This window comes from Corynebacterium sp. ZY180755 (assembly GCF_054331495.1).
The window spans coordinates 2,473,083-2,530,753 of record NZ_CM135811.1; the positions used below are offsets into that span (position 1 = coordinate 2,473,083).

Here is a 57,671-nt window from a genome sequence, read left to right on the forward strand (position 1 = left end):
TTGAATGACCTTGTTCTTGATGTGGCCATTAGCGCCTTCAGCCTCAGTGTAAGCCTGATTTGTTGCAGGGTCAGTGGTCTGTGGCCATTGGGCTGCTTGGCGCTGCTGTGCAGTCAGCGCACCAATCTCAACCATGCCATCGAGAACGTAGTTCCAACGCGCCACGGACTCTTCCTTGTTCACCCATGGGTCCAGCTGAGAAGGGCGCTGAATAGCACCGGCAAGCAAAGCAGACTGCTCAGCGTTGAGCTCAGCTGCGGGGATACCAAAGTAGGCGCGTGCAGCCGCATCGATGCCGTAAGCATTTCGGCCGAAGTAAATGGTGTTGAGGTAGGCCTCAAGGATCGTGTCCTTGTCCCACTCATTGGTCATCTTGACGGAATAGACCAGCTCCTTCGCCTTACGCATGTAGGAGTAATCATTACCCACCACCATGTTCTTCACGTACTGCTGGGTGATGGTGGAGCCACCACCCGCGGACGTATTACCGGTGATCTGACCAAGAGCCGCACGAGCAAAACCGGTGAAAGAGAAACCGGAGTTGGAATAAAACTCACGGTCCTCTGCCGCTAGCACAGCATTACGCGTGATCTCAGGAATCTGCTCCAGCGGAACTTCCTGACGGTTTCCCTCCGCCGGCACAAGACGGGCCAGCTCCGTCTCCGCATCAGAGGCGTAAATCTTGGTGATCTGCTTAGTCACCAATTCACCTGGTTTTGGTACATCAGTGACAACATAGGCAATAAAGAACGCAATGAATGGCGCCGCAATAAGCAAACCAAGCGTTCCCCAAATGCCGCGTTTCACCCAAGGCGACGTCTTCTTCTTTTTCTTGTCACCTGGACGACGTCCCGCCGGACCCCTCTTAGTCTGCGCACCCTTGGCGGACAAGGCCGTTGAACCGCCTGCAGCACCAGCAGCTGAGGCCTTGGCGGAGCGCTTCTTCGCAGACGCCGCCTTAGTAGCCTTCACTGGCTTACCGGACGCGGAACGCTTCATAACCTTCTTCACCGGCTTCTTGCCTGTGCCATTGGCTGCAGCTTTCTTGACCACCTTTTTAGTTGTCTTCTTAGCCCCCGCCTTTTTAGCCGCAGGCTTCTTCGGATCACCCGAAGCGCCCTGGCCGGAGGAGGTGGTGTTATCTTCTGCCACTATGAACCCATGCTTCCTGCAATAGATGGATTTACAACTCATCCAGCTTACAGTGTATTTTCCGGTACTTTCACTTGCCACGTACAGGCTGGAGCCAAAATGACCACCCGCTGGAGGTCAGAACATACGCGGGAGCACCCTTTTGCTACTCCCACGTTCTCGCGCCCCAGCTCAGTCCGGTGAGGTGTCAATGAGGTTCACCGAACCTAAAAACTGCAAAGGAGCCACTTCATGCATCCCCTCATGAGCAAGAAATACCAGGTCAAAAGGGAAACGTTGGTGCTGGCGGACACCCGTTTTTGGGGTGCTGTCACTGAATTCAAATTGCCGATACACTGCTATAAGTAACGCAACGTTGCTTATAGGAGAGATCACCGTGGAAACGTCGGAAAACGCACCGCTCGAACCAGTGGCAGCAAGGTTGGTGGAGGAGCCTTCCGGCGCCATGGAATTGATCTTGGATCTGCTAGCGTCCGCGGACTCCAACGTTGCGCAAGTCATGCCCTACGACGGCACCTCCGTATTATTTTCAATTCTGCGCACCGTGCTGTTACGCGCGGACGAGCATGGCCGTATTGACGAACACACCCAGCAACAGCTGGCGGAACTTGCGTGGAGGGTGGATGAATATGGATTCACCCCGTATGACTACCAGCAATTAGGGCGGGCACTTCATGTGGTGATGGAGCAGGTGTGCGCGGACTTAGGTTTTGCCCAGGTGCTGGCGGCGTGCCGGGTGGTTACCTCTGCGTGCGCGATCTTGAGTGCTCATGCCACTGATATGCCCCCTATCAGCGCTGAGGTGGTGGAGGTCGAACGCCGCTGCAGGCAGGTAATTGTGGTGCGCCTGATTACTAACCAGCCGCTGGACTATGGCAGTGCCCAATTCGTCGAGGTTTCTACAGATTACGTGCAGAATCGGTGGGTTCCCGTTACTCCTTCGATCCCGGCGAACGAGGCGGGCATGTTGGAGGTACATCTGTTCATGGATAAGGATCGCAACGATCCTTACCGCTCTCTGCTTGCCAATCCTCGGCCCGGCGATACTTGGCGTGTGACTAATGGCTTTGGCGGCGTGGATACTCACGATGATCGTGATTTGCTGTTTGCAGCGCACGGTACCGGGTTGGCTGCGGCACGAGCGATGATCTTGGAACACCAAATGCACAACTCCAATCCTCCGCGGGTGCATCTATTCGTCTCCGCCGATTACCCAGGTGAGCTTTATGATCTGTTGGGGCTGTGGCAATTATCCGCGTCATGCCCGTGGTTGTCGGTTGTACCCATTGTGCGCAATGACACAGACGAGTGGTGGGTGGGGGCCACAGAGCATTCGAAACCACCGCGTGGGTTGCATTTGTTGCAAACAGGCGAACCCGGCAACATCATCGCTTCCTATGGTTCATGGGCAGATCGAGATGTGTATATTTTCGGCCCGTCCTCACATTGCGAGAGTGTCCGTGCGGCCATGATCGCGGCCGGTACTCCTGCGGAGAATATCTATTCTCAGAGTTTCAGCCACGGTGATCGTTTCGGCGAAGTCGCGGATCTCATCACCAAGGATGTCAGTGCGCCCAGCATTCCCGCGATTAGTGCACACGCGTCCATTGAAGCCCTGCCGGCCTCGCCTTTTGAGTTCGTGGCGCAGTTCGGCTCCAATGTACCTGCGCAGCCTCCGGTCACACTAGATTCCAATGGGTATGCCCCAGACACTGAGGCAAATGCTTTGCATGAGGATCTGATTCCTGATCTTATCGACGCCCCCACAACCGAAGACCTCACCGCCACCACGTCCGCTCCTGCCGCCGCTCCCGCGGCGGAGGATGAAACAAGCACGCCCCAGAGTCAGCCGCCTTCAGGCGGCGAGCCTGATGAGTCTCACATCACGGTGGTCGTGGAAGATCACCGGATGGTGGTGCCCATGTCTGCCATGTTTGAGTTAGCCACCCCAGCCACGCAGAACAGTGATGACACACCGCTGGTGGACTTGTTCGCGGATGCCCCTGCAGACGCTGAGGGGCTAAAGGAGCCTCAGGAAACCGCCAATGGTGACGGCGTCGGCAAGGGAGGGGACAAGAAGGGCACCAATCCTGACCCATCTCACCCCGATCGTTTCTAGCACCGAGTGATGCGCACGATGGTCTCGCCCCAGCTGCCGTAACACCGGTATGGGAACCAGTCGTTTCAGATCCAAAAATTTTTTAGTACCGCGTACAATATCAAGTGTTACAGCATTTCGTGTACACAAATGTGTTGGAACCACTGGCAGAAGTGCATGGCCGATGCTCACGGCTGACACCACACCAAGGCTGCGAACACAAAAAGCGGCGCCATGGTGTTTCCGGTGGCGTCGATAAAAAGATCACGTTGCGGTAAATCTTGCCGGAGACAAGTTTTCCCACCACTGCGTATCTCTTAGAATAATCGAATAAACATAGGGCGCTCGCCGTTCCCACCCGCACTGAAATGAGGTGGTTAACAGACTGGGGACGAACGAACTGCATACCCGCCACAACAACCTAAGTCGAGGAAGTTAACGCATGTCCACTCATTCACCGGAAGAACTCGCACAACTTATCCGCCCAGCGCTGACCAAGCTATATGTTCTGTACTTCCGTGTTGCCGAGCAGTCTGACCTGACCGGGCCGCAGATGACCATCATGACAAGGCTCCACGACGAAGGCGCAGCTCGCATTAGCCGCATCGCTCAGGCGGAGGGCATCCGCATGCCAACCGCTTCCAACGCCCTCCATCAGTTGGAACAGCGCGGCATGATTGAACGAATCCGAGACGAATCCGATCGTCGCGGCGTGAAGGTCCAGCTCACGGACTTGGGTATTTCCGAGCTCACCCGTGTAGGCAAGGAGCGTACTGAGTACCTGACTCAAATGCTCCAAACTCTCCCAGATGAGCTACTCGAGGATGCCGCTAAACTTCCGACCGTCATCAACGCTCTTGCGGATTCTTACTCGGCAGCTCTTGTTGAGGCAGAAAAGAACAAATAAACCCAATCGCCCAAACGTGGGGCAACTGGGGTAGGACCCCCTAGGGTGTCTTCACCACTCGCGTTGGCAAAACCACTTACTTTTAAAACCCATGGCGATTTCAACCAAAAGACCCCGCATCCTCATCGCGTGGTCCCCGCAGGCCACCGGCACCGAAGCCATCGATGTGGCCGCATGGATCGCACGTACTGCCGATGTAGAACTGCGCGTCGTCACCACGCTTCTGCGCCCATGGCCTGGTCCCTCCATCGCCAAGATGGGTGGAAAGTACAAAAAGTGGTTCAAGAACGAGTGCGTTGCTTTAGAGAAAACCGTCACATCACATCTCGTTGAGGCGGGGATCCCTAAGTCTGCTTTCGCGGAACCCGTTAGCGTGCTTCTCGACGGCACCAATGAACCGCAACTACTCGCCCAAGCCGCCAAGAAATTCAATGCAAGTGTCATCGTCTTGGGATCCGGATCTGCCGCACCCAAGGGCCGTTTCCGTGCTGGCACCACAGCCGATACTCTTCTCAACACCTCCACCACGCCATTGGGACTCGCACCACGCGCACCAAAACTTTCTAAACGTGGCATCACCCGCATCAACTTCGCCTACGTTGACGAGCACCTCTCCGACGCCGCCATCCGCGCCGCAGCCCTCGCCGAAAGCTTCGGCGTTGAGTTACGCATCCTAGCCATCTCACCCACCGGACTTGGCGATGCCCTCACCGGCAAAGATCTCCACATCCCCACGGAATTGGTGCACGAATGGCGCGAAAACTCCTTTGCCGCCCTCGACCGCATCGCCGACAAAATCCACGAACACCACCCTGGGGTTACCCTCACCACCGACATCGGCTCCGGCATCGGATGGTCCGGCGCACTCGACGCCATCAAATGGAAGAAGGGGGACCTCCTCACCTTCGCGTCCACCCCAACACGCACACTCGAACGCGTACTAAGCGGGTCCCAAACCACAGAAATCCTCAAACACGTTCAAGTGCCAGTGCTGATGTTGCCTATAAGTAACGCAACGGTACTTTAGTACCTATGAACTCACGCACTGCTATCGTTACCGGCGCAAGCCAAGGCGTAGGCCTTGCTGTTACGCGCATGCTCTTATCTGAGGGCTACCTCGTTACAGCTGTTTTCAACCGCACAGCCCCTTCGCTCGAGCACGAAAACCTCAAGTGGGTGCAGGCCGATTTGAGTAATGAACATGGCTGCGATGCACTTGGTGGCGCTCTTGCCACATCCCATACGCGTGTCGATGCTCTCATCCATTGTGCTGGTGTAGCGAAACTTGGTCATATTTGTGACACCACCCGCGCTGATTGGGAATGGCACATGGCACTCAATCTCCACGCCCCTGTCCAACTGACAACCGCGTTGTTGCCGCAGCTGCGCTCTGCCAATGGCCACGTAATCTACATCAATTCAGGTGCTGGCCAGCACACTAATGCAAACTGGGCTGGTTATTCTGCCAGCAAGCATGCGGCACGAGCTTGGTGTGACATTCTGCGCCAGGAGGAACCAGAGATTCGTGTGACTAGCATTTATCCAGGGCGCATCGACACTCAAATGCAGCGCGACATCATCGCGCAGGAGGGGAAGGACTACGATCCAAGCCTCTTCCTCACTGCGGATGATATTGCTAAAGCAACGCAGCATTGCCTTGGCACACCTGCTCACGTGGCAACACCAGATTTTTCGGTACGCCCGCGCAGCTAGTATCGGTGATTTCCCGTGAGAAATCATGTGTTTTCCGCTGGTGGGAAACAACGTAGGATTCAGAAGTAGGTTGGCTGTGTCTGGGCGCCCAGTGGTGTAAGTACGTTGAGACGGCTTGGAGAGGATTATCGTGGCTAAGGATACGTGGGAGCATCCGGAAAATGATCTGCACTCGGATGCTGATTATGCCAATCGGTATCGGGAGGCCCCGAAGGATTTTGATGAGCTCGCTGATTCTCCGGACCCAGCTGTCATTGATGCGCAGAACAAGCGCTCTACTAAGCAGGCAATTTGGTATACCATCGCGGTTACTGTCGGAACGGTGGTGGTTGGTTTTTTGCTTGCTATCCCAGCGCGCCTTGCAGGTGGGGAATACTGTGACGCTGGTACAGCCACGTGGTTTTGTTCGCGTTCGTCGCAGATTTGGTGGCCGTTTGCCTCTAGCGTGATCCCCGTGGCCGGATTGTTGGGCTGCGCGTTCATCATGAATCACAAGCTTAAGAACTACATTCGGTGGCGTCCGTGGATGGGTGCATTCTGGGTGTTGGTGCCGTGGTCCATGTTGTGGATGACGCAAGTATTTCAGATTGCCATCACTGGAGGTAACTAGGCCCTGTAACAATTAGTGCCCCGCGGACAGCCCGTGGGGCACTGCTTGTGTCTTGCACATCTTTCAAAGGATGAGCGACGTGGTCCGAATGTTGAGTGGCTCGGCTACTCAGCCCGTTTGAGCCCTGCCCTTGGTGCGCTCTGTCAATCTCACGGAGGCGAAGGGGAGGAGGGGAGGAAGGGGTAGGAGAGGTAAGGGACAAAAAGCTAAACTTTGTCGCCTTTTTTGCCTTCGAAGAGGCTGAAATGGGCGCAAAGTTTAGCTTTTTGTCCCTCTTATAGTCTCATGCCGCTAGTCTGATGCCGCGTTGACTATGCGGAAGCACTTTCTTTGGCGGCAAGTTCCTTTGCTACCTGAGCGCATTCTTCCTTGCCGCAGTGGCGGGTTTCGATGTGCTCGTAGCAGTCTGGGCACATGAGTACGAGGTCACGGCAGTTGTCCTCGTTAACGCAGTGATCGAACTTGTTTGTTGGCTTACCGCACTTGCAGTGCCCCAGTTGGACGAAGCCTGGGTCCTCGGTGCCTGCACCGAACTCCATGTGCATGCGCTTGTCAAAGACGTAGAGGGAGCCTTCCCACAGTCCGTCGTTGCCGTACTTTTCGCCGTAGCGGACGATGCCTCCATCGATCTGGTAGATCTCGTTAAAACCACGGTTTTTCATCAGTGCTGAGAGGATTTCGCAGCGAATGCCACCGGTGCAGTAAGAGATGACTGGCTTGTCTTTCATCCAGTCATACTTGCCGGATTCCAGTTCCTTAATGAAGTCATGGGTGGTGCGCACGTCTGGGACCACGGCGTTTTTGAACTTGCCGATCTCCGCTTCCATAGCGTTGCGGCCGTCAAAGAAGACGACCTCGTCGCCGCGTTCCTCAACCAGCTTGTTGACCTCTTCTGGTTTGAGATGCACGCCACCGCCAATGACGCCCTTTTCATCTACCTTGAGCTCACCCGGCGCGCCGAAGGCTACGATCTCGTCACGGACCTTAACGGACAGGCGTGGGAAGTCATCACCTTGGCCATCAGACCATTTGAAGGAGGTCTTTTTGAAGCCTGGGTACTCGCGGAATTTCTTAATGTACGCCTTGCAAGCGTCCATATCGCCGCCCACGGTGCCGTTGATGCCGTGCTCGGAGATGAGGATGCGCCCCTTCAGTCCCAGCAGCTCACAGAGTTCGCGCTGCCACAGCATAAGTGCTTTGGGGTCAGAGATAGGGGTGAACTTGTAGTACAGGAGAATCTTCGGAACAGTCACGTCTTATAACATTACCGGCCAGACCTGAATTTTACCTAGTCAGCGCGCTAAATGGTGCTCTATCTCATGGAGGGCTTAACCACACTCTAGGACAGAGCCGTTAGGATGATAGTCATGCCTGAAGGACACGTGATTCACCGCCTTGCCCGCGATCTCAATTCTATTTTCGGTGGCACTGCGCCAGTGGTGAGTTCACCTCAGGGCCGTTTCGCGCACGAAGCGTCGCTAGTCAGCGGTTACGGTTTCGCTGGTGCTCATGCCTTTGGCAAGCACCTTTTCATTGAGTTCGATGCCCCTACGCCGGAGCACATCGTCTATATTCACCTTGGCTTGATTGGCAAACTCACTCTTGAGGGTCAGGATGAGACGTGGGGTCAGATCCGCTTCCATATGGCCGATCCGCAGCGTGCTGATTCGCCCGCCGCAAACTTGCGTGGTCCGCAGTGGTGCAAACTCATTACCGACGCCGAGATGGAGATAGCCATAGGGAAACTCGGCGCTGACCCGCTCCGCCCCGACGCTCGCCCGGACTCTGTCCGCGCCAAGGTCGCGCGTTCCGGCCGCAGCATCGGATCACTCATGATGGACCAAAAGCTGTATGCCGGCGTGGGCAACATTTACCGCGCGGAAACACTGTTCCGCCTTGGCATTTCTCCTTTCACAGCGGGCAAGGACATCTCGGACCAGGAGTTCAATGATATTTGGGATGACCTCGTCCTTCTCATGGCCGATGGGGTGACCAAGGGCCGCATTGACACCGTCCGCGACGAGCACCTTCCCGAGGCCATGGGTCGCGAACCGCGCAAAGACGACCACGGGGGAGAGGTCTACGTGTACCGCCGCGCGGGCCTGCCCTGCTACGTGTGTGGCACTCCCATCTCTACCCAGGTCATGGAGGGTCGCAATCTGTTCTGGTGCCCAAACTGTCAGAGCTAAGACCAAGTCTGCTCAGCAGGGCCGAAAAGCTTGCGCGCGTTCCTGATGATGCGGTCCGTATTGTAGGCACCGCCAAACACCGTGATCGCTGCGGCCGCAGCAATCGAGGCCGCACCAGCCACATCGGTGACTGAACTTCGCTTGCCGACGAGTTTCCGCTCCCCAAAAGCACCCGCCACCTTCCCCGCGACACGTGTGCGGTTGATGCGCCGAACTGCGTTCGGCCTGATCCGCGCCGCCGCAGCGGCGCCGGCCACCGGCGCGTACTTCTCTACCACCGCACGCAGCTGCGAACCGTCGGAACTGCCGTGCAGGACACGTCGGAAAGCATCAACTTGAGCCTTTTCGCCGCTGAGGGTTTTGCCACTCAGGCGCGCGTGCGCGAGCAGATACAGTGCGATCGCATCACTAAAATCTCGCTGCCCCTTGCTCAGCATCACAACTGGGGCGCCGAGCTGCTTGGCCTCCTTGGCCACCGATGCCTTCAGCAGCGCACCCACAAGCTTCTTGTCCGCCAAAAGCAGCGCAGCGCGTGGCGAACCATCTTTCGGGTTCACTTTCGCCAACACCTTGCCTGCTACCTGGCCTTTTCCCGTTGTAGGAGGAGTACTCTGCCCAGCGGTTGCAGCTTTGAGGCGCTCGACATAGGCATCCACGCGGCGCTCTTGTGCGCGGAAGCTCTCCGCAATCATCCGCGTCTCTGCTTCAAAGGTACGGGCTTGGTCACTTTGCGATGCACTCATGCCCCCAGTCTAAACACCTAACTAGGATGGCAACCATGAACTTTGTCTGCACCGTCGACCAAATCCGCCGAGCCGAGAACCCCCTTATCCAACGCCAAAAAGAGACAGACGGCTTCATGCGCGAGGCAGCACGCGCAGTCGCGGAGGTTGTTAAAGTAACGTTGCGTTACTTAAAGCAACCTCGAGTCCTTATTTTGGCCGGCGCTGGCGGAAACGGTGGTGACGGGTTGTACGCAGGCTCTTACTTAGCCAATGAAGGCATGGATGTCACCGCTGTGTTGTTAGGCAAGAACGGTCGCGTTCATGAGCCTGCGCTTAAGGCTTTTCGTGCATCGGGTGGGTCTGTGTTGAATGCGGATGAAAAGAACGACGCGGGCTATGAATTTGATCTTGTTATCGATGCAGTATTGGGCATCGGCGCACGTGGGGGACTGGATGCGTCCACGGCGCACTTTGCCAAGAGTCTGAGTGACATTCTGACGCTCAGCGTTGATGTACCAAGCGGCATAGATGCGGACACCGGCGCCACGCCGGCTGCTTACGGCAATGGCACGCCCGCATTCATTACCGCCGATATAACCGTCACTTTCGGCTGCCTGCGCCGCGCACACGCCATCAGCCCGTTCTGTGGAGAGATCTTTGTGGCACCAGTGACCGCGGCCACCATTGTCGATGGGAAAGAAACCACCGAGTCCATTGACGAAGCCTGCGCCGCACTAGCGCTCGAAACATACACCACCTGGGAGCAGCCCGAATCAGCCCACGACTGGCGCATCAACACCCTGCTCGGCGTACAACGTGACCCTGAGCGCGCCAAACTCTTAGCTGAAAAGGGACTTCGCGGTATTAAACTGTCCCATACCCGCGACATGGAGCCAGCTGTCACCGACACCAAGTACTCCGGCGTAGTAGGCGTTATCGCTGGCAGTGACAAATACCCCGGCGCGGGTATTCTCGCCACCACCGCCGCAGTTCGCTCGACCAGCGCCATGGTTCGCTACGTGGGTAAGGCGTACCGCACTATCGTGGAGCGCCTGCCAGAAGTGGTAGCTACTGAAACTTTCACCGACGCCGGTCGGGTGCAGGCGTGGGTCTACGGCCCAGGCTCCGATCCGCGCGACAGCGACACCATGAAAAAGTTGCTTAAAGCAACGCAACCTTGCTTATTAGACGCTGACGCCATAACGCAGCTCGCTGAGAGCCCAGAACTTATCGATGAGCTGCGCGAACGCAGTTCCCGCCGAAGCTACACGCTGTTGACACCACACGATGGCGAATTTGTTCGCCTCGCTGGTGCGCTCAACGCAAAAAAGGAAGCAACGGTGCGCGATCTGAACTCCGATCGCCTCGGCGCTGTGTGCGACATGGTGGATGCACTGGGGTGTGCCGTGCTGCTCAAGGGTCGCAAGACGCTCATCGTGGGTAACGGAGACATCCACAGCATCGACGCCGGCCACTCATGGCTTGCCACCCCTGGTTCGGGCGACGTGCTTTCCGGCATTATCGGTGCATGGATCGCTCACTTCGCCACGTTGATTGAGGATCACACTCGTGCCGGCACTGCGAGGTTCGATTGGAGCGCCTACATGGCGCTCACTGCCGGCGCGGCCGTGGCCGCGGCGGTTCATGCCACCGCAGGGTGGCTGGCCGCCCAGACTCCTTACGGTCCGGCTCCGGCGTCGGCAAGCAGCATTGCCGACGCCATCCCGGCCGCCACAGCAAAGCTGCACGCCTAGAACACGCTGGTAGCAAGCATCACCGCGAGGCCCAACAGGGCGGCTAGGAGGGACAGGCCGATGAACAGGGCGCGCCATCGCGGCCCCATCCGGGCCGCGAGCGTAGCACCAATCGCACCGCCAATGGTGTTGAAGAGCAGGTCGTCAGCGTCTGAATAACCCAGCGCGAACGCGAATTGCGTGACCTCAATGGAAAGCGACACCAGAAAGCTCAGAAGGATCGTCTCAAACACCGGAAAGCGAGCACGCCCGCGCAGCATGTTGGCGATCAGAAAACCCAGCGGCAAAAACAGAACGATGTTGCCAAACAAGTTAATCCATGGGCCCCACCACACACTTGGATAGTCAAAGCCGTTGAACAGTACTAGATCCAGACTGCGGTGACGATGGGCCGAGGTCTGCCACAGCGGCCCAAAACTCAAATACGCTTTGCCCAACGTAAAGGCCAGAACGAGTAGGCCAACGAAGCCCAGCGCAACAGACGTTGCCACGCGCTCACCAACACCAATGGCTTTCTCGCCACGACGCTGGGACCGCGCACTACTGGTGAACCTTTCGGGGATCTTCGTGCTCAGACTCATTGCGACAACTGTAGCCCCCAAACCTCCGATATTGCTGTGAGCCTCCAGCCACAAACTCACAGCAAACAAAAAGCTTGAGAATCCGCCCTGCTAAAACGCGCATCCGGCCGCGTCAAATTCGTCACCCACGCCATTGACAACGCCGAAAATCACAGCTGGCGCATCAGCCATCAACCCACGGCGTCCGGTGCCACGAGGTCTTCCCACCCTCGTCTGTTTAAGGGTTAGTTACTTAAAGTAACGTTGCGTTACTTATAGACATCTCCAAGACATGGGTCCCACCCTGCGGGAGATCGACGCCTTGGAGGTCATCGCCCAGAAGGGCAGGTTCGATGCAGATGAAGTGACGCCATTGGTCTGTGGGCACGTCGGGGAGCGTGTGTTCCTTGCCGGGATTCCAGATCACTACATGGTCATGGCCAGTAAACGTTAGTTCCAACGTGCGCCCCATGACCGGATCAGTGCACGTGATAGGGGAGTGGAGGTCGGTGGGAGTGGAAATGCGGTCGAACTCGCCGGCGATGGATAGCGGTTCAGTGACGTGTTCATGGGTGTCGGTGGTGAGCTCATACAGGTCCGCGCCATCAAGACCTGTGATGCGAATCTGCTCCACGTCGCCGACAAGGAAGTAGGGGTGGAGCCCGAGCTGCAGCTTTTTGGTGTCTGCGCTGGTGTTGGTGGCGGTGAATGTGAGCGTCGCCGTTTGCCCATCCACAGCGGCATCAAGGCTGAGCTTCAGGCCCTCATTTTCCACATGGGCGCTGGTTGGGGATGTTTTCTCCCAGCGCGCGGTGCGTGCCCAGCCGTGCTTTTGGCCGCCCATCAAGGTAGCGAAGCGCGGTGCGATCACGGGAACCCCGCCGCGGATGGCGTCGGGGCCGTGTAGGGGGCTGAGCTCGCTCAGCCAAAAGATCTCGCCGTTGGTTGTGACGGCACTGGTGACATGGCCACCGAAGGGTTGGAGTTCAACTGCAGGGTTCATGTCACCATTGTGCACCCACAGACTAACGACGCGCAGCCTGGGCACAGTGTCACTGTGCTCAGGCTGCGCGGGGTCGAAAAGCGAACGGGCTTTAGCCCTTGACCACCAAGTTGACCATGCGGCCAGGGACCACGATCTGCTTGATCAGCTGCTTGCCGTCGATGTTCTTCTGCACGAGCTCATCGGCGAGGGCGATCTCAGTGATCTGCTCCTGGGTAGCATCCGCAGGAACCATAATGCGGGCGCGCACCTTGCCGTTGATCTGCACAGGCATTTCAACCTCATCGTCTACCAGGTACTTCTCATCGTGAGTAGGGAAGTCCACGAAAGTGATGGTGTCCTCGTGGCCAAGGCGCTTCCACAGTTCTTCCGCGATGTGCGGTGCCACAGGCGCGATCATGATGACAATCGGCTCAACGGCCGCACGTGGGGCACCAGACGCGCCACTGCCGCCATAGACCTTAGTGAGGTAGTTGACGTACTCAATGGACTTAGCAACAACAGTGTTGATGCGCAGGCCCTCATAATCATCGCGGATTCCGGCGATGGTGCGGTGCAGTGCCTTCTGGTCGTCGTCAGTCAATGCTGAATCGGTGACCACCAGCTCACCGTTTTCCTCATTGACAACCAAGCGCCACAGGCGCTGCAAGAAGCGCTGGGAACCAACAACATCCTTGGTTGCCCATGGGCGGGAGGTGTCCAGAGGACCCATGGCCATCTCGTACACACGCAAGGTGTCCGCGCCGAAGTCACGGGCGATGTCATCCGGAGCCACGGCGTTCTTCAGGGACTTACCCATCTTGCCGTATTCCTGATTGACTTCTTCACCGTTGTAGAAGAACTTGCCGTCCTTCTCTTCAACCTCAGCGGCAGGGACGTACACGCCACGGGAATCAGTGTAGGCGAATGCCTGAATGTAGCCCTGGTTGTACAGGCGGCGGTATGGCTCCTTGGAGGAGACGTAGCCCAGATCGAAGAGGACCTTGTGCCAGAAGCGAGAGTAGAGCAAGTGCAGCACTGCGTGCTCGACGCCGCCAACGTAGAGGTCCACGCCACCTGGGTCGTTCTCGTGGCCTTCGCGCGGGCCGGTCCAGTAGCGCTCGTTCTCGATATCGCAGAAGATGTCATCGTTGCGTGGGTCGATGTAGCGCAGCTGGTACCAAGAGGAACCAGCCCACTGCGGCATGACATTGGTGTCGCGGATGTACTCCTGCTCGCCATCGCCGAGATCCAAAGTCACGTGTGTCCACTCGGTGGCCTTCGCCAGCGGTGGGTGCGGCTCAGAATCTGCATCGTCTGGGTCAAAGGACACAGGCTTGTAGTCCTCTACCTCAGGCAGCTCGATAGGCAGCATGGACTCAGGAAGAGCGTGTGGCAGGCCATCCTTGTCGTACACGATTGGGAATGGCTCGCCCCAGTAGCGCTGGCGCGCAAACAGCCAGTCGCGCAGCTTGTACTGGATCTTCTCCTCGCCGTAGCCCTTCTCCACCAGCCAATCAATGGTGGTAGCAATGCCCTCGGCCTTGCCCAACCCATTAAGGTCCAGCCCCTCTTGGTTAGAAGAGTTCACGTGCTCAGCGTCACCGGTGAAGGCTTCCTCCGAAATGTCGCCATTCAGCACGGCGACGATAGGCAGGCCAAACTCCTTGGCGAACTCGTAGTCGCGCTCGTCGTGCGCAGGCACCGCCATGATGGCGCCGGTGCCGTAGCCGGTGAGCACGTAATCGCCAATAAACACAGGGATCTCCTGGCCATTAACAGGGTTTACCGCGTTCACACCCAAGTAGACGCCGGTCTTCTCCTTGTTCTCCTGGCGCTCCACGTCACTCTTCGCCGCAATGTCCGAGCGGTATCGAGCCACGGCCTCGGCAGCCGTAGGCTGCCCGTAGGTCCAGCGCTCATCGACACCCTCATAGGAACCGTCACCACCTGCCGCAACAAGCTTGTCGACAAGCTCATGCTCCGGCGCCAACACCATGTAGCTCGCGCCGAACAAGGTGTCAGGGCGCGTGGTGAACACGCGAAGGCTCTCGCCTTCGCACGCGAACTCAACCTCAGCGCCACGAGAGCGACCAATCCAGTTGCGCTGCATGGACTTAACCTTCTCAGGCCAATCCAAGTACTCCAGATCATCAATCAGGCGATCAGAATACGCCGTAATACGCATCATCCACTGCGAGAGATTCTTGCGGAACACAGGGAAGTTACCGCGCTCCGAACGACCATCCGCGGTCACCTCCTCATTCGCCAGCACCGTGCCCAAACCAGGGCACCAGTTCACCGTGGAGTGAGAGCGGTACACAAGGCGGAACTCATCAACAACCTTGCGCTGCTGGACAGGATCCAGATCCTTGTACGCCGCGCCGAACTCGGCAGGAGTTGCAACCTCACCAGACTCCAGAAGCGGAATCAACTCAGAGATAGGACGCGCCTTCTGCTGCTCCTGATCAAACCAAGAATTAAAAATCTGCAGGAAGATCCACTGCGTCCACTTGTAGAACTCAGGATCGGTGGTCGCGACCTTACGGCGGCGGTCATGCCCCAAACCCAACAGCCCCAGCTGACGTTCCATGTTCTCAATATTCGCCATGGTGGTGGTACGAGGATGCGTACCCGTCTGAATCGCGTACTGCTCAGCAGGCAAGCCAAACGCATCATAACCGAGCGTATGCAGGACATTCTTGCCCAGCATGCGGTTAAAGCGAGCATAAACATCCGTAGCGATGTAGCCAAGCGGGTGACCAACATGCAGACCCGCGCCGGAAGGATACGGGAACATATCCTGCACAAACAGCTTCTCTTTGCCGAGGAGGCTCTTATTGTCCTCCGACAAATCACCGACAGGATTCGGCGCATTAAAAGTACCGTTGTCGACCCAGTACTTCTGCCACGTAGTCTCGATCTGACCTGCCATCTCCGGGGTATACCGGAAACCAGGGGTGGATGTAGTCTCGCTCGGATTACTCATGGCAATACAGTGTAGTTCACCCACGCCAACGCGCATATTTGCCCCACACCTTTGGAGTTGGACTATAAGTAACGTTGCGTTACTTATAGCGTCCCCAAACCCAAATTGGTTGGACATCAGAGAGCTTTCATTGCCCAAACTGTGACAATGCGTGATTCTTAAGGCAGAAGCGGGGGCACATCGAGGATGCCGCAAAAGTTTTGTCTTCACCGGAGAAATGGGCACATCATTACAGGTTCTTCATCCTCGCTACGCCGTAGCTGGCTTCGTAGATTAGAACGTGTCTTCATACGCCAGATCAGTGGAGGTCTCACATAATTCGCGCCGTGGGCTCCAATCCCGCCCAACAATGTAGCGGCTTCTGCCATGACAGCTGCGCCGGTCACGGAAGGGCGGAAGAAGTAGCAGTGAACTGCTTGCGTCACCGCCGTATCCCGCACCATCCCATGTTCCCCTAGTGCGGTATGCAAAACTTGGCTCAACTAGGGCAGTGTTGGCCCCATCGTCATAAGCAGCTCGGAGCGTTGCATGTGGCGTGCCAAATTTCCTTGCTCACAACTTACCGCGTTTGAAATGCAGTTAAGGCTCCGCATTCATCTTCACAAAGTTGTTAACACCCCTATGAATCGCCGTACAACACCCCCGCTGAAATCTCGCCGCAGTAAGGGCAAAGAGGAAAAACACTGGTAGGGCTCATCTAGATCAGCACAGCTGGGCGTGAAGAGATCGCAACTGGAAAAATGACCACAATTTAGGTTGTTGCAAGTAACTGATTCAGCTAGCATTCTAGGCGGTCCACTAACTACAAGAACTCCTGCTAGACGGAACTTGTGCACAGAGGACAAAACGACGTAAATTCACGGCGCCTCACGCTAAAAAAGTAAATATCGTCAGTAAATCCAAAGCTCGCTGCGTAAAAATGATGAACATCACTCACGCAGCGAGCTTGGTTTTCCATCAGTAGATCGCTCAGGCTGCAGGCGTGGGATCTCCCTCGGCTTCCCTGGACTGAGCCGTGAGCCTCGAGCCCTACGACGTTTAATGTCGTGCTGAATGGTGTGGCCTCGGACTGAGGCCGCTTGGGCGGCCTCCGAACGGGCAGGCGCGTGCGACAAGGGACCGTTCGGCAGTGTGCGCAGAAGGGTGCCGTCGTTAAGCGTCCACTCGCACACACCAACCGCATCCATAACCACCTGTACAAGCTTCTCAGTTTTCAGCGTGTGATGTGGAGGGCACAGGCACTGGAGATTCGAGTCAACGGTCTTACCACCCTGCGAGAACGGGACAACGTGGTCAATCTGACAGTTACGCGCAGTCACGGAGCAACCGGGGAAACGGCACGAACCATCTCGTGCCACAATAAAAGACCGCAAACTCTCAGGAATCTGATACTTGTCCTGCGTTTTCTTTGCACCTTCGGCCGATAGCACATCCTCGCTGGTCACGGCCTCCATCACAGCCTTCGCGTCATCGCCAAAAAGATATCCCGCACCAAGCAGGTACACCGCGTCAGCCATCGAAGGGTCCGCGAAAGCATGCAAACGGATGCGCGTAATCAACTGCTGATCGATGAGCTCTACCAACGCCTTATACAGCGTCTCCGGAGTCACCTTCTTACCCGCCCGCTTATGCAGCGCCGAGTACACCTTCGCCCCATTAAGCGGGTCCAATGTCGCCGAAAGCTGATACTGGCCATGATCAGTGACGCGCATGCTCACCTTTGGAGTCTTGTGGTCACGCTTCGCTACCACCGCTTCTGGGTCTACTGACCCCACAATAGCGCGCGCATAGTTGGCTAACGTCCTCCGCTGAGGCAAATCCTGATCCCGAACCTTGGGGGTCAACCGGTCAATCAGAAGATCTTCCACCTGCGCAATGTGCTCGTCACTAACGCCGGAAACCTGATTCTCGATACTGCTCAAACGCCCCAAATCCAAATGGCCTCCATCAGCAGCAAGCTGCGCCAACTTCGGCATACGCCGCAACATCACGGAAACATTCAGCATCTGCTTGACTGCATGAGTGCTAATACCCAGCGAGGCACGCTTCCTCGCACAGTAGGCGCGCAAATCCTCCTCCGGTACCACCTGCATTTCCAGCATGCACGCCACCATTTCTCGGTTGTGGCGCATCACCATCGCAGCAGTGGGGTCATCCTCATTCATGCACGCAAAATTTGCGCTCTCTTCAGTCATTGTCGATCCTCCTACAAAACGGACTAATAATTTTCATCTCATACGGTAGGAAGAAAAAGAGAGCACTTGAACACCCAGTGCTAAAAAAGGCAAAAATGTGGATAACTCTGCTTTTGGCCACATCGTTATCCACAGTTCCGGCAACGTTCTTATAAGTAACGTTGCGTTGCTTATAGCAACTTACGCCTTACGGTACAGCGTCTTTTGCTGGAATTTGGGGTCACACGTTACGTGCACACCTAGGTTGCGGAAAATGCCTTCATCAACAGATCCCAAGATCGTGGTGACATGGGCGTCGCAGCCGTGGAGGTTCTTGAGCTCATTGAGTGCGGCGCGGGCGGCGTCGGATTGTGCTGCGGATACGGACAGTGCGATGAGAACTTCGTCGGTGTGCAGGCGAGGGTTTTTGCTGCCCAAGTGGTTGGTTTTGAGACTCTGGATCGGCTCGATCGCCTCTGGTGACAGCAGGTGGGTGTTCTTCTCAATGCCCGCGAGGTGTTTCAGGGCGTTGAGGAGCACCGCTGCGGAGCAACCGAGCAGGTCCGTCGTGGCACCCGTGATGATGGTGCCATCCGGCAGTTCAAGGGCTGCACCCGGTTCGCCGTTTTCCTGCTCGCGTTTGCGAGCAGGAGCAATGACCCTGCGGTCGTCGGGAGTGATACCGGCCTTCGCCATGACCACCTTGGCGCGCTCAGAGTCGCGTGGTTCTTTGCCGTCGCGAACTTCGTCGACAAGCGACTTGAAGTAGCGCCTAATTATTTCCTGATTCGCCGCATCGCGGCAGGCCTGATCATCGATAATGCAGTTACCAGCCATGTTCACACCCATGTCCGTGGGGGACTGGTACGGGGTGGCGCCAGTTAGGCGCTCTAGCAGCGCTTTGAGCAGGGGGAAAGCCTCCACGTCGCGGTTGTAGTTGACCGTGGACTCCCTATGAGCGGAGAGGTGGAAATGATCAATAACGTTGGCATCATTGAGGTCCACCGTCGCGGCCTCGTAAGCCAAATTCACCGGATGCTCCAGTGGGAGATTCCAGATCGGGAAGGTTTCAAACTTGGCGTAGCCCGCCGAACCCCCGCGCGCGAACTCGTGGTAAACCTGCGACAGGCACGTGGCCAGTTTGCCCGAACCCGGCCCCGGCGCGGTAACGACCACCAAATCACGTGTGGTCTCCGCAAACTCGTTGCGCCCAAAACCCCGCTCGGAGACGATCAGATCCGTGTTTGTGGGGTACCCCTCTATAAAGTAATGCTGCGTTACTTTAAGGCCTAGACGCTCCAAACGTGCCTTGAATTCGACGGCTTTCTGGTTAGCTTCATCCATCTGTGTGAGGACGATGTGCTCTACGAGGAAGCCGCGGTCGCGGAATACGTCAACGAGGCGCAGTACGTCCGCTTCGTAGGTGATGCCATAGTCAGCGCGAATTTTGTTGCGCTGGAGGTCCTTGGCGTTGATGCAGATGAGGATCTCTGCTTCGTCTTTGATGCGGTCGAGCATCGCTATTTTGTTATCTGGTGTGAAGCCAGGCAGCACACGGGAGGCGTGCATGTCGTCGAACAGCTTGCCACCCATTTCTAGGTAAAGTTTGCCGCCGATTTCCTCGCGCCGCTTCCTGATGTGCTCAGACTGCATTTGGATATATTGTTCGCGGTCGAAGCCAACGGCGTGAGTCATGGGGGCCTCTCTTCGTTTCTGTCGTGGGCGGAAATTCTTTGCTGATTGTATCGCACTCTTTCTCTCCGACGTCCCCATGATCCCAGCCTCCCGCACCTCACCCTCTCAGGCTGCGGGCCGCCTGCCGGCGGCCACGTGGTAGGCATGCAAAACCCCACACCAGTCTTGGGTGGCTAATTCATCCGCTGGTGTGGGGTAAGTAACGCTGCGTTACTTATAGCAACTAGCCGTTGTTCACTCCCTGCGCTTGGCGGTCGATATCGTCTTCGTCCACACCGCCGATGGCGGCCGCAAGTCCTAGGTCATCTTCATCGTCGAGTTCGTTGCGGGTGATGTGGCCCTTGGCAAACTTGTCGACGACCATGGCGATGGCGCCGTCGCCGGTGACGTTGCAGGCGGTACCGAAGGAGTCGATGGCAATGTACGCGGCAATCATGAGTGCGACTTGGTCATCGGTGAATCCGAGGGAGGAGGTCAACAGGCCGACAGCTGCCATGATGGCGCCGCCTGGTACGCCTGGTGCTGCAACCATGGTGACGCCCAGCATGAGGATGAAGCCAATCGCGGTAGCCAGCGGGATGTCCATGCCGTCCATGAACATCACGGCGAACGCGAAGAGGGTGATCTTCATCATGGAGCCGGACAGGTGGATGGTGGCGCACAGTGGAACGACAAAGCCGGCGACGGACTTGGAGATGCCGTTCTTACGGGCGCACTCGTAGGTCACTGGGATGGTTGCCGCAGAGGATGAGGTGCCGAGTGCGGTGAAGTACGCAGGCATCATGTTCTTCAGTGACTTCAATGGGTTCTTGCCAGCAATGGAACCAGCGATGATGAACTGGAGTAGTAGCAGGATAATAGAGCCAATGATTGCCAGGACCAGTACCTTTGCAAAGGCCGCAAGCACGGAGGCTAGGTTGCCATTCATACCCAAGGACAGGAACATACCGAAGATGTAGATCGGCAGCAGTGGGACGATGAAGGCGCTGATGACTTTCATAACTACACGGCGTAGGTCAGCAACTGTGCCAAACAAGGTGTCAGACTTCACGGTGGTCATGGCCACGCCAATGACGAATGCGAGAATGAGCGCAGTGATAACCGGCACAGGCTCAGGCATTTCTACATCGATGTAGGCAGACAGTGCGCCTTCCTCAATATCTGACACTTTGACGTCTGACTGGTTGGCAAGCAGCCACGGGTACAGTGCCGTAGCGGCACCCCAGGAGATAAGGCCGGCGACTACCGCGGAGCCGTAGGCAATGCCGGTGGTAATTGCGAGCCACTTGCCGGCGCCACGACCCAGTGAGGCGATCGCTGGGGCAATCAGGGCGAAGATGAGGACTGGGATGAAAAGCCCAAGGAAGTTGCCGAAGAGACCGTTGAACGTCACGAAGATTCGCGCGAGCCAGTCAGGGAAGAAGAAGCTGCAGATGATACCGAGGATGATCGCGATGATGATCCGAAACAGCAGCGACGATGACAGTCGTTTGAAGTCCATGGTGAAAACCTTTTTATGTGAATGTGGCGCTGTTAGTACCACGCCACCACAGGTTGGTGGCGGCCGGTAAATATGTAAGTTTTCCAAACTAATTTGCTGGAATATTTCTTAACTTACGCGCTCACCTGCCTTTTACATATTCTCGAGCACTTTACTTAGCCCCTCTATGACCACTGTCACCCCCATTCGAATACTCCGATCTGTGTGCACCGCGGGAGTGTTAGTGCTTTGTGTTGTGGATTAGGTATTGGGTCTGTGTGAGCGGATAAAGTAGGGGGCATGATCGCTGGCATTATTCTTGGTGTTTTGGCTGTTGCCTTACTGGTTGTTGGTTTTCTTGGGTGGAAGCGCCGTCTTCCTGGCAATAAGTATGTGGGCATGCGCATCCCTGAGGTGCGCAAGAACAAAGATGTATGGGATGCGGCCCATCAGGTGGCCGGCCCTCTGTGGATGGTAGCTGCAGCATCCCTCGGCGTGGGTTCCATGTTGGCTTTCGCGGCAGGAAACGTGCCTTGGCTGTGGCTGCTGGTTGTCCTTGCCATCATCGGCGCGCTGGTGCTGATCAGTATGGGTGCTAATTTTGGCGCGCAGACAGCGCACGTGTTGGACAAGCATGCTGCGGATCAGGATGCCGCCGCGTCGGGTTGCTGCTCCGCTGGTGGCAACCAAGGTGACTTGTCAGGTGTGGCCATGCCGGATGAAGGCAGCATCTGCGGTTCCGACGGCGGTTGCGGCTCCTGCACCCACGAGTGCGCCTCCAAGCTCAAGGCACCTAGTGACCTCAACTCCGACGCTCCCCAGACCGCACCCACCAGCGCTCCTCAGGCTCCAACGGAGCCTGAGGTGGATTTGGATGCAGTGCGTCGCGCCGCCAGCGCGAAGGATGCCTAGGAGTATCGTCGTCAAGATTCATCAGTGAAAACACGAGGCAGGGGAAGGCTACGGCCTTCCCCTTTTTTGGCCCTGGTTCAATGTGATCCGGTCAACGTCGGTAAGTCCCTGGGACGCGAGCGGGATCGGGGGTAGTAGTTTTCAACACTTACGGTGGTTTCTGTTGCGCTATCGGAATTGTCGGCGTACTTTTTGAGTTATGAATTGTGATCGTCTTGTTCCTACCGGCAAGTGGTGGTGGCGCGCTTAGCGGCGAGCCACGTTTTAGCCATCTTCGGTTCAAGAAGATCATGTAAGGCTCGTACAGCTTGTTAGCTGCGGGCCATTTTTTCTGCACTATGGCCCATAGCTAACGTTGCGTTACTTATAGCAACCGTCCATCTTGATGAAAGGCCCAGTGCAATGACAACCACTCCGGAAATCGGTAATGTCCGCGAGACTCTGATTAATGCTTACTTCGGCGAGTTTGGTGGCCAGTACGTTCCAGAGATCCTTCACCCAGTTCTTGATGAGCTTGAGAAAGCATACGTCGATGCGCTGAGCGATCCCACCTTCGAGGAGGAGCTGGATCGTCTGCGCCGCGAATACTTGGGGCGCCCTACTCCGATTACTGAGTGCGCTAACCTGCCTCTGGAAGGGAAAGGTAGGGGAAAGGCCCGCATCTTCCTCAAGCGTGAGGACCTCTGCCACGGCGGCGCACACAAGGGCAATCAGGTGCTGGCGCAAGCACTCATAGCCAAGCGCCTGGGTAAGACGCGTCTGGTCGCAGAGACCGGCGCGGGCCAGCATGGCACTGCCACCGCCATGGTAGCCGCGCTGATGGGCATGGAGTGCACCATCTACATGGGCGCGAAGGATGTGGCGCGCCAACAGCCGAACGTGTACCGCATGCGCCTGATGGGTGCGAAGGTGGTGCCGGTTCATAATGAGCACGGTGAGGCCATGAGTGATGCGATTGACGTAGGCCTGATGGACTGGTGTGAAAACCTTTCCACCACGCACTACCTGCTCGGCTCCGCGTGTGGTCCACACCCATTCCCAACGCTGGTCAAGGAGTTCCAGGCGGTCATCTCCCGTGAGTCCCGCGAACAGATGCTCGAGCGTACGGGCAAGTTGCCGGACGCTGTGGTTGCAGCGGTGGGCGGTGGCTCTAACGCTATTGGAGCTTACGCTGACTACCTCACTGATAAGCCTGGAAACGAAAACGTTCAGCTCATCGGCGTGGAGCCGGGTGGTGAGGGGCTTGAGACCGGCAAGCATGGCGCACCATTGAACGCGGGCCGCATTGGAATTCTGCATGGATCCCGCTCCTATGTTCTGCTTGGCGACGACGACGAGGTCCTGCACTCCTTCAGCGTCTCCGCTGGCTTGGACTACCCGGGTGTGGGGCCAGAGCACGCATATCTGATGCAGTCGGGCCGCGCCAAGTACTACGCGGTCACCGATGCGGAGGCCTTGCAGGCCTTCCGCCTGCTGTCTCGCTACGAGGGCATTATTCCTGCCCTTGAGTCTTCCCACGCCCTTGCTTACGCGTTGAAGATGGCGGAGCACGCTGAGGAGACCGGCGAGGAAATCAACATCTTGGTCAACTTGTCGGGTCGCGGTGACAAAGACGTGGAATACGTCCGTAACATCCTTGGTGACTTGGCGGACAAGGATCCAGCTGAAACCCCGGTCACAGATCCTAACGTTGCCGAGGTTCTAGAGCAGATGACCAAAGATGCTATTGAGCGTGAGGGTGTATAAGCAACGCTGCGTTGCTTATAAGTAAAACGAAGGAATTGGGGTTGGATGTTCGTCGATAAGCGTGTGGTGCGTTACCACGAGAATGCTTCGGCATTGTTTGAGCACTTGGGCGGTACTCGTGTTGATGACTCGGTACTGCTGGAGAGCAGTGACATTGAATCGAAGAAAAACACCATGTGTGTTGCTGTGGTGGAAGGCGCCGCACGCGTGACGTGCCAAGGTCAGCGAGTGACGATCCAAGCGCTAACTGAGGTGGGTGAACAGATTGTTGCGAGAGTGAAAAGGCAGCTGTCCAATCACCTCACTGATGACAGCGCAGGTAGTGCAACGTTTACGTTTGAGATGTCCACTGAAACTGACGAGCGCCGACGACTGAAGGCACCATCCACTGCGGAAGTCCTTCGCATGCTGCAGCTAGACGCTGGATACAAGGGTGAGTTTTTACCATTCTTGGGTGGTGGTTTTTCATTTGATTATTTAGGCACGTTCGAAACGCTGCCAGCAGTGACTGATGGCCCAAATATCTACCCTGATTACCAGTTTTTGGTTGCTCAGACGTACCTCCGCATTGATCATCTGACCGAGGAGGCGTGGGTTGAAGCTGTTGACGTTGATGAGGTGGCGCTGCAGGAGAAGCTAAATCAGCTTGAGGCGACTATTGCGAACGCGCCACATAGCACTGACGCTCCTGTTGATCTTTCCGGGTCCAGCCACGGTAGTGCCACTGCACAGGCGAGTGTGAGTGACGCTGACTTCCGCGACCAGGTGAAGGCGCTGCAGGGCAACATCTATGATGGCGATATTTATCAGGTGGTGCCTGCGCGTGCGTTCGCGATGGAGTGCCCTGATGCGTTCGCCGCGTACCGTACGCTGCGCACAACAAACCCTAGCCCGTACATGTTCTACGTTCGTGGAGTTACCCCATTATCGGAAGAATCAAGTTCTCTACCTGCTGCTTATGAGCTTATCGGTGCTTCCCCAGAGTCCAATCTCAAGTTCACCGCAGACACCCGTGAGGTTCAGTTGTACCCGATCGCTGGTACTCGACCTCGTGGTTTGAATGCGGACGGCAGTGTGAACCACGAGCTAGATATCCGCGCGGAGTTGGATATGCGCACGGATGCGAAGGAGATTGCGGAGCACACCATGTTGGTGGACTTGGCCCGTAATGACTTGGCACGCGTGGCAGTTCCTAGGAGCCGTAAGGTGGCGGATCTGTTACAGGTGGATCGCTACTCGCGGGTGATGCACTTGGTGTCTCGCGTGGTGGCAACCCTTGATGATGAGTTTGACGCCCTCGACGCCTACCGCGCCTGCATGAACATGGGTACGCTCACCGGCGCGCCGAAGCTGCGCGCCATGGAGCTTATCCGTAACCATGAGCACGTCAGGCGCGGCTCTTATGGTGGCGCCGTGGGTTACTTGGCCGGCGACGGGTCCATGGATACCGCCATCGTGATTCGCTCGGCATTCATCCACAACGGCCAGGCGATCGTTCAGGCGGGTGCAGGCGTAGTCCGTGATTCAGTCCCACAATCAGAGGCCGACGAAACATTGCATAAGGCTTACGCTGTTCTGCATGCCATCGCTTTGGCACAGGGCAAAGAGAAGGTAGAGGTGATCCGCTAATGGGCGAGCACAACAAAGACATCCACGTCGTTTTGGTGGATAACCAGGATTCCTTTGTCTACAACCTGGTGGATGCGTTCGCTGTGGGCGGTTACCGCTGCACGGTGTTCCGCAACACGGTGAGCGCACAGGAAATCCTTGCCACCAACCCTGATCTCATCTGTCTGTCACCCGGCCCTGGCCACCCGCGGGAGGCTGGTTGCATGATGGAGGTTATAGAGAAGGCCGACGGCACAATCCCCATGCTGGGCATCTGCTTAGGATTCCAGGCCCTGCTGGAATATCACGGCGGTTCTGTGGGGCCGTGTGGCCCAGTCCACGGCATCACTGATTTCATGGAACTGACGCAAGAGGGTCTTGATAGCCCCATCTTTGCAGACCTCACCACTGACGCCGGCCCGGAGAACAACTTCCACGGCTCCAAGGTCCCGATCGCACGCTACCACTCGCTCGGCTGCCTTCAGCCCCCTGAGAGTCTGATCCCGTTGAGCTATTGCGATTCAGAAAAAGGCAAGGTGGTTATGGCGGCCCAATCGGCCAATAAAATGTCTATTGGCCTGCAGTTTCACCCGGAATCAGTGCTGAGTCCGCAGGGGCCAGTGATTCTGGATCGCTGCATTGAGACGCTCCTCTCGCAGCGCTCGCGGCTTTCCGACGCCCCCTAGGCCACAACACTCAGCGTGCTCACACCCGCTCGCGCTTCATCACCGTGCGGCTTGCGCCGCACACATTTTAGAATCTCTACAATTACCACCCCTTAAATCTTTATAACCACCAACACCATTAGGATTGATATGTCTATAAGCAACGTAGCGTTACTTCAAAAGTTCCTCGACAATCATCACCCAACTATTGAGGAAGCAGAGGCAGTTTTCCGGCCACTGACCTTTGGCGAGTATGAGGACATCCACATTGCAGCCTTGTTGGCTACGCTGCGTACCCGCGGTGAGACCTTTGAGGATATCGTCGGCGCGGCGCGAGCCTTCATTGACGCAGCCCGTCCGTTCCCAGTGGACGGCAAAGGCATCATCGACACCGCTGGCACAGGTGGTGATGGCGCGAACACCATCAATATCACCACCGCTGCAAGCTTGGTGACGGCCGCCGGTGGCTGCAAGGTAGTAAAGTGTGGCAACCGCTCTGTGAGCTCCAAGTCTGGTTCTGCGGACGTGCTGGAGGCATTAAATATTCCGTTGGACCTGGATCCTGATCGCGCTCTTCGCCAGTTCGAAGAGTCTAACTTTACTTTCCTGTTTTCACCTGCGTATCACCCAGCAGTTGCCCACGTGATGCCGGTTCGCCGCACCCTGAAGGTACCAACCATTTTCAATACCATTGGCCCCATTCTCTCCCCGGTGCAGCCGGAGTTACAGATCATGGGCATTGCCCAGCCAGAGAAAGGCCAAATGATTGCGGAGGTATTCCGCGAGCTTGGCCGCGGCCGCGCACTGGTGGTCCATGGTGCTGGCACTGATGAGATCGCCGTTCATGGCGCCACTAAGATTTGGGAGCTTAATGACGGCGAGATTACTCACTACGAGGTCACCCCAGAAGACTTAGGTCTAAGCGTTCACCCAATTGAGGAGCTCAAGGGCGGTGACGGCGCGGAGAACGCTCAGCTGATGCGCAACACATTCGCCGGTACAGGCCCGCAGGCGCACAAGGATGCGATCGCCGCTAATGCAGGTGGCATGTTCTATCTGCATGGCAAGGCTGAATCCCTCAAGGAGGGAGCGCAGCTTGCCCTAGAATTGATCAACAATGGCACCGTCAACGAGTGGCTAACTCTCCACGAGGAGGCTGACTATGGCAGCAAGTAAGCGACTGCCTACGGTACTTGAATCCATCGTGACCGCGCGCCGCGGTCACTTGGACGAGATCCGCGCGCGAATCTCGCATGTCGACGTCGACAAGCTCCCAAAGTCAACCCGAAGCCTGTATGAAAACCTGAAGGCCAACGGCGGCAGGGGAGGGGCGAACTTCATCATGGAATGCAAGTCCTCCAGCCCCAGCCTCGGAATGATCCGGGAACACTACCAGCCCGGTGACATCGCGCGTGTGTACTCGCGCTACGCGTCAGGGATCTCAGTATTGTGCGAGCCGGAACGCTTTAACGGCGATTACGACCATCTCGCCACCGTGTCCATGAGCACGCATCTGCCAGTACTATGCAAAGACTTTATTGTGGATAAGGTGCAGGTACACGCTGCGCGCTACTACGGTGCTGATGCTATCTTGCTCATGCTCAGCGTGCTGAGCGACGAAGAATACGCCGAACTTCACGCCGAAGCCGATCGCCTCGGTTTAGATGTGCTCACCGAGGTCATTGATGAGGAAGAGGTTGCCCGTGCCATCAAACTTGGGGCCAAGATTTTTGGCGTGAACCACCGCAACCTGCATGATCTCACTATCGATCTGGAACGTTCCGCACAACTTGACGCAGTGATTCCACACGACGCCGTTTTGATCTCTGAATCCGGTATCCGAGATGCCAAGACCGTGCGCGCCCTAGGGGGCCACTCCAATGGCTTCCTCGTGGGGTCACAACTGACCGGCCAGCCAGACATTGACCTTGCAGCGCGCGAGCTCGTTTACGGCCCGAATAAGGTGTGTGGACTCACCAGCTCCACGGCTGCGCAGGCGGCCCGTGCGGCAGGCGCTGTCTACGGTGGCCTGATCTTTGAGGAGAGGTCACCACGCAATGTTTCACGTGAAACTGCTCAAAAAATCATGCACGCCGAGCCAAGCTTAAAGTATGTTGCGGTTTCTCGTCGCGCTGACGGCTGGGGCGAGCTCGCACGCTCACTCGCCGGTGATGGCGGAATCATCGCCGTACAGATCCACGCCCCGTATCAGGGCAGCATCGACGCAGAGCGCGCTTTGATCAATAGCGTTCGCGAGGAAATCACCGCGGCAGGCGTGGAAGGCCTTGAAATCTGGCGCGCTGTTTCCATGACTGCCGTTGACGGTGCGCTCGTTGCAGGTGCACTCGTAGATGACGTGGATAAGCTGATACTTGACTCAGGTGACGGAGGTACGGGCCAAACGTTCGACTGGGCGCACATCCCAGTTGAAGTGAAAGACAAAGCGCTCCTGGCGGGTGGAGTTGCTATAAGTAACGCAGCGTTAGCTTTAGCAACAGGCTGCCTAGGCTTAGACATCAACTCCGGCGCAGAGTATCCCTCTGAAGCGGGGAAGTGGGCCGGAGCCAAAGACGCTGCAGCGATTCGAGATATCTTCGCTGTGGTTCGCAGGTTCCACACGTGACAGGCAATACTGAAGCTATACATCTTTAATGGAGCAGGAATTTATGACTGACATTACTAACGAGCATTCTCGCGGTGGCACCACAAAGTTGGATGCGTATTTTGGCGAGTTCGGTGGCCAGTTTGTGCCGGAGTCTCTTATCCCAGCGCTTGATCAGCTGGAACAGGCGTTTATTGACGCCCAAAATGATGAGGAGTTCAAGAAGGAGCTAGCAGGCTACCTGAAGGACTATCTAGGCCGCCCAACGCCTATTACTTTGTGCCGGAATCTCCCCGAGGAGGGTAAAGGCAAGGGTTACGCCAAGATTTACCTGAAGCGTGAGGACTTGGTCCATGGCGGCGCACACAAAACTAACCAAGTTATTGGTCAGGTGCTGCTAGCTAAGCGCATGGGCAAAACCCGTATCATCGCGGAGACTGGCGCAGGCCAGCACGGCACCGCCACTGCGTTGGCGTGCTCCTTGCTTGGTCTCGAGTGCGTCATTTACATGGGCGCTAAAGACGTTGAGCGCCAGCAGCCAAATGTTTTCCGTATGAAGTTGATGGGCGCGCAGGTTATCCCGGTTGATTCCGGTTCAGGCACCCTAAAAGATGCCGTGAATGAGGCACTTCGCGACTGGACTGCAACGTTCCATGAGTCTCATTACCTGTTGGGGACCGCGGCGGGACCTCACCCTTTCCCAACAATCGTGCGTGAATTCCACCGGGTCATTTCCACTGAAGCTAAGGCGCAGATGTTGGAGATGACTGGCGGACTGCCCGATGTGGTTGTTGCATGTGTAGGCGGTGGCTCCAACGCTATTGGCATGTTCGCTGACTTCATTGACGAGGAATCGGTTGAGCTTGTTGGCGCTGAACCAGGTGGGCTGGGAATGGAATCGGGCAAGCACGGTGCGACCATCGGCTTTGGTCAGGTTGGCATTCTGCACGGCGCTCGCTCTTTCCTGATGCGCAATGCTGACGGCCAGGTTGAGGAAAGCTATTCCATCTCTGCCGGACTTGATTACCCAGGAGTTGGCCCACAGCATGCTCACTTGGCCAAGACCGGCCGGGCTACCTACGTTGCTATTACTGACGCAGAGGCTTTGGAGGCATTCCAGTTACTGAGCCTGCGAGAGGGCATTATCCCCGCGCTGGAGTCTTCCCATGCTCTTGCCTACGCCCTGAAGCGGGCTAAGACCGCAGAGGAAGAGAAGAAGGAAATCACCATTCTCGTGTCCTTGTCCGGCCGCGGCGATAAAGATGTTGATCATGTCCGCCGAACCCTTGATGAGAACCCCGAACTTATCATTTCCAAGGATCTGAAGGAGAACTAACATGACCGAGCGTTACTCACAGTTGTTTGGCAGCCTTCAGGAGAGGAATGAGGGTGCCTTTGTTCCTTTCGTTATGCTGGGCGACCCTACGCCAGAAGATTCCTTGGAGATCATTCGCACGCTTGTCGACGCAGGAGCAGACGCGCTCGAGCTCGGCGTTCCTTTCTCTGATCCGGTGGCCGATGGCCCCACGATTCAGAGGTCGCACTTGCGTGCTCTGGATAACGGTGCGACCGTTAACGGCTCGTTGACGCTGATCAAACAAATCCGAGAGGAATATCCGGAGCTTCCCATCGGCATGCTGATCTACGGAAACGTTGCGTTTACCCGCGGTTTCGAACGTTTCTATTCCGAGTTCGCAGAGGCGGGGGCAGACAGTATTTTGATCCCAGATGTGCCGGTGCGAGAGGGAGCTCCCTTCAGTGCAGCAGCAGAGAAAGCCGGGATCGCTCCTATCTACATCGCCCCCGCTCAGGCTAGCGAAGCAACTCTTCAGGGCGTCGCCGCGAACTCACAAGGCTACATTTACGCTATCTCTCGAGACGGAGTCACCGGTACTGAGCGCCAGTCTGAGACCAAGGGACTTGACCAGGTGGTCGCCAACGTAACCCGCTTCGGTGGCGCGCCAGTGCTTTTGGGTTTCGGCATCTCCAAACCAGAGCATGTAGCTGACGCAATCAATGCTGGCGCGGCAGGAGCTATCACAGGATCCGCCATCACAGCCATCATCGAAAAATACACCACCGGAAGCCATCCTGATCCGTCCACGATCACGGACCTAGCTGCCCTCAAGGAGGAGCTACACGCCTTCGTGGCAGACATGAAGGCCGCAACTAAAAAGTAAATCTTGAGGTTTCACGTGGAACATCCACGACGAGACATCTAACCAGCAGGCTTTGGGATTGTCCCAAGGCCTGCTTTTGATTACGTACGTGACACAAAATATTCACCTCGCTTGGCTCTTTAGGCTGCGAGGTCTTGGTTTTTAAACCATAGCCCCTGCTGTGTTGGCGTTGTGGAAATATTCTGCACACCGAAGATCATCAACCTCTCCCAAAAACGTCCGGCGATCAACCCCTGGGGAGGCTTGGGGCAGTAATTCTTCCACATACGCCGTTGGGTCTACATGATGAGGGGACGCGATCATTACGGGTACATTCCTTTCGAGGATAGGTAGAAGTTGATTCGAAAGGTACCTTAGAATGACCGCCCTTATCGTTTAACGGCACGTCGACCACAGGCTACTGATACACCACGCGGTCAAGTCCTGGGTAGTGGTGTATCTGTATTTCGAATCTGGGGTTAGTTTCATGGCGGTGGTTTAGGGGCCGTCTCGGGGATGGGGGGTGAGGGTATTCACGCGGCGTTTTCCTGGTTGTTGTCGCGGTCCTCGTCGATGACCCCAGCGGCGATGATCTCTTTGGTCTGTGTCAGGCTGGCCAGTGACATATAACGTTTCTGTTGGATCCAGTCATCGTGCTGTTCGGCCAAAACCGCCCCAACAAGGCGCACTACAGCGTCTCGGTTTGGGAAGATTCCTACGACATCGCTACGCCGGCGGATCTCTCTATTGAGCCGTTCAGTGGGGTTATTTGACCAGATTTTGCTCCACACCGCTTTCGGCGCAGCGGTAAACGCCAACAGCTCGTCGAGACACTCCTCGAGGTAGTCTGCCACGTTCGGGAATTTGTGCTGGCAGAACTCCACCACATCCCTGGCCTGGACCCACACGTTGGTGGCATCGGGTTGCTGGAAGATCGTGTGAAACATTGCTGATAGGGTCGGCCACTGGGTCTTCGGTACCTGGGTTGATAGGTTCTTCGCGAAGTGGGTGCGGCACCGCTGCCAACTAGCCTGCGGCAGGCAATCACCCACGGCTGCTTGAATACCAAGATGGGCATCGCTGGTGACCAGGAATACCCCGGTGAGGCCACGGGCGATGAGGTCGCGGAAGAAACCCGTCCACGACGCGGTAGATTCCGCTGTAGCAACCTGCATGCCAAGCAGTTCGCGGTAGCCGTCAGCGTTGACACCTGTGGCCAGTAGCACGCTGGCTTTGACGACTCGGCCGCCTTCCCGCACTTTCATCGTCAACGCGTCACAGGAGAGGTAGTAATACGGGCCCTGGTCCAATGGTCTGGTACGGAATTGTTCGACCATCGTGTCAAGCTCTTTGGCCATCTCGCTGACCTGTGATTTCGATAGGTTGTTGATACCGAGTGTGGCGACTAGGTCGTTCATCCTGCGGGTGGAGACCCCCTTGAGGTAGCAGGTGGCGATAACTGTGGTCAGGGCGCGTTCGGTGCGGCTGCGGCGCTCTAGCAGCCAGTCGGGGAAAAATGAGCCGGTGCGTAGCTTCGGGATTGCCACATCAATACTGCCGACGCGGGTATCTAGCTGTCGGTGACGGTAACCATTGCGGGTGTTTGTACGATCCGGCGACACTGTTGCATAATCTGCCCCGCAGACGGTGTCTGCCTGGGCGGAGAGAATCTGGTTGATGAAGTCAGTGAGCATTTGGCGCATCAGGTCTGGGGATGCTTGAGTCAGTAGCTCTTCGACATACGCGGTCGGATCGATATGATTGGGGTCAGCGGCCATCGCAGGGTACTTCCTTTCGAGGATAGGTAAGAGTTGATTCGAAAGGTACCCGCGATGGTCGCCTCATTGTGCACCGGCACAAGGCCTACCGCGGGCTACAGATACACCACGCTAGCGGACGCAACCCACCACGCTAGCGGACGCAACCTTGCGGTTTCCTGCAATGAGGCGGAAGACCTACAACGATTAAAGATGCGAGTGGGCCCGTGCAGCGATTGACACCTAGGTTCGGAAGTCAAGGATCGCTCTCATTTTGGATGCGGATCGTTGGTTCGGCCCACAGTAGTGGCTGATCCCAATGACCGGAACCTATAGTCGCGAAATTTTGGAATCAATACTCAACCGAACTAGCTCCTGGGTAGGGATCGATGTAGCTATTCCACATCTCTCAATAGAGTCTAGTTTCCCGGGTTTTAACGGCACCTCCAGGAAGCTATTAGCTAAGACTTATCCTTTAAGTGAACGCAAAAACACTCGCAAAAATCCGGAAAGGTAAAAGATATTCGAGACGAGATGGGGATACAACCCAGTACAAATAAACGTCACTGTGACTTTAATAGGGTAGGTAAAAGTACCCTCAAAATTTACCATCAGGCATCTCTAATATGAAGGTTTTAAGCTCAACTAAGAACCCCTTCTGCCAACAACAGTCCAAAAAGAATCAAACAAGTGAGATACTAGATCTATGGCAAAAGACATTTCACAATTCCAGTGTTCCCGTCGCATGTTTCTGATCGGTACTGCCACAACGTTTGCAGGAGCGGTCCTCGCAGCATGCGGCGCAGAGGAAGCGCAATCAGTTTCGGTAAACGATGTTCCGGTTGGCTCCGGGGTTATCGTCGGAAGCGTCATCATTGCCCAGCCAACAGAAGGGGAGTACCGTGCGTATTCCACCGCCTGCCCACACGCCAACGCTGTGATTGATGAGATCAACGGTGATATAGCACGTTGCCCGAAGCACGGATCAGAATTCTCATTAAAGGACGGCTCCGTCATCACTGGCCCAGCCCGCGACGCGCTGTATCCAGAAGAAGTCACAGTAGACGGTCAAACAATTACTATCCAGTAATTTCAGGGGAGAGCGCCTAGTACACGGATGCTTGAACTAGGCGCTATCTCAGTTAAACCTAAAACCGCGCTCGGTGGTACTGAGGTGCCAATCCAGCTTCTAGTGGATCTAGGCCAAGCAACGTGGCTGCCCGTGCTGGCCATGCGGGATCTGCCAGAGCCTGGGAACCCACATCCACCGCGTCAAGGCCATCAACGGACACTAGATGCTCCGCCAACTCTGGGGTGTCTATCAAACCCACTGCGATGACCGGTATCCTTACTTCCTTAGCAATACTCTTAGCAAATCCTGCCTGATACCCGGGCCCCACCTTTATCTGCGCAGGTACTAGTCCTCCGCTCGATACGTCTACCGCGTCCACACCCAGATCCTCAAGCCGCTGAAGCAGCTGAATGGATAACTCCACATCCCAAGACTCTTCCTCATCTACCCAGTCTGTGGCTGATATTCGAATAATGAGGGGCATCGATTCTGGGATGACATCTCGAACTGCTTCTACTGTCTCAGTGACTATGCGGATTCGGTTGTCAAAGCTTCCACCATATTCATCGGTGCGTTTATTACTAACCGGAGAGAGGAATTGGTGAAGGAGGTATCCGTGCGCAGCATGGATTTCCACAGTGTCGAAACCGCATTCAACAGAGCGGTTAGCCGCGGCAGCGAAATCACCGATTACCTCCTTAATTTCTTCAACACTCAATTCTCGCGGAATCGCAAGATCGGGAAACGCAATGGCGCTCGGCGCCACCGTAGTCCAGCCACCCTCGCCTACGGGAACCGATCCGCTGTCAAAGCTCGGCAGCGCAGGTTGTGTAGACGCCTTTCGTCCAGCGTGCGCAAGCTGGATGCCAATCGCTGCACCCTGAGAATGCACAAAATCTACGATTGGTTCCCACGCCAAAGACTGTTCGTCATTCCATATTCCAACACAGCGAGGGGAGATGCGGCCTTCCGGATTAACACCCGCAGCCTCAACCATCACTAGACCGAAACCACCGGCGGCTCGTGCACCATAGTGCACAAGATGCCAGTCAGTAGGTACTCCATCTTCTGCTTCTACCGAGTATTGGCACATTGGTGGCAGGAAAATACGATTTCGGATGCTCAGCTCGCGGAGCTGGATTGGTTCGAAGAGTTGAGGTTTCATTCTCCCCACCATACGCTCGTGCAGCAGAATACTGATACGGATGCGAAGAGCATAACGGTTGCGTCCGCTAGCGTGGTGTATCTGTAGCCCGCGGTAGGCCTTGTGCCGGTGCACAATGAGGCGACCATCGCGGGTACCTTTCGAATCAACTCTTACCTATCCTCGAAAGGAAGTACCCTGCGATGGCCGCTGACCCCAATCATATCGATCCGACCGCGTATGTCGAAGAGCTACTGACTCAAGCATCCCCAGACCTGATGCGCCAAATGCTCACTGACTTCATCAACCAGATTCTCTCCGCCCAGGCAGACACCGTCTGCGGGGCAGATTATGCAACAGTGTCGCCGGATCGTACAAACACCCGCAATGGTTACCGTCACCGACAGCTAGATACCCGCGTCGGCAGTATTGATGTGGCAATCCCGAAGCTACGCACCGGCTCATTTTTCCCCGACTGGCTGCTAGAGCGCCGCAGCCGCACCGAACGCGCCCTGACCACAGTTATCGCCACCTGCTACCTCAAGGGGGTCTCCACCCGCAGGATGAACGACCTAGTCGCCACACTCGGTATCAACAACCTATCGAAATCACAGGTCAGCGAGATGGCCAAAGAGCTTGACACGATGGTCGAACAATTCCGTACCAGACCATTGGACCAGGGCCCGTATTACTACCTCTCCTGTGACGCGTTGACGATGAAAGTGCGGGAAGGCGGCCGAGTCGTCAAAGCCAGCGTGCTACTGGCCACAGGTGTCAACGCTGACGGCTACCGCGAACTGCTTGGCATGCAGGTTGCTACAGCGGAATCTACCGCGTCGTGGACGGGTTTCTTCCGCGACCTCATCGCCCGTGGCCTCACCGGGGTATTCCTGGTCACCAGCGATGCCCATCTTGGTATTCAAGCAGCCGTGGGTGATTGCCTGCCGCAGGCTAGTTGGCAGCGGTGCCGCACCCACTTCGCGAAGAACCTATCAGCCCAGGTACCGAAGACCCAGTGGCCGACCCTATCAGCAATGTTTCACACGATCTTCCAGCAACCCGATGCCCTTCCAGCAACCCGATGCCACCAACGTGTGGGTCCAGGCCAGGGATGTGGTGGAGTTCTGCCAGCACAAGTTCCCGAACGTGGCAGACTACCTCGAGGAGTGTCTCGACGAGCTGTTGGCGTTTACCGCTGCGCCGAAAGCGGTGTGGAGCAAAATCTGGTCAAATAACCCCACTGAACGGCTCAATAGAGAGATCCGCCGGCGTAGCGATGTCGTAGGAATCTTCCCAAACCGAGACGCTGTAGTGCGCCTTGTTGGGGCGGTTTTGGCCGAACAGCACGATGACTGGATCCAACAGAAACGTTATATGTCACTGGCCAGCCTGACACAGACCAAAGAGATCATCGCCGCTGGGGTCATCGACGAGGACCGCGACAACAACCAGGAAAACGCCGCGTGAATACCCTCACCCCCCATCCCCGAGACGGCCCCTAAACCACCGCCATGAAACTAACCCCAGATTCGAAATACAGATACACCACTACCCAGGACTTGACCAGCATAACTGTCAGATGCATCAGGATAAGGACATCTGCCCGCAAATGTGGTGAGGTTTCACGTGAAACTTTTAGAGATATCGCCGATACTCATTACACTCGTAAACATGAAAAAGAAGACGTGGATTGATCCAATTCCGACACTTGTTGCATTGGCGCTAGCGGCATCAGCTGGGTTAATTTTCATGCTACTCATAGGAGTTTCGGATACCTTCAACGCTCTTGCGGAATTATTTCTCTGGCTACCGATAATTCTCGCCCCAACTATTGTGTCCTTGATCGTGTTCACTGTTCTTCGCCCGATCATCAACGCTGACCCCACGAGGTTCTATGTGATTGCTAGCGCTATATTTGTAATCGCTATGGTGGGTGGCGTGTTCCTTTTGCCAGAGGTGCCAACTGCTACGTATCTTGTGAACATAGCCGTCTTTTGTGTGATGGCCGCTATTACTGTCTTAACGGTTAAAAAACAGCGATAGAATTAAACTCAATAACTTAAACACCAGTGCTGGAATCACACCCTACACTGGTGTTTATGCTTTCTAGACTCAAAAATCTCGATCCGTTGATCGTGCTCATTATCCTGGCGGTCATCATTGCGATTATCGCACCGGCTAGTGGCACATTCGCTGAGTGGTTCTCTTTTGCCACAAAGATAGCCATTGCCATCCTCTTTTTCCTTTATGGCGCCAGGCTTTCTACAAGGGAAGCACTAGATGGCCTGAAGAACTGGAAGCTTCACCTGACCATTTTGGCGTTCACGTTCGTAGTTTTCCCAATCATCGGCCTCCTTCTACGCCCTCTAGATAATCTGATCGGCGAGGAACTCTATCTTGGGATTCTCTACCTCACCCTCGTACCTTCAACAGTCCAATCATCGGTTGCTTTCACGTCCATCGCGAAGGGTAACTTCGCGGGTGCGATTGTTTCAGCTTCAGCCAGCAACCTTGCGGGAGTTGTACTCACCCCGCTTCTGGTCATGGCTCTTATGACCACCGGTGGTGGCGTTCGCATAGACGCACAGGTATTTGTGGATATCGCTGTGCAGCTACTGTTGCCATTTATGCTGGGCCAGATTGCTCGCGCTGTTTTCCCTAAGGTTGCTACCCTTGCGGCGAATAAGGCAACCAAGGTAGTGGACCGCGGTTCCATCGGCATGGTCGTCTACTCAGCCTTCTCTGCCGGTGTAGTTGGGGGAGTGTGGTCCAGTGTGGCCGTGTGGCAGCTTGTGTTCCTCGTGGTCTTCTCCGCGGTTTTTGTTTCTTTCATGTTGTGGCTGTCGCGCACTGTCGGCCAGGCGCTTAAGTTCAATCGGGGAGACGTTATTGCAATTGAGTTCTGTGGCTCCAAGAAGTCTCTTGCGACCGGACTTCCAATGGCTGCCGTCATCTTTGGTGGCGCTAATCTTGGCTTGCTGATTCTTCCTCTGATGATCTTCCACCAAGTCCAACTGATGATTTGTTCGTGGCTTGCCGCTCGATATGGCCGTGAAGAAAACGTGAGCCCCGCACGACAGCGCTGAACGCCCACAGTTCGGAAAATAGCAGAACTCTAAAAACCGCCAAGTACTAGTAGGATCAAGCCATGACTGATTTTCTGTACGTCCGCATTGAAATGACTATCCCGCAAGTGGGCACCACAGTCCACATCGCCGAGCTGGAAGAATTAAATACGCAGATGTGCACAATGCGACGCATTATCGAGCTTGACACCCAAGGATCCATTCAAGGTGGAGCCTATGGTGACAAGATGGTCGGCTTGGCCGCACCGCCAGCTGATGTTGTGCCACATCCTAACTCTTATGGTGACTTCCCGGATATTTCTGCGACGAACCTGAACGCAGACGAATTTGAATCCCTGTGGGCAGAAACCATCACCAAGTTCCCCGAATTAGCTGCCCTATAAGGAACGCAACGTTACTTTAGAAAGCATAAGATAAGCGGCCCGGCTCAGATACATGAGTCGGGCCGCTTCGCTATGAACAAGCTCTCGATTTGCTGTCAGAAGATGAGGTTAACCAGCAGCATATACGCTGCCGTACCACCCAAGATGGAAATGGCAGCATCCCTGCGCCACCAGTGGAGGAGGAGCGTGGCCAAGACACCAAGCCCACCGGCAATCCATCCTCCTGGGTTGGCCGCCGCGCCGTGCAGTGTGTAGACGACAAGGACTGTCATAACTCCTATGGGCATGGTGATTGCGAGGAGGGAAAGCAGTGAGCTGCCTTTCAACGCCTTTCCAGCACCAAATGGGATCCAGCGCAAAAGCACCGTAATGATGGCAATGGGGATGAGGACGGTGAATACTTCCGCGATGGTTACACCTTCTGGAAGCCCCACAGATGACGCAACTAAAAATGAGGAAGTCACTGGGCATCGCCCCGTTCGTCGTCACCACGCCTTGGATTCAATGTTTCACGTGAAACGTTTGGATTAATCGCGTCTTCATCAACTAGTGAATCGGCCGCAACCGCCATGTCCACATCGGAAGATCTCTTCAGGCGGAATGTCATGAGGCGATCAATCCGCGGGGAAGCGTTGCGTATGACAAGCAGAATGAAATAACACGTGAGGGCAACGACGAGAATCTGGGCGGGCGCGAGCACCATGGCAAGGGCCGCCAATGCAAGCGCGCTGAGTGGCAGAGAGAAATCCATGTTGTTACGAAAGGACTCCCAAGCAAGCACTACAAAGAGAGCGGTGAGCGCAAATTCCATACCTTTGACGCTATCCGGAACCGCGGTACCCGCTATAGCGCCAACTATGCCAGGGATAACCCAGAGCAACTGGCAGAGAATTTGAATCGTAAGTACCTGCACACCACCAATCGGCCGGTTACCACGGGCAGAGACAATTGCATAGGACTCATCTGTGATGGCGTAGGTGCTGTAAGCACGGCCCAGTAGTGAGCGAATCTCGTCACGTGGGAACGTTAAACCATAGAAGATGTGGCGAAAGTTCACCATGAATCCGGTGATCAATGCAGATACCGGCCCCACGCCAGAAGTTACTAACCCTACAGCAAGGAATTCCATCGAGCCTGCGTAAATAACCGTGGAGAAGATCGGGGCCCACCACCACGCAAAGCCGGTTTGGGACATTAGTAAACCGAATGCCAGGCCCAAAGGAATAAGACCCAAGCCAACAGCCCAGGTCTCCTTGACACCAGCTTTGATCTGGTTCTTCGTATCCACATCACGATCGCCAGATCGCGATGTTTCACGTGAAACCATCAGTTTTCCTCAAGCTCGCGAGGGAAAGTCGCAAACAGTGGCAGCGGCATCGCTTGCCGACGCAACACATCGCCCCACACGTCAGCGCCTCGCTTAGTGATCACGTCCGCCGGCAAGGCCGGCGCCACATACCAATCCCCGGCATCGATCTCCGCCTGCAGGTCGCCCGGCGCCCACTGCTTGTAGCCAGCAAAGAAACGAACAGCCTGAAGTTCTTCACCGATGAAAGAGGGATCCGTGGTGAGATCAACAAGGACTATGCGGTTAGTGATCTTGTTCAATAGGTGCGGGTAGCGCTCGAACTCAATACCAGGCGCATTAATTCCCACCCCCAAGACGCCAGGATGCCCCTCGGGGCCACCGATGTGGAGGGCAGGGGATTCCTTAGTCAGTTCCTCCCACCCTGGCTGGACGTTCGCCACAGCAATGTCTGAGCGTTGGGCAAGCCCTACGCCCACAGTGATGTGAGCGTTGTGCTCAAGAATAAGAAAGACGTTCCGAGCAAGCGATGGATCTTCAGTACCAGGCGCGGCGACGACAAGCGTGCCCGGTTCCGGATCGCGCTTATCTAAGGCTGTGAACAGTCGGTCTCCGTAGAGGTTTGCCATTAGCTTTCTCCCTTCTCGGTGGCCCACCAAGCCTTAAGCTCGGCGATAGCCTCATCGCGCTCCAGTGGACCGCGCTCTAGACGAAGCTCCTTCATGAAGGCCCACGCCTTGCCCACATCAGGTCCAGGCTTAAGATCAAGCAGCTCCATGATCTCATTACCGTTCAAATCTGGTCGCACACGCGCCAGATCCTCCTTTGCGGCAATGTCTGCAATGCGTTCCTCCAAGTTGGCGTAGGCACGGGCCAAGCGCGCTGCCTTCCGCTGGTTGCGAGTAGTGCAGTCAGCACGCACCAAACGATTCAGCCGAGCAAGGAGATGCCCCGCATCCGTAACGTAGCGCCGAACAGCGGAATCAGTCCATTCACCCTCACTGAAACCATGGAATCGCATGTGGAGGTACACCAGCTGGGAGACATCCGCGACCATCTGTTTAGAGTACTTGAGCTTGCGCATGCGCTTGCGCACCAACTTGGCACCTACCACCTCATGATGGTGGAAAGAGACTTTGCCGTCTTCAGAGAACGCGCGGGTATCTGGCTTGCCAATGTCGTGAAGCAAGGCCGCCCAACGCAACACAAGGTCCGGCCCCTGTTCTGGATCTTCGAGATCCATCGCCTGTGACAGCACCTTGAGGGAGTGAGCATAAACGTCCTTATGCTGATGGTGCTCATCCTGGGTGAGCTTAAGCGCAGGAATCTCAGGAAAAATAAAGTCCGCGATACCAGTCTCCACCATCAAGTCAATGCCGTCCCATGGCACGAGCCCAAGAATCATCTTGTCTAATTCCACTTGCACACGTTCGACCGTGATGCGCTGGATCTCTGCGGCCATATCGCTCATGGCAGTCTTGACGCGATCAGCAACACGGAACCCAAGCTGGGAAGTAAATCGTGCGGCACGCAGCATGCGCAATGGATCATCATGGAAGGATTGTTCCGGCGCGGCAGGGGTATCAAGCACGCCTGCTGCGAGGTCAGCAATGCCGTTCATGGGATCGTGGAACGTCATGCCAAATCCGGAACCAGTGCCTTCACCCGCCAGGATCTCCACAGCCATAGCGTTGACCTTGAAGTCACGGCGCACCAGATCGCCCTCCAAGGTGTCACCAAACTGAACCTGTGGATTGCGCGACTGGCCGTCATAAACATCCGAGCGAAACGTGGTGATCTCAATTTGCTGACCGTGCTTCTCGGCGGATACGGTGCCAAAATCGATTCCGGTATCCCACACCACTTCCGCGTAGGACTCCAGAATCTCTTTAACCACTTCTGGGCGGGCGTCAGTGGTGAAGTCGAGATCATGGCCTAAGGCATCCAGCATTGCATCACGGACGGACCCGCCCACTAAGTAAAGGGAATGTCCGCGCGCGATGAACTGCTCCGCTAGTGGCGCAAGCACGGGCTTGAGTTTGGCAAGGCTTTCTTCCGCCCGAGCGAGGGCTGCTGCCTCATCAAATTGCGCAGGCTGTACGGTGTTCTTTGCTTGGGAATTCACCTGAAACATCCTACCAACATGGCTGTTTATCCCCTAAGACACCCCGAAGCCTCCCCAATCAATTCACAGTATTCCCACCTTTATCATCAAAAACAGTGGGGTGAAAATACCTTAGTGCCCATAATCGCGATACGATCATTCGTGATGAGCGATAACACGAGACCACGTGGCCACGCTCGTTCCGGCGATGCCCCGCACAATTCCCAGAGCTCCCACAGGGGACAGGGGAATCAAGGAGGCAAGTCCGGTAACGGAAATGGCCGTGGATCAAGGCGTCGTCGCCGTGGCCGCAGCCGTAACAATCGTGGTGGACAAAACATTTCCAACAACGGAAGTTCACAGGATGGTTCCGCTTCTCCGGCCAGGGCGAATGACCAAGCCTCGCCAGCGCAAAAAAATGCTGGTGGAGGCTCTACTAGTTCTGCCACAAAACCGTCTTCACCTAAACCAGGACCGCGACGCAACACAGCACCGCAACCCGAGCGTGAGTCCGGTGCTGGTTCCCGCAACCAGAATGACCGTGGATCCACCACCGGTGGCAACAGATCTCGCCGCCGCGGACGCGGCGGGGCCAACAGCAACCGCACGGCTGGTGGTAACACCAGGCGCGGCCGGTCTAGTCAGCGTCGGAAAGCAACAAAGCCACGCCACACGCAGTACCAGGGCTCAAAGATGGAGACTAGGGATGAGACGTCGGCAGGTGGCCTCGTTGTCTCAGGTCTCGCTGAAGCCGTGCGCGACGACGGCACCGTGGCGCTCGACCGCATCTACGTTGCCTTGATCGGTCGACTGGACCGTCGTGGCCGTCTGTTGTGGTCCATGCCCAAGGGGCATGTGGAACCAGGTGAGGACATCGCGGCCACTGCAGAGCGCGAAGTGTGGGAAGAAACTGGAATCCACGGCGAAGTCTTTGCTGAACTGGGTGTTATTGACTACTGGTTCGTTTCTGAAGGTATCCGAATCCACAAGACTGTGCACCACCACCTCCTGCGCTACATAGATGGCGACTTAAACGATGAGGACCCAGAGGTCACGGAGGTGTCATGGATTCCGGCGTCGGCACTCATCGAGCACTTTGCCTACGCAGACGAGCGCAAACTTGCCCGTATTGCCCATGACCTGCTGCCAGAGGTGGCGCGCAAAGAGCACGCGGAGGGGAGGATCACACCGCGGTGACCTTCCACCAATCCAACGATCACACGAAGCATATTCCCATGACACCTCGGAAGAAGGCACCACTGACCAGCGCCACCGCATTGGCGCTAACGTCTGTGTTAACCGCATCCGCAGGTGCTTTTGGCGTGCCCGCCGCACTAAACGTACTAGGGCCCGAAACTGTCCAGGCGAAGGCTAACGCGGATGCACTACCGGTTTCACCAACTAGTCCGCAGGGCGCACAGCGCTGGAATAACCCAAATCTGCGCACCGGCGACCAAGCTCCTGCCATTGGCATTGACCTGCGCGAAGTGCCCGCGACTGTGCGTTTAGGCGAAACCCTAACGGTGAGCCTACGAATCACCAACAATTCTTCTGAGACCATCAACACGGGCTCCTCGAACCTGTCCATCCTGCCCAAACGCGCTGAGGCTCAAACATCGGTTGAATCTGCTCGCTCTGCGCTCGCTCAAAATCCAGAAGCCTTTCAATACTTCGGCCGTCTCATCTCAGTTCAAGAAGCACTCGGTGATGACGTGGATATCGCACCGGGTGAATCGATTGATTTGAGCCTGGACATTCCAACCTCCGCGGATGCTGGCAACGGTATTGATATCAGCCAGCCTGGCTTTTACCCCTTCCTATTGGGCGTTCACACCGCGAATGGTACAGAAGCAACGCAGCGTTACTTATTGAGTGTGCTCGGCTCCAATGATGAATCCTCTACCAGCAACACCCAAACTTACCCAGCAAGGGACTACCTAAGTCCACGCGCTGCTCAAGTGGCTGCAGCTGCCTCAGAGGAAGCTGACAACGCGACCTCAGATCGCGCACAGCAACCCGCCCCTGTTGGGGAGACAACGAACGCAGCAGAGCCTGAGAAAGCCCAAACCCCTCAAGAGGCTGTGCGTGAAGCAGCCACACCTTTGAGTGTGGTGGTGCCCATCACCGCCGACGTAAACATCGTCCCAGGTGAGACCGGTGACGCACCAGAGCGCCAGCAGCTCATCCTCGCTGACGAATCCCTAGCCACCCAGCTGCGTCCCGGCGGCAGGATCGCCACAATGGTGGCAAATCTAGATGAGCTTCTGAGTGGGAACGAACAACTGGCTCAGGCCACCTGCCTTGCTATTGATCCGCAACTAGTGGACGCTCTTGACCGTATGGCGGATGGCTACATTGTTGCTGCTGAACGGCCAAGTCCAGTTTCCCAGAAGCAGCGATTGCGGGATAGTTGGGCTGACAATACGGACTCCTTTATCTCTGAGCCAGGCGCCGGAAGCGCCGATGCCCGCACCGTGCTGGAGAAGCTCCGCTCGCTTACTGATACCCAATGTAGCGTTGCGTTGCCTTGGGCAAACGCGAACCTCAATGCGGTAGCGGACGCGTCCAATAGCGCATTGATGCGAGAAGCACTCGTGCGCGGGCAGGAAACATTGGCGCGTGTTCTGGACACCACCCCGGTAACCAACGTGGTGATCTCCCCGAATGGCTACATCACGGAGAGCACAGCACCGTTGGTTGGTTGGGCTGACGTCAGTGATTACTTAGGCAATCTCTCTCAAAACTCAGAAACCAGTGGCGCCTTCGCTGAAGAGGACGTAGCAGCAGACCAATGGGAGAGAAGCAAGGACCGTGCATCAAAAGCATCCTCAGCGGATGAAACACCGGAGGCTGAGAACACTGAGGTAGCGTCTGAGCTTGATGAGCAGAACTCCTTGGAGTCATTGTCCTCAAATGAGTCTGCCGAATCCGCAGCAGCACCAAAACCGCAAAAACCAGTCCGCGTACTGGTAGCGGACAATACGCTATGGAATACGCCTAAGAGGGATCGTTTTGCCGTGCTGGGCCAGAAGGTAACGGCAGTTGGTTATGACGCTGGTTTGTCGCAAGTACTGGCTGAGGCATCAGAGAGCCCTCAAACCGTGGCTTACGGATCTTACGACGTGCGCTTCAACGGGAACTTAGACTCCTTGAACGCACGATTGGCCACGGCACAGTCCGCTCTGCGGATGGCCGTGGATGAAGCAAACGGTTTGGATGGTCAACAACCACGCCCGGTTCTTGCCATGTTACCTGCCATTTCAGACGACGGCGCCGGCGCGGTAAGCGTACTCAATACGGCTGCAAGCTTGCTGGAAACTGGGCAGGCAAAGGCTCTTCCGCTGGGCGACTTCGTGACCCCAGCGCCCGACCAAGCACGCGAACTCACTCAGCTCGCGCAGAGCCAACAAGCCACCAATGGTGGCCAGCAGGAGCGCTTTGGCGCGCCTTACGATGATCCAACTGAAATCGCGGACACAGAAGTGCTTGGGATTCGTCAACAAGCAGCTTACGTGGATGACCTGACCTCCTTGATGGTTGACGATCCAAAGTTAGCGCTGACTCCCTACACGTTCACTGCACCACTGCGCCAGGACCTACTACGAGCCCTGTCGTACAACGGGCGCAATGAAGCAAACAAGTTCGATGACCGCGTAGCCAACACCGAGCACATCGCCAGCAATAACCGCGAAGCACTGATGCAACTGCGTGACTCCGTGTCCCTGCTACCACCGGGAAACGTCTACACCCGCATCTCAGATGCCTCGCCACTCTTGATCGTGGCACGCAACGGACTCCCACTCCCGGTCAACGCCCACCTGCGATACACCGGCCCAGACAACTCCAAACTGTCCACTCCAAGCCCCCTCGTAATTCCGGCCAAGGGCTCCATGACCGTGTCCATGACCGCAGATCTGCCCGAGGAACCGAACCGCACGAACCTCTCGCTGTGGTTAGCTACCAGCCAGGATGCGGGCATCTCCGCGCCAGTGGACATCACAGTACAGACCCAAAAGGGACTCAGCGGGCGCTCTGGCCTAGCCATTGGGCTAGTCATTGCCTTGGCGCTCATCCTGCTCGGTCGCGTTTTCATTCTCCGTAAACGGAAAAAGAACGCTCGCGTGCAGCGCGAACAACGACAGCATGGTGCGGCCAGCCCGCGCACCAGCGTGTCCGCCCGCGCCCCTGAATCTAACGGTGGTGCGCAGTCCTCTCATGACGTTGCACGCCGTAGGAACCAACCGCGTCGCGGTGGGGATAAGTCCACGGGCGACTTCAGGGAACCTAGCTAAAAGTAACGCTGCGTTACTTATAGCAACTTTGCCCTTCCACACCCCAATAGAAAATGTGAGATCGACGTATGGATACTCCTCGGCCTTCCAGCCCGGGTACTCGTCACCGGTTTGTTACTCCTGCCGCCCCTGCTCCTGTGCCGGCATCTGACGCTCAGCGCAGTTCTTCCCGCGAGGCGGTGCGGGAAGAAGCTACGGATAATTCTTTGTTGCTGGCTCCACCGTCACTTTCGCACAGTGAGTCCTCGGCCCCTGAGGCTGAGGAGCCCTCGGCCGATGCGAGTGCGGTGGCTCCACGCACCACTGCGCTGAAAGAGCGTGCCCCTGAGTCAGCTCCTTCTGGTGCTGCGTCTGATGATGATCGGGCGCAGAAGGAAAGTGACTCTGACGTTGTTCGTTCGACTGGCTCTATGGCGATTGCCACCCTTTTTTCTCGTCTGACTGGGTTCCTGCGTACGGTGCTGATTACCGCTACGTTGGGTGGTGCTATTGCGTCGGCATTTAACACGGCGAACACTCTGCCAAACCTGATCACGGAGATCGTGCTGGGTGCGGTGCTGACGTCGTTGGTGGTCCCGGTGCTGGTGCGTGCGGAGAAGGAGGATCCCGATAGGGGTGAGGCCTTCATTAGGCGGCTGTTTACTCTGTCGGCTACGTTGTTGGGTTCGATCACGATCCTTGCGGTTGTGGCCGCGCCGCTTTTGACCCGCACCATGTTGGATAAGGACGGTGAGGTTAACCTCATTCAGTCCACGAGCTTCGCGTATTTGTTGTTGCCGCAGATTTTCTTCTATGGCATTTTCTCGCTGCTGATGGCTGTGCTGAACACCAAGGGTGTGTTCAAGCCTGGTGCGTGGGCGCCGGTGGCCAACAATGTGATTTCGATTGTTGTCCTGTTGGCGTATTACTTTGTGCCGGGTTCGTTGCACCCTTCTGATCCAACAGGCCTGTCTGATCCTCATATTTTGCTCTTGGGTCTCGGTACTACGCTTGGCGTAATCGTGCAGGCATTGATTATGGTGCCGCCGATCCGCAAGGCGGGGATCTCTCTTAAGCCTTTGTGGGGTATTGATGATCGCCTGAAGCAGTTTGGTGGCATGGCTATTGCCATCGTGGTTTACGTTGCAATTTCCCAGCTGGGTTACATTGTCACCACTCGTATTGCATCGAGTGCTGACGCTGAGGCGCCTGCTATCTACCAGCAGGCATGGCTGCTTCTGCAGGTGCCTTACGGCATCATCGGCGTCACCCTGCTCACGGCGATCATGCCGCGTCTGTCGCGTAATGCTGCTGATGGTGACGAGAAGGGTGTTGTCCGTGATTTGGTGATGGGCTCTAAGCTCACTTTCTTGGCGCTGATTCCGATCGTCGTATTCTTTACTGCGTTCGGTGTTCCGATTGCCAAGGGATTGTTCGCTTGGGGTGCGTTCTCTGAAGAGTCCGCATCTATCTTGGGTTTCACCTTAAGCTTTTCTGCTTTTACGCTCCTGCCGTACGCATTGGTACTTCTGCACCTGCGTGTCTTCTACGCTCGTGAGGAGGCATGGCTTCCAACCTTTATTATTGGCGGCATCACGGTCACGAAGATCGTTCTGAGCTTCCTTGCTCCTATGGTGGCGTCATCTCCTGAGCGCGTGGTCGTGCTCCTTGGTTTCGCTAATGGTTTTGGCTTTATTTCTGGCGCAGTCATCGGTGCTGTATTGCTTCGTCGTAAGCTTGGCAACTTGGGTTCTCGTGAGGTGGCTCGTACTTGTGGCTGGGCACTGGGTGCTTCGCTGGTAGGTGTGCTCGTTGCTCTTGGTCTTTCGTGGTTGCTTACTCATAGCTTGATCAGCGTGCTTGAGCCACTAGGGTCCCTCCGTCATATCGTGCACGTTGCCATCACGGGTGTGGTGTTCCTTGTTGTCACGGGCATCGTGTTGTCGCGCTCCAAGCTGGATGAGGTCATTGGCTTGGGCCGCGCGCTGCAGCGTATCCCAGGTATGAACAAGATCATTAAGATTCAGGCCCCAACGGAGGCTGAGCTCGGTGGAACCAGTGCTCCTGCACCGAGGGAGGACCGTCGCGTACCCGTTGAATTCTCCGCTGAATCCATGGCTTTCGACGCCACGTTCAACGCCACCCCGGTTCCTCCTCCTATGTCTGCGGGCGTAGTCCGCGGGCCACGTTTGGTTCCAGGCGCCGAGGTTGCGGATGGCAGCTACCGATTGTTAGCCGACCATGGTTCCGCGCCAGGGGCGCGCTTCTGGCACGCACGCGAAAAGGAGACCGGTAGGGAAGTAGCACTCACGTTCATTGACACCACCGGCCAGGCGCCTAAGGCGCCAGCCACAGAAGTTGAGGCAAAGCGCAAGGCAGGCAAGATTGTGGCTCGCACGCGCAAGCTTGCCGACGCCAACAAGGCCCAAGGTAGCAACGCACCAGTCGCCGGAAACATCAAGGTCTACCCGTACCCGACTGGTGCTCTGGTAGTAGCAGACTGGACGCCTGGCCGTTCGCTGGCATCGGTTGCGGAGAGCAATCCGGATCCTTATGCTGCGGCTCTTGCCTTCAAACCGCTAGCCGATGCTAGCCAAGACCACCTTCTGGGCCTAGACAACCGCGCTCGTATCCGCATCTCCACCGCCGGCATTGCCGTCCTCGCTTTCCCCGGCGTTCTCGACGATGCCTCACGCGAGCGTGACATCCAAGCAGTGCGCTCAGGCATTAGCCAATTGATGAACTCTGACGAGGTTCCTGAGCCAGTAGCCAAGCTGCTCACCGGAGACGCTGCACTGCTGCCAGAGGGACTCAGAAAGTTGCATGCGGAGCTCTATCCCGCCGAGTCTCAGGGCACAGCAGCGCAGGACGCTGATCCTGTAGAGGATGCTGTGGAAGATGGGAACGCTGAGCCGGTAGTCGCACCACAGCAGAAGCTTCATGTCACTGAGGAACGCGCTCCTAAGCCTGAGTCTGCCCCAGGTTTTGGTTCTAAGGGTTACTCCCGCGGCGCTGGCGTAGTTCTTGGTCTAGCGGCAATCACGATGGTTGTGGTGGCTGCTGTGATTACCGCGTATCTCACCAGTTTGTTTGCAGGTGATGAGGAAACCACGCCAGTAAACCCAGGAGCCATCGTCGGTTCTGAAACTAGCCAAGCACCACGTGTCAAGCTTGTCCTCCCAATTGCTGAGATCAGTGCGTGGTCTGAAAACATAGCTGACGTAGATGAACGGTCTCAGAATGAGACCGCGCTGGTTATTGATGAAGACGCGGACACTGGATGGGCAGTACGTCAAGATCAGGGCCTGCTGGTTAGGGCGGATGAGAAGGGTTACCTCTCTCAGTTGGTCGTGCGGACCGAGGGAAATTCGCCCGTGGATGTGAAAGTTTACGGCGTCCCCGCATCAGCTGAGGGTGAAACCTCATCAAGCAAGCAAGATGAGCAGCTGCCGGAGCTAACCATCGACTCGCTCAAGCCCCTCCCTCTCTTGGCGGAAGAAACCTTGGATTCTCGCCGGACCAAGATTGAGCTTCCAGGAGATGAGCAGTTCGTAGGAATTCTCATGATGGTTGAGTCTTCAACCGGCGCTAATGCCATCCAGGATCTGACATTGGTGGGAAGCTAAACAACGCAGCATCCGCCCCAATCGCTTTATCGGCGATTGGGGCGGATCTGTGTTTGAAACCAAAGAACATGCACAAAAATACACGCTCTTAATGGCTGCATACCCATTTCTCATCTTATTCACAGCAAAAGTAAGACAATAACGCCATTTCCTTAGAAACCGGTCTATTTATAGAAATGCTCTACGTAAGCCTGTAAGACAACCGATACATCCACCACCTGCCACGACAGCACTACAGGGCCACACGTCAGCAGAGTTGGATTCTCTAAGCATGTGACATCGCTGCTTCGCGATCGAGCGCAACTATTAAATTAACCTAAGAATCACCCATCAATTGCGCTGAATTAGGGGTAAACCATTACACCCGATATTAGATTTCAACAATAAAAATATTAATTAAAATATCGGCCAGCTGGCCCTGCACTAAAGCGTCGCTCCCCATCAAAAATATCCTCACCTGCGTCTTTGCAAATAAAAAGGCAAGCTCATTCCAACTTGCGCACCGCAAAACTCGAGAAGCACATAATTCTCTTATGTTTTATAAGTTGTATGTACTAGCGAAATAGATGCAAGGGGGCTAGTAAATGTCAGAAGAAATGAAGTTCGACGGAAAGACGCACCCTCGCGTCTCCAGCGCACAGAGGGAAGATGGTATGGATACCAATCCTGCCTCACCAGATTTTCCTGCCGACGCGTCCACGTACCACAATAAAAAAGAGGATTCCGCCACCGTTTCCTCTCGCTGGGGAAGGATCCGCAATTATCCAAAACTCACTCGAGCTGAATGGATAGAACTAACCGGCATAGACACCGCGTCACCGTTCCTCAAGCAACCGATGCACAAGCTACGTCGCCCCGTTTGCTCAGAGGAACCTGATAATGAGGACGAATCCATCACACGAGCGCCTTCTTTTACCCTGCCACCTGATCAGTACTTCCAGGCAGTTCGTAATCTCAAAATAGAGACCGAGGACGAAGTCTTAGTGGACCAATTCCTGGCAGGTGACTACAGCAAATTCAATGAGCTAGTAGCTAAGCACTATCGGCGCATTTGGTTCCTTTGCCGTCGCTACACGGACAACTACGATGACGCTTACGATGTTCTCCAGGATTGCCTTTTGAAGGCCTACCGCAACATCCATCTGTACAACCGCGAATCTAGCTTTGGCACATGGCTCCACCGACTCGTCACAAATCAGGCATACGACAGCTTTGCCAAGCGGAAAAACGCAGCGAGTAACCTTCCGCTGGATGAACAGACTGTTAACCCTGAGGTTGAGCGTGCCATAAGCCACGATCCTATTGATGGCCTAGATATCAGCATCACATTGAGGGAGGCACTCGCCAAACTTCACGCTGATCAAAGAGAAGCCATTGTATTGGTTGATTTCTTGGGTTACGACATTCCCATCGCCGCCGCAAAGGTAGGCGTGCGCCCAGGCACCATAAAATCCCGACGTGCCCGCGCCCGTCTGGGGCTTCGCCAAATACTGAGCCCAAACGATCAACAAGATTAGCAATGTGTACAGCGCATGGCTCCCGTTCAAATTACTGGAAGCCATGCGCTTTAGTCATGCCCCTAAAAAAGACATCCACAAGGCGCTACATGTAGGCACTGTGAGGATCTACGCCGAGAGTCCTAGAATGTAAGCAGTCACGCGCTTTTGTGCTGGATTGGAACAAATCCTCCAGCATGCGAGTTGAACAGTGAGGAAAGGGCACGGCGGTCGTCTTATCTAGACACCCTGTGCTTTTAGCAGAGAATACGTCTTTTTCGTTTACAGGTAAGGAACTCAACGAACCTATGTCACAGGATAAGAAAGTGCACGATGTTGCCATCATCGGTTCAGGACCAGCTGGCTACACTGCTGCGCTCTACGCCGCACGCGCCGAACTGAACCCAATTGTTTTTGAAGGCATCGAGTACGGCGGATCCCTGATGACCACCACTGAGGTGGAAAACTTCCCAGGTTTCCAGGACGGAATTATGGGCCCAGACCTCATGGAGAACATGCGCGCTCAGGCTGAGCGCTTCGGCGCTGAGCTACGCATGGAGCTGGTAACCAAGGTTGAGCTTGAGGGTGACATCAAGAAAATCTGGGTTGATGATGAGGAATTCCACGCCCGCACCGTCATCCTCGCCACGGGGTCCGCACCACGCTACATCGGAGCGCCAGGCGAGCAGGAGTTGCTCGGCCGCGGCGTGTCTGCCTGCGCGACCTGCGATGGTTTCTTCTTCCGCGATCATGACATCGCCGTCGTCGGTGGTGGAGACTCGGCCATGGAAGAAGCAACCTTCCTGACCAAGTTTGCTAAGTCCGTTACCATCATCCACCGCCGTGAAGAGTTCCGCGCGTCCGCCATCATGGTGGAGCGGGCCAAGGCTAACGAGAAGATCCGCTTCGCTACCAACAAGACCGTCTCCAAAGTCCTGGGTGAGAACACTGTCTCAGGTCTCGAACTCACGGATACCGTTACCGGTGAAACCTCCATCTTGGACGTCACCGCCATGTTCGTAGCAATTGGCCATGACCCACGCTCTGAGATGTTCCGTGACGTCATCGACGTTAACGACAGCGGCTACGTTCAGGTTGAGCACCCTTCCACCCGCACCAACATCCCAGGCGTTTTCGCTATTGGTGATCTTGTAGATGACCACTACCAGCAGGCGATCACCGCCGCTGGTTCCGGTTGCCGTGGCGCACTGGATGCGGAGCACTACCTAGCTGAACTCGACGCCTAATAAGGACCAACCTCAATGTCTTCAATCAAAATCACGCAGGATACGTTCAAGTCCACTGTCATTGAATCCGACAAACCAGTCCTTGTTGATTTCTGGGCCGAGTGGTGTGGCCCATGTAAGAAGCTTGGTCCTGTCATCGAAGAAGTAGCCGAAGAAATGGGCGATGCGGCCGTTGTCGGCAAGGTTGACGTGGATGCTGAGCGCGCATTGGGTGCCATGTTCCAGATTATGAGTATCCCGACGGTACTCGTTTTCAAAAGTGGCCAAAAAGTTGCTGAAATTGTAGGTGTTCGCCCTAAATCTGACTATGTTGCTGAGCTGAACAAGCACATGTAAATGGTATTCTTGTGAGCAATCTACACTCCCGAATTAGGTAAATATTTCCACTTCGATAATCGGGAAGAACGAGGCTGCAGCTCCTTAATAGCTTGGTCGATCGCCCGTTCACAAAACTAACTATTTCTGCACTTGAAAGCACAAGGAGGTAGACACGAACGTGTCTGAGATCTTGAAAGTAGGTGACCGCTCTCCACGGGTTGCCGAAGTGCGCGTCGCTTTAGCGCGCCTTGGTCTCCTTCCTGGTTACGACGATCCCGCCGCCAACACCACGGGCTCCAATCCTGTGTTCACTGAGGCTGACACATTATTTGATAATGAGCTCATGAATGCTGTGAAAGGGTTCCAGCAGTCTCGGGGCATCATCGTGACAGGCGATATTGATGAATCCACTCTTCGCGTTCTCCGTGAAGCTTCCTACCGCTTGGGTACCCGAGTACTCAGTTATCAACCAGGTAACCAAATGGTGGGCGATGACGTAGCTCAGTTGCAAAAGCAACTCCAGGAACTCGGATTCTATGCCGAGCGTGTTGATGGCAGCTTCGGTCAAGGTACGCATGAAGCACTCATCAACTACCAGATGAACTACGGCCTCAATATGGACGGCATCTGTGGGCCAAACACGATCCGTGCTTTCGGCCGCCTTGGGCGCCGCGTCACGGGTGGATCCGCCCAAGCTCTTCGCGAACGTGAACGTGTTCGCGATGCTGGCCCAAAACTGGCCGGTAAGCGAGTCGTCATTGACCCTAGCCTCGGAGGCACGGACAAAGGGCAAGTAGTAAAAGGCCAGTACGGACAGATCACAGAGGAAGAAATCATCTGGGATCTCGCTACCCGTATCGAAGGCCGCATGGTCGCCGCCGGCATGGAGACCATCATGTCACGGCCGCGCCAAGACAATCCGTCCCATAAGGAACGTGCTGAAATCGCGAACGCTTTCGGCGCTGATCTTATGATTAGCCTGCAGGCAGACAAGTACCAAAATGAAAAGGCTTCGGGCGTAGCCACGTTCTACTTCGGCTCAGAGGAAGGACATTCCTCCCTCACCGGTGAACTTCTCAGTGGCTTAATCCAGCGAGAGATTGTTGCCCGCACCAACCTAGTCAATTGTGGAAACCATGGGCGTACGTGGGATCTGCTCCGCATGACGGAGATGCCAACCGTGGAGATCGTTACCGGCTATCTCACAAATCCCGATGACGTGGCGATCTTGACCGACCCACAGGCTCGTGATGCAATCGCCGAAGCAGTAGTTGTATCCGTCAAGCGCTTGTATCTCATGGATCAGGATGACCAACCAACAGGCACCTTTAACTTTGCGGAGCTACTAAAGCAAGAAAAGCTATAAGGTAACGACTCTTAAACCAGCGCACTGGTGCGCTGGTTTTTTATGCCATAGCTTGGGCGAGGATCTCGTCCGCTATCTCGGCACTCAAGAGCGGGTGAGGTGGCGGTAGCTCTAGGTGGAGGCGAGGGATCACCGCGTGGTCTTCTACCACTTTGAAGCCAGCCGCTAGGAGCGTTTCTACGCTCATTAGACCGTTAGAAGTGCAGTCATCGGCTATTTCCCTGTATTCCGTCTTAGCAACCGTCTCATTGGCTTCTGGGGCAGGGTAGTAGCCAAATGCTTCTACTTCCTTGACGTCCATACTTAACAGTTCGTAGAGAACGGCATCAAGGAGAAGCGCTTCCAAACCTATGCCAGAAATGGCTGAGTCTATGTGCAACGAAGTAACAACTGGAACATTCGTACTCGCAGGAGCAGTGGGGAATTGGGCGCAGCCTGGTGCCAGTTCAGACTGACAATAAAGGATCGTAGCCACTGCGTGGGGTTTGTCGGTAAAGATGTTAAACCCGCCAACAGCCTTATCCAAGAGGCCATTGGCGAGCCACGCTTCCTTTTCAAATCTCCGGTCGCTTCGAGTTTTGAGGGTTGAAGCAACCTTGGCGTCCAGTTCGAAAAAGACGCTATCGAGGCATGCTGGCGAGATGGTGCTGAGAGTGTCAGCACTGAGTTTCTCTACTCTCCCTAGCATATCGGTGTTTTTAATTACCGCTCAGTAGTACTTAGCCTTCGTTGGACAGTATTGACATGATGCGATCGAAATCATCGCGATCGCCAAACTCAACAACGATCTTTCCCTTGCGCTTGCCCATGGAAACGCTGACTTTGGTGTCGAGGCTATCAGCGAGGGAATCAGCCGCACGAGTAAGGAATTCTGGGGTTGGAGCCTTTTCTCGGGTTTTCTTCTTTGGTGCTTCACCGCGATTAAGCAGGGTGACTGCTTCTTCCGTCGCGCGAACGGAAAGCCCTTCGGCAATAATGCGATCAGCAAGTGCTTCTTGTGCCTCTGCACCAGCTTTAAGGCCTAGAAGTGCACGAGCATGACCTGCGGAAAGTACACCAGCTGCCACCTTACGCTGAACGTTCACCGGTAGATTAAGGAGACGAATCATATTGGTAATCATTGGGCGAGAGCGTCCCAAACGATCAGCCAACTCATTCTGGGTGACGTTAAACTCCTGCAAGAGCTGCTGATAAGCCGCACCTTCTTCCAAAGGATTGAGCTGAACACGGTGGATATTCTCCAGCAGGGCATCGCGCAGCATGTTTGAGTCATCCGTCTTGCGAACGATTGCCGGGATCTTCTTTACCCCAGCCTTAGAGGATGCACGCCAACGACGCTCGCCCATGATGATCTCGTATCGTCCATCATCAACGGGACGAACTACGATTGGCTGAAGGAGTCCAAACTCCTTAATGGAATGAATCAGCTCGGAAAGATCATCCTCATCAAAAACCTGCCGTGGGTTCTTATCATTTGGGATGAGCAACCCGATCGGAATTTCTTGGTAACTTGCACCGAATTCTCGTTCAGCAGCTGCCTTGGCTGCTTCCGCCTTTTCCTTCGCATTGCGCTCAGCGGCCTCCGCCAGGATCGGATTAATACGGGCACCGTTCGCGTCCCGCTTCGCCTTCTTACCTGTTGAAGCCTTTGAATCTGCGGGAGTCGCTGCCTTCTTCTCGCTATCAGGACCGAATACAACATCAGCAGCACCTGAACCGATACGCTCACCCGGCCCTGGGGAAGATGTAATCAACGCTGCAAGACCGCGTCCAAGTCCGCCTTTGCGAGTTTCCTGCGTCATAACTTAACTACTCCTAGAAGTCTTGCTAGCTGTTGTTTTCTTCGTCTAGTGGCTGAATCAGCTCTTCACCTTCAGCAGGTGCTACGCCAATTGGCTCGGATTCTGCAGTGGGTTGATAATCGCCACGCTTAGCCAGCTCTCGAGCTGCGTCCAAGTAAGCCATAGCGCCTCGTGAGCCTGGGTCATACTGCAAAACGGTCTGACCGTAACCTGGAGCTTCTGAAACCTTTACTGAGCGCGGAATCTTCGTCTTAAGCACAACGTCACCAAAGTGGCCGCGAACCTCTTCCGAAACCTGTTCAGCAAGCTTGGTGCGGGCATCATACATGGTGAGCAGAATTGCAGAGATATGTAACTCAGAATTCAAGTGCTGCCGAATCATGGTGATGTTATTAAGCAGCTGCCCCACACCCTCCAGCGCGTAGTATTCGCACTGGATTGGGATCAGAACTTCGTTCACCGCAGTCATAGCGTTGATCGTGAGAAGCCCAAGTGAGGGAGGGCAGTCAATAAAGATGTAATCGAACTGAGCGTCCTTGACCCATTGGGAATTCAGCGCATCATGCAATCGGTACTCGCGGCGCACCATGGACACCAACTCAATTTCAGCACCGGCAAGATCAATGGTGGCAGGGATACAGAAAAGGTTTTCACTGGCTGTAGACTGCTGCACTGCTTCTTCAGCCGTGCATTCTCCAATGAGCATCTCATAGCTGGAGAGAGTACCGGCACGGTGTTCGACGCCAAGCGCGGTAGAAGCGTTTCCCTGTGGGTCAAGGTCAATAACTAGCACTTTTAGGCCATTTATGGCTAGGCCTGCCGCCATATTCACGCTGGTGGTAGTTTTTCCTACTCCACCTTTTTGATTGGCCACCGTCATTCGGCGGGGTTCGGTGGGGCGGGGGAGATGCAGACTATTTGGAGTCAACACCTGAGCAGCGCGGCGTGCTGCCTGCGCAATAGGCGTATCTTCCCAGTTCAGATCGTCCATGAGTCCCTTCTTCGCCGTTTCCGTTTCAGTGGAAAATTTACTCATTCCACCTTAGTGCTTTTGCCCTTTAATTTTCACGCCAGAGACATTGCTCTCTGAATTGCGAGCACTTTTACTTGATCTTTGGAATGGAGACCAGCGTTGTGGCTTCCTCTAGCTGCTGACCAACCTCAAATACCTCAGCCTTGCCGCCGCCGGCTTTCTTGATGAGTTTGGCGTCTCGTTCGATCTCTTCCTGAATGCTGGCCCCCTTCATAGCGATCATTTTGCCGCCCTTCTTTGCCAACGGGAGAGACCATCCCGCGAGCTTACCCAGGGGCGCCACGGCGCGTGACGTAACAACATCCACAAGACCGACCGCTTCCCGTACCTCTTTTTCCTCGGCACGACCGCGAATCACCGTCACATTACTCAGACCTAGGGCGTCAACAACTTCATTGAGAAAGACAGAACGTTTGAGCAGTGGTTCCACTAAGGTGATCTCAAGATCTGGGCGTGCGAGGGCGAGAGGAATGCCAGGCAGGCCGGCACCGGAACCGATATCGACAACGGTGGCACGCTCATCCATTGCTTCACCAATGACAGCGCAGTTGAGGATGTGGCGATCCCAAAGCTTCGGGATTTCACGTGGGCCCATAAAGCCGCGGATAGAACCATCCGTGGCCAGCAGACGGTGATACTCGATAGCAGCATCAAGTTTGTCACCAAAAATCTCGCCAGCGATTGCCGGAGGATCCAGCAATACATTGCCGTGCGCATCTAGATTTTCGCCATGTTTCACGTGAAACCAACCTCTTTAATGAAGAATTCTTACTCCAAAGAATTTAACACGGGCACTAGACATCGCTGCCCTCGAGCAACTAAGCCACCCCTCTTAACAGCCGTTCATCTGCCAATTCAGTCCACATAATGCTCGCGGGAAATAACACTGCTCGCATTGAGCGCGTTTTCCACCGAGACCAGCACCGGTCATGGAGATTCA

General features: G+C 55.6%; 45 protein-coding genes and 2 pseudogenes (1 of these 47 only partly in view). 27 read left to right on the forward strand and 20 right to left on the reverse strand.

Going from position 1 to position 57,671, the window contains the following annotated elements; all coding sequences use genetic code 11:
* On the reverse strand, positions 1–999 hold the 5' end (the start) of the coding sequence (locus ACXM2N_RS11245) for a transglycosylase domain-containing protein (RefSeq protein WP_458491154.1). The gene continues 1,308 nt to the left of window position 1, outside the view; the window shows 999 of its 2,307 coding nt (coding positions 1–999); it begins with the start codon at positions 997–999; its stop codon lies off the left edge, out of view.
* 324 nt (positions 1,000–1,323) lie between these two features.
* Positions 1,324–1,599, reverse strand: a complete 276-nt coding sequence (locus tag ACXM2N_RS11250) for a hypothetical protein (protein ID WP_458488744.1) — start codon at positions 1,597–1,599, stop codon at positions 1,324–1,326.
* On the opposite strand from ACXM2N_RS11250, the gene ACXM2N_RS11255 reads away from it, so the two are divergent.
* From ACXM2N_RS11255 to ACXM2N_RS11275, 5 genes are all read left to right on the forward strand, one after another.
* Positions 1,598–3,271 (forward strand): hypothetical protein, encoded by a 1,674-nt coding sequence (locus ACXM2N_RS11255; RefSeq protein WP_458488746.1) that lies wholly within the window; start codon positions 1,598–1,600, stop codon positions 3,269–3,271. The genes ACXM2N_RS11250 and ACXM2N_RS11255 overlap by 2 nt on opposite strands.
* A 421-nt stretch (positions 3,272–3,692) precedes the next feature.
* Positions 3,693–4,157, forward strand: coding sequence for a MarR family winged helix-turn-helix transcriptional regulator (locus ACXM2N_RS11260; RefSeq protein ID WP_458488748.1), 465 nt, complete (start codon positions 3,693–3,695; stop codon positions 4,155–4,157).
* 91 nt (positions 4,158–4,248) lie between these two features.
* Entirely contained in the window at positions 4,249–5,184 is a 936-nt protein-coding gene (locus ACXM2N_RS11265) for a universal stress protein (protein ID WP_458488750.1), read from the forward strand.
* Positions 5,185–5,189: 5 nt separating this feature from the next.
* Positions 5,190–5,870, forward strand: a complete 681-nt coding sequence (locus tag ACXM2N_RS11270; protein ID WP_458488752.1) for an SDR family oxidoreductase — start codon at positions 5,190–5,192, stop codon at positions 5,868–5,870.
* Between the two features lie 127 nt (positions 5,871–5,997).
* Entirely contained in the window at positions 5,998–6,480 is a 483-nt protein-coding gene (locus ACXM2N_RS11275) for a hypothetical protein (RefSeq protein WP_458491156.1), read from the forward strand.
* 311 nt (positions 6,481–6,791) lie between these two features.
* Here the strand turns inward: ACXM2N_RS11275 and trhO are convergent, their stop codons facing one another.
* A complete protein-coding gene (trhO, locus tag ACXM2N_RS11280; RefSeq protein WP_458488754.1) occupies positions 6,792–7,733 on the reverse strand; it encodes an oxygen-dependent tRNA uridine(34) hydroxylase TrhO in 942 nt (313 codons plus the stop codon).
* Between the two features lie 114 nt (positions 7,734–7,847).
* On the opposite strand from trhO, the gene ACXM2N_RS11285 reads away from it, so the two are divergent.
* Positions 7,848–8,669 (forward strand): Fpg/Nei family DNA glycosylase, encoded by an 822-nt coding sequence (locus tag ACXM2N_RS11285; protein WP_458488756.1) that lies wholly within the window; start codon positions 7,848–7,850, stop codon positions 8,667–8,669.
* On the opposite strand, the gene ACXM2N_RS11290 is transcribed toward ACXM2N_RS11285, so the two are convergent.
* Positions 8,666–9,412: a hypothetical protein gene (locus ACXM2N_RS11290; RefSeq protein ID WP_458488758.1), complete on the reverse strand. Its 747-nt coding sequence runs from the start codon at positions 9,410–9,412 to the stop codon at positions 8,666–8,668. The two genes, ACXM2N_RS11285 and ACXM2N_RS11290, sit on opposite strands and share 4 nt — an antisense overlap.
* A 35-nt stretch (positions 9,413–9,447) precedes the next feature.
* Between ACXM2N_RS11290 and ACXM2N_RS11295 the strand changes: the two genes are divergently transcribed.
* Positions 9,448–11,148: a bifunctional ADP-dependent NAD(P)H-hydrate dehydratase/NAD(P)H-hydrate epimerase gene (locus ACXM2N_RS11295; RefSeq protein ID WP_458488760.1), complete on the forward strand. Its 1,701-nt coding sequence runs from the start codon at positions 9,448–9,450 to the stop codon at positions 11,146–11,148.
* Here the strand turns inward: ACXM2N_RS11295 and ACXM2N_RS11300 are convergent.
* The 6 genes from ACXM2N_RS11300 to ACXM2N_RS11325 form a co-directional block, all read right to left on the reverse strand.
* Positions 11,145–11,729 (reverse strand): VanZ family protein, encoded by a 585-nt coding sequence (locus ACXM2N_RS11300; protein WP_458488762.1) that lies wholly within the window; start codon positions 11,727–11,729, stop codon positions 11,145–11,147. The genes ACXM2N_RS11295 and ACXM2N_RS11300 overlap by 4 nt on opposite strands.
* Before the next feature lie 232 nt (positions 11,730–11,961).
* On the reverse strand, positions 11,962–12,711 hold the full coding sequence (locus ACXM2N_RS11305) for an aldose epimerase family protein (protein WP_458488764.1): 750 nt from the start codon (positions 12,709–12,711) through the stop codon (positions 11,962–11,964).
* A gap of 91 nt (positions 12,712–12,802) precedes the next feature.
* Positions 12,803–15,679 carry a leucine--tRNA ligase gene (gene leuS / locus ACXM2N_RS11310; RefSeq protein ID WP_458488766.1) on the reverse strand — a complete coding sequence of 959 codons (2,877 nt, stop codon included), beginning with the start codon at positions 15,677–15,679 and terminating at the stop codon, positions 12,803–12,805.
* 929 nt (positions 15,680–16,608) lie between these two features.
* On the reverse strand, positions 16,609–17,874 hold the full coding sequence (locus tag ACXM2N_RS11315) for an HNH endonuclease signature motif containing protein (RefSeq protein WP_458488768.1): 1,266 nt from the start codon (positions 17,872–17,874) through the stop codon (positions 16,609–16,611).
* A 180-nt stretch (positions 17,875–18,054) separates the two neighbouring features.
* Positions 18,055–19,548 carry a DUF1846 domain-containing protein gene (locus ACXM2N_RS11320; protein WP_458488770.1) on the reverse strand — a complete coding sequence of 498 codons (1,494 nt, stop codon included), beginning with the start codon at positions 19,546–19,548 and terminating at the stop codon, positions 18,055–18,057.
* Positions 19,549–19,771: 223 nt separating this feature from the next.
* A complete protein-coding gene (locus tag ACXM2N_RS11325; RefSeq protein ID WP_458488772.1) occupies positions 19,772–21,049 on the reverse strand; it encodes a dicarboxylate/amino acid:cation symporter in 1,278 nt (425 codons plus the stop codon).
* A gap of 279 nt (positions 21,050–21,328) precedes the next feature.
* Between ACXM2N_RS11325 and ACXM2N_RS11330 the strand changes: the two genes are divergently transcribed.
* From ACXM2N_RS11330 to trpA, 8 genes are all read left to right on the forward strand, one after another.
* Positions 21,329–21,940, forward strand: a complete 612-nt coding sequence (locus tag ACXM2N_RS11330; protein WP_458488774.1) for an SdpI family protein — start codon at positions 21,329–21,331, stop codon at positions 21,938–21,940.
* Positions 21,941–22,342: 402 nt separating this feature from the next.
* Positions 22,343–23,686, forward strand: a complete 1,344-nt coding sequence (gene trpB, locus ACXM2N_RS11335) for a tryptophan synthase subunit beta (RefSeq protein ID WP_458488776.1) — start codon at positions 22,343–22,345, stop codon at positions 23,684–23,686.
* Between the two features lie 45 nt (positions 23,687–23,731).
* Entirely contained in the window at positions 23,732–25,315 is a 1,584-nt protein-coding gene (locus ACXM2N_RS11340) for an anthranilate synthase component 1 (protein ID WP_458488778.1), read from the forward strand.
* On the forward strand, positions 25,315–25,980 hold the full coding sequence (locus ACXM2N_RS11345) for an anthranilate synthase component II (RefSeq protein WP_458488780.1): 666 nt from the start codon (positions 25,315–25,317) through the stop codon (positions 25,978–25,980). The genes ACXM2N_RS11340 and ACXM2N_RS11345 overlap by 1 nt, the downstream gene beginning before the upstream one ends.
* A gap of 129 nt (positions 25,981–26,109) precedes the next feature.
* Positions 26,110–27,135 carry an anthranilate phosphoribosyltransferase gene (gene trpD, locus ACXM2N_RS11350; RefSeq protein WP_458488782.1) on the forward strand — a complete coding sequence of 342 codons (1,026 nt, stop codon included), beginning with the start codon at positions 26,110–26,112 and terminating at the stop codon, positions 27,133–27,135.
* Complete coding sequence (gene trpCF / locus ACXM2N_RS11355) at positions 27,122–28,582, forward strand: bifunctional indole-3-glycerol-phosphate synthase TrpC/phosphoribosylanthranilate isomerase TrpF (protein WP_458488784.1); 1,461 nt, start codon at positions 27,122–27,124, stop codon at positions 28,580–28,582. The genes trpD and trpCF overlap by 14 nt, the downstream gene beginning before the upstream one ends.
* Positions 28,583–28,625: 43 nt before the next feature.
* Positions 28,626–29,897: a tryptophan synthase subunit beta gene (gene trpB / locus ACXM2N_RS11360; RefSeq protein WP_458488786.1), complete on the forward strand. Its 1,272-nt coding sequence runs from the start codon at positions 28,626–28,628 to the stop codon at positions 29,895–29,897.
* Position 29,898: 1 nt separating this feature from the next.
* Complete coding sequence (trpA, locus tag ACXM2N_RS11365) at positions 29,899–30,741, forward strand: tryptophan synthase subunit alpha (RefSeq protein ID WP_458488788.1); 843 nt, start codon at positions 29,899–29,901, stop codon at positions 30,739–30,741.
* Between the two features lie 512 nt (positions 30,742–31,253).
* Here the strand turns inward: trpA and ACXM2N_RS11370 are convergent.
* Positions 31,254–32,498 (reverse strand): IS256 family transposase, encoded by a 1,245-nt coding sequence (locus tag ACXM2N_RS11370; RefSeq protein WP_458488790.1) that lies wholly within the window; start codon positions 32,496–32,498, stop codon positions 31,254–31,256.
* A gap of 685 nt (positions 32,499–33,183) precedes the next feature.
* Between ACXM2N_RS11370 and ACXM2N_RS11375 the strand changes: the two genes are divergently transcribed.
* On the forward strand, positions 33,184–33,567 hold the full coding sequence (locus ACXM2N_RS11375) for a Rieske (2Fe-2S) protein (RefSeq protein ID WP_458488792.1): 384 nt from the start codon (positions 33,184–33,186) through the stop codon (positions 33,565–33,567).
* Between the two features lie 58 nt (positions 33,568–33,625).
* On the opposite strand, the gene ACXM2N_RS11380 is transcribed toward ACXM2N_RS11375, so the two are convergent.
* Entirely contained in the window at positions 33,626–34,714 is a 1,089-nt protein-coding gene (locus tag ACXM2N_RS11380) for an NADH:flavin oxidoreductase/NADH oxidase (protein ID WP_458488794.1), read from the reverse strand.
* A 182-nt stretch (positions 34,715–34,896) separates the two neighbouring features.
* Between ACXM2N_RS11380 and ACXM2N_RS11385 the strand changes: the two are divergent.
* The 4 genes and pseudogenes from ACXM2N_RS11385 (at position 34,897) to ACXM2N_RS11400 (ending at position 38,162) form a co-directional block, all read left to right on the forward strand.
* Positions 34,897–36,160 (forward strand): annotated as a pseudogene (locus tag ACXM2N_RS11385) (IS256 family transposase).
* Between the two features lie 204 nt (positions 36,161–36,364).
* A complete protein-coding gene (locus ACXM2N_RS11390; protein ID WP_458488796.1) occupies positions 36,365–36,736 on the forward strand; it encodes a hypothetical protein in 372 nt (123 codons plus the stop codon).
* Positions 36,737–36,792: 56 nt separating this feature from the next.
* Complete coding sequence (locus ACXM2N_RS11395) at positions 36,793–37,779, forward strand: bile acid:sodium symporter family protein (RefSeq protein WP_458488798.1); 987 nt, start codon at positions 36,793–36,795, stop codon at positions 37,777–37,779.
* A 62-nt stretch (positions 37,780–37,841) separates the two neighbouring features.
* The gene (locus ACXM2N_RS11400) at positions 37,842–38,162 is read left to right on the forward strand and encodes a hypothetical protein (RefSeq protein WP_458488800.1); all 321 of its coding nucleotides are present in this window, start codon (positions 37,842–37,844) and stop codon (positions 38,160–38,162) included.
* A gap of 95 nt (positions 38,163–38,257) precedes the next feature.
* On the opposite strand, the gene ACXM2N_RS11405 is transcribed toward ACXM2N_RS11400, so the two are convergent.
* The 4 genes and pseudogenes from ACXM2N_RS11405 to ACXM2N_RS11420 form a co-directional block, all read right to left on the reverse strand.
* Positions 38,258–38,626 carry a branched-chain amino acid transporter permease gene (locus tag ACXM2N_RS11405; RefSeq protein WP_458488802.1) on the reverse strand — a complete coding sequence of 123 codons (369 nt, stop codon included), beginning with the start codon at positions 38,624–38,626 and terminating at the stop codon, positions 38,258–38,260.
* Between the two features lie 128 nt (positions 38,627–38,754).
* Positions 38,755–39,489, reverse strand: a pseudogene (locus tag ACXM2N_RS11410) (AzlC family ABC transporter permease); the annotation flags it as partial.
* Complete coding sequence (locus ACXM2N_RS11415; RefSeq protein WP_458488804.1) at positions 39,489–40,097, reverse strand: YqgE/AlgH family protein; 609 nt, start codon at positions 40,095–40,097, stop codon at positions 39,489–39,491. The gene ACXM2N_RS11415 and the pseudogene ACXM2N_RS11410, both read right to left, overlap by 1 nt.
* On the reverse strand, positions 40,097–41,602 hold the full coding sequence (locus tag ACXM2N_RS11420) for a CCA tRNA nucleotidyltransferase (protein ID WP_458488806.1): 1,506 nt from the start codon (positions 41,600–41,602) through the stop codon (positions 40,097–40,099). The genes ACXM2N_RS11415 and ACXM2N_RS11420 overlap by 1 nt, the downstream gene beginning before the upstream one ends.
* 135 nt (positions 41,603–41,737) lie before the next feature.
* On the opposite strand from ACXM2N_RS11420, the gene ACXM2N_RS11425 reads away from it, so the two are divergent.
* The 7 genes from ACXM2N_RS11425 to ACXM2N_RS11455 all read left to right on the forward strand — a co-directional run bounded on the left by ACXM2N_RS11425 (position 41,738) and on the right by ACXM2N_RS11455 (position 53,896).
* Positions 41,738–42,769: an NUDIX hydrolase gene (locus tag ACXM2N_RS11425; RefSeq protein WP_458488808.1), complete on the forward strand. Its 1,032-nt coding sequence runs from the start codon at positions 41,738–41,740 to the stop codon at positions 42,767–42,769.
* Between the two features lie 38 nt (positions 42,770–42,807).
* Complete coding sequence (locus tag ACXM2N_RS11430; RefSeq protein ID WP_458488810.1) at positions 42,808–45,864, forward strand: hypothetical protein; 3,057 nt, start codon at positions 42,808–42,810, stop codon at positions 45,862–45,864.
* A gap of 68 nt (positions 45,865–45,932) precedes the next feature.
* Positions 45,933–49,469, forward strand: coding sequence for a murein biosynthesis integral membrane protein MurJ (murJ, locus tag ACXM2N_RS11435; protein ID WP_458488812.1), 3,537 nt, complete (start codon positions 45,933–45,935; stop codon positions 49,467–49,469).
* Between the two features lie 584 nt (positions 49,470–50,053).
* Complete coding sequence (locus ACXM2N_RS11440; RefSeq protein WP_458488814.1) at positions 50,054–50,986, forward strand: RNA polymerase sigma factor; 933 nt, start codon at positions 50,054–50,056, stop codon at positions 50,984–50,986.
* Between the two features lie 287 nt (positions 50,987–51,273).
* A complete protein-coding gene (gene trxB / locus ACXM2N_RS11445; RefSeq protein WP_458488816.1) occupies positions 51,274–52,212 on the forward strand; it encodes a thioredoxin-disulfide reductase in 939 nt (312 codons plus the stop codon).
* 15 nt (positions 52,213–52,227) lie between these two features.
* Positions 52,228–52,548, forward strand: a complete 321-nt coding sequence (gene trxA, locus ACXM2N_RS11450; RefSeq protein WP_458488818.1) for a thioredoxin — start codon at positions 52,228–52,230, stop codon at positions 52,546–52,548.
* 160 nt (positions 52,549–52,708) lie between these two features.
* Complete coding sequence (locus ACXM2N_RS11455; RefSeq protein ID WP_458488820.1) at positions 52,709–53,896, forward strand: N-acetylmuramoyl-L-alanine amidase; 1,188 nt, start codon at positions 52,709–52,711, stop codon at positions 53,894–53,896.
* A gap of 40 nt (positions 53,897–53,936) precedes the next feature.
* On the opposite strand, the gene ACXM2N_RS11460 is transcribed toward ACXM2N_RS11455, so the two are convergent.
* From ACXM2N_RS11460 to rsmG, 4 genes are all read right to left on the reverse strand, one after another.
* Positions 53,937–54,584, reverse strand: coding sequence for a hypothetical protein (locus ACXM2N_RS11460; RefSeq protein ID WP_458488822.1), 648 nt, complete (start codon positions 54,582–54,584; stop codon positions 53,937–53,939).
* A gap of 31 nt (positions 54,585–54,615) precedes the next feature.
* On the reverse strand, positions 54,616–55,698 hold the full coding sequence (locus ACXM2N_RS11465) for a ParB/RepB/Spo0J family partition protein (RefSeq protein WP_458488824.1): 1,083 nt from the start codon (positions 55,696–55,698) through the stop codon (positions 54,616–54,618).
* Positions 55,699–55,723: 25 nt separating this feature from the next.
* On the reverse strand, positions 55,724–56,689 hold the full coding sequence (locus ACXM2N_RS11470) for a ParA family protein (RefSeq protein ID WP_458491158.1): 966 nt from the start codon (positions 56,687–56,689) through the stop codon (positions 55,724–55,726).
* Positions 56,690–56,801: 112 nt separating this feature from the next.
* On the reverse strand, positions 56,802–57,470 hold the full coding sequence (gene rsmG, locus ACXM2N_RS11475; protein WP_458488826.1) for a 16S rRNA (guanine(527)-N(7))-methyltransferase RsmG: 669 nt from the start codon (positions 57,468–57,470) through the stop codon (positions 56,802–56,804).
* Positions 57,471–57,671 lie beyond the last annotated feature (201 nt).

Bases quoted from the DNA above. Each gene is read 5' to 3' on its own strand.
- ACXM2N_RS11460 (WP_458488822.1), bottom strand. From the start codon at position 54,584: ATGCTAGGGAGAGTAGAGAAACTCAGTGCTGACACTCTCAGCACCATC.
- ACXM2N_RS11265 (WP_458488750.1), top strand. From the start codon at position 4,249: ATGGCGATTTCAACCAAAAGACCCCGCATCCTCATCGCGTGGTCCCCG.
- ACXM2N_RS11325 (WP_458488772.1), bottom strand. From the start codon at position 21,049: ATGGACTTCAAACGACTGTCATCGTCGCTGCTGTTTCGGATCATCATC.
- ACXM2N_RS11270 (WP_458488752.1), top strand. From the start codon at position 5,190: ATGAACTCACGCACTGCTATCGTTACCGGCGCAAGCCAAGGCGTAGGC.
- ACXM2N_RS11255 (WP_458488746.1), top strand. From the start codon at position 1,598: ATGGAATTGATCTTGGATCTGCTAGCGTCCGCGGACTCCAACGTTGCG.
- ACXM2N_RS11375 (WP_458488792.1), top strand. From the start codon at position 33,184: ATGGCAAAAGACATTTCACAATTCCAGTGTTCCCGTCGCATGTTTCTG.
- ACXM2N_RS11320 (WP_458488770.1), bottom strand. From the start codon at position 19,548: ATGACTCACGCCGTTGGCTTCGACCGCGAACAATATATCCAAATGCAG.
- ACXM2N_RS11400 (WP_458488800.1), top strand. From the start codon at position 37,842: ATGACTGATTTTCTGTACGTCCGCATTGAAATGACTATCCCGCAAGTG.
- ACXM2N_RS11295 (WP_458488760.1), top strand. From the start codon at position 9,448: ATGAACTTTGTCTGCACCGTCGACCAAATCCGCCGAGCCGAGAACCCC.
- trpD (WP_458488782.1), top strand. From the start codon at position 26,110: ATGTCTATAAGCAACGTAGCGTTACTTCAAAAGTTCCTCGACAATCAT.
- ACXM2N_RS11285 (WP_458488756.1), top strand. From the start codon at position 7,848: ATGCCTGAAGGACACGTGATTCACCGCCTTGCCCGCGATCTCAATTCT.
- trxB (WP_458488816.1), top strand. From the start codon at position 51,274: ATGTCACAGGATAAGAAAGTGCACGATGTTGCCATCATCGGTTCAGGA.
- ACXM2N_RS11330 (WP_458488774.1), top strand. From the start codon at position 21,329: ATGATCGCTGGCATTATTCTTGGTGTTTTGGCTGTTGCCTTACTGGTT.
- ACXM2N_RS11340 (WP_458488778.1), top strand. From the start codon at position 23,732: ATGTTCGTCGATAAGCGTGTGGTGCGTTACCACGAGAATGCTTCGGCA.
- trxA (WP_458488818.1), top strand. From the start codon at position 52,228: ATGTCTTCAATCAAAATCACGCAGGATACGTTCAAGTCCACTGTCATT.
- ACXM2N_RS11395 (WP_458488798.1), top strand. From the start codon at position 36,793: ATGCTTTCTAGACTCAAAAATCTCGATCCGTTGATCGTGCTCATTATC.
- ACXM2N_RS11430 (WP_458488810.1), top strand. From the start codon at position 42,808: ATGACACCTCGGAAGAAGGCACCACTGACCAGCGCCACCGCATTGGCG.
- murJ (WP_458488812.1), top strand. From the start codon at position 45,933: ATGGATACTCCTCGGCCTTCCAGCCCGGGTACTCGTCACCGGTTTGTT.
- ACXM2N_RS11345 (WP_458488780.1), top strand. From the start codon at position 25,315: ATGGGCGAGCACAACAAAGACATCCACGTCGTTTTGGTGGATAACCAG.
- ACXM2N_RS11290 (WP_458488758.1), bottom strand. From the start codon at position 9,412: ATGAGTGCATCGCAAAGTGACCAAGCCCGTACCTTTGAAGCAGAGACG.
- ACXM2N_RS11380 (WP_458488794.1), bottom strand. From the start codon at position 34,714: ATGAAACCTCAACTCTTCGAACCAATCCAGCTCCGCGAGCTGAGCATC.
- trpA (WP_458488788.1), top strand. From the start codon at position 29,899: ATGACCGAGCGTTACTCACAGTTGTTTGGCAGCCTTCAGGAGAGGAAT.
- ACXM2N_RS11390 (WP_458488796.1), top strand. From the start codon at position 36,365: ATGAAAAAGAAGACGTGGATTGATCCAATTCCGACACTTGTTGCATTG.
- ACXM2N_RS11470 (WP_458491158.1), bottom strand. From the start codon at position 56,689: ATGGACGATCTGAACTGGGAAGATACGCCTATTGCGCAGGCAGCACGC.
- ACXM2N_RS11300 (WP_458488762.1), bottom strand. From the start codon at position 11,729: ATGAGTCTGAGCACGAAGATCCCCGAAAGGTTCACCAGTAGTGCGCGG.
- ACXM2N_RS11260 (WP_458488748.1), top strand. From the start codon at position 3,693: ATGTCCACTCATTCACCGGAAGAACTCGCACAACTTATCCGCCCAGCG.
- ACXM2N_RS11315 (WP_458488768.1), bottom strand. From the start codon at position 17,874: ATGACTGAAGAGAGCGCAAATTTTGCGTGCATGAATGAGGATGACCCC.
- trpCF (WP_458488784.1), top strand. From the start codon at position 27,122: ATGGCAGCAAGTAAGCGACTGCCTACGGTACTTGAATCCATCGTGACC.
- ACXM2N_RS11420 (WP_458488806.1), bottom strand. From the start codon at position 41,602: ATGTTTCAGGTGAATTCCCAAGCAAAGAACACCGTACAGCCTGCGCAA.
- trpB (WP_458488776.1), top strand. From the start codon at position 22,343: ATGACAACCACTCCGGAAATCGGTAATGTCCGCGAGACTCTGATTAAT.
- ACXM2N_RS11440 (WP_458488814.1), top strand. From the start codon at position 50,054: ATGTCAGAAGAAATGAAGTTCGACGGAAAGACGCACCCTCGCGTCTCC.
- ACXM2N_RS11465 (WP_458488824.1), bottom strand. From the start codon at position 55,698: ATGACGCAGGAAACTCGCAAAGGCGGACTTGGACGCGGTCTTGCAGCG.
- ACXM2N_RS11250 (WP_458488744.1), bottom strand. From the start codon at position 1,599: ATGGCGCCGGAAGGCTCCTCCACCAACCTTGCTGCCACTGGTTCGAGC.
- trpB (WP_458488786.1), top strand. From the start codon at position 28,626: ATGACTGACATTACTAACGAGCATTCTCGCGGTGGCACCACAAAGTTG.
- ACXM2N_RS11425 (WP_458488808.1), top strand. From the start codon at position 41,738: ATGAGCGATAACACGAGACCACGTGGCCACGCTCGTTCCGGCGATGCC.
- ACXM2N_RS11415 (WP_458488804.1), bottom strand. From the start codon at position 40,097: ATGGCAAACCTCTACGGAGACCGACTGTTCACAGCCTTAGATAAGCGC.
- ACXM2N_RS11370 (WP_458488790.1), bottom strand. From the start codon at position 32,498: ATGGCCGCTGACCCCAATCATATCGATCCGACCGCGTATGTCGAAGAG.
- ACXM2N_RS11305 (WP_458488764.1), bottom strand. From the start codon at position 12,711: ATGAACCCTGCAGTTGAACTCCAACCCTTCGGTGGCCATGTCACCAGT.
- leuS (WP_458488766.1), bottom strand. From the start codon at position 15,679: ATGAGTAATCCGAGCGAGACTACATCCACCCCTGGTTTCCGGTATACC.